The 57671-nt window shown below is 44.8% G+C and carries 50 protein-coding genes (1 of these 50 running past the window's edge); 26 read left to right on the forward strand and 24 right to left on the reverse strand.

The annotated features are described in order from the left end of the window. The coding region (locus tag AC5EF3_RS09220; RefSeq protein ID WP_493547833.1) for a DUF4197 domain-containing protein at positions 1 to 554 on the reverse strand (554 nt) is incomplete at its 3' end. Between the two features lie 237 nt (positions 555 to 791). Between AC5EF3_RS09220 and AC5EF3_RS09225 the strand changes: the two genes are divergently transcribed. After that, positions 792 to 1655, forward strand: coding sequence for a hypothetical protein (locus AC5EF3_RS09225; protein ID WP_493547834.1), 864 nt, complete (start codon positions 792 to 794; stop codon positions 1653 to 1655). Between the two features lie 349 nt (positions 1656 to 2004). Here AC5EF3_RS09225 and AC5EF3_RS09230 read toward each other — a convergent pair whose 3' ends face one another. The 3 genes from AC5EF3_RS09230 to AC5EF3_RS09240 form a co-directional block, all read right to left on the reverse strand. Beyond that, complete coding sequence (locus tag AC5EF3_RS09230) at positions 2005 to 2421, reverse strand: hypothetical protein (RefSeq protein ID WP_015826785.1); 417 nt, start codon at positions 2419 to 2421, stop codon at positions 2005 to 2007. 320 nt (positions 2422 to 2741) lie between these two features. Further along, positions 2742 to 3521 (reverse strand): M15 family metallopeptidase, encoded by a 780-nt coding sequence (locus AC5EF3_RS09235; RefSeq protein WP_493547835.1) that lies wholly within the window; start codon positions 3519 to 3521, stop codon positions 2742 to 2744. A gap of 43 nt (positions 3522 to 3564) precedes the next feature. Beyond that, positions 3565 to 4491, reverse strand: coding sequence for a glutathione S-transferase family protein (locus tag AC5EF3_RS09240; RefSeq protein ID WP_015826783.1), 927 nt, complete (start codon positions 4489 to 4491; stop codon positions 3565 to 3567). A gap of 243 nt (positions 4492 to 4734) precedes the next feature. On the opposite strand from AC5EF3_RS09240, the gene AC5EF3_RS09245 reads away from it, so the two are divergent. Both AC5EF3_RS09245 and AC5EF3_RS09250 read left to right on the forward strand, forming a co-directional pair. Next, positions 4735 to 5145, forward strand: a complete 411-nt coding sequence (locus AC5EF3_RS09245; protein ID WP_049763126.1) for a hypothetical protein — start codon at positions 4735 to 4737, stop codon at positions 5143 to 5145. Between the two features lie 46 nt (positions 5146 to 5191). Then, positions 5192 to 6388 carry a TlpA family protein disulfide reductase gene (locus AC5EF3_RS09250; RefSeq protein ID WP_493547836.1) on the forward strand — a complete coding sequence of 399 codons (1197 nt, stop codon included), beginning with the start codon at positions 5192 to 5194 and terminating at the stop codon, positions 6386 to 6388. Between the two features lie 5 nt (positions 6389 to 6393). Here AC5EF3_RS09250 and AC5EF3_RS09255 read toward each other — a convergent pair whose 3' ends face one another. After that, positions 6394 to 7179, reverse strand: a complete 786-nt coding sequence (locus AC5EF3_RS09255) for a sterol desaturase family protein (protein WP_493547837.1) — start codon at positions 7177 to 7179, stop codon at positions 6394 to 6396. A 76-nt stretch (positions 7180 to 7255) separates the two neighbouring features. Between AC5EF3_RS09255 and AC5EF3_RS09260 the strand changes: the two genes are divergently transcribed. Together AC5EF3_RS09260 and AC5EF3_RS09265 are read left to right on the forward strand one after the other, a co-directional pair. Next, on the forward strand, positions 7256 to 8407 hold the full coding sequence (locus tag AC5EF3_RS09260; protein WP_493547838.1) for a DNA cytosine methyltransferase: 1152 nt from the start codon (positions 7256 to 7258) through the stop codon (positions 8405 to 8407). Positions 8408 to 8596: 189 nt separating this feature from the next. Continuing rightward, positions 8597 to 10390, forward strand: a complete 1794-nt coding sequence (locus AC5EF3_RS09265; RefSeq protein WP_493547839.1) for a hypothetical protein — start codon at positions 8597 to 8599, stop codon at positions 10388 to 10390. Between the two features lie 74 nt (positions 10391 to 10464). On the opposite strand, the gene AC5EF3_RS09270 is transcribed toward AC5EF3_RS09265, so the two are convergent. The 6 genes from AC5EF3_RS09270 to AC5EF3_RS09295 form a co-directional block, all read right to left on the reverse strand. After that, complete coding sequence (locus AC5EF3_RS09270) at positions 10465 to 11382, reverse strand: COG3650 family protein (RefSeq protein ID WP_493547840.1); 918 nt, start codon at positions 11380 to 11382, stop codon at positions 10465 to 10467. 353 nt (positions 11383 to 11735) lie between these two features. After that, positions 11736 to 12581, reverse strand: coding sequence for a universal stress protein (locus tag AC5EF3_RS09275; RefSeq protein WP_015826776.1), 846 nt, complete (start codon positions 12579 to 12581; stop codon positions 11736 to 11738). Between the two features lie 198 nt (positions 12582 to 12779). After that, positions 12780 to 14987, reverse strand: coding sequence for a 3-hydroxyacyl-CoA dehydrogenase NAD-binding domain-containing protein (locus AC5EF3_RS09280; protein WP_493547841.1), 2208 nt, complete (start codon positions 14985 to 14987; stop codon positions 12780 to 12782). Positions 14988 to 15000: 13 nt separating this feature from the next. Further along, positions 15001 to 16203, reverse strand: a complete 1203-nt coding sequence (locus AC5EF3_RS09285) for an acetyl-CoA C-acetyltransferase (protein WP_493547842.1) — start codon at positions 16201 to 16203, stop codon at positions 15001 to 15003. 81 nt (positions 16204 to 16284) lie between these two features. Beyond that, positions 16285 to 18066, reverse strand: a complete 1782-nt coding sequence (locus AC5EF3_RS09290) for an acyl-CoA dehydrogenase C-terminal domain-containing protein (RefSeq protein ID WP_493547843.1) — start codon at positions 18064 to 18066, stop codon at positions 16285 to 16287. Positions 18067 to 18129: 63 nt separating this feature from the next. Beyond that, positions 18130 to 18558: a MerR family transcriptional regulator gene (locus tag AC5EF3_RS09295; protein WP_015826772.1), complete on the reverse strand. Its 429-nt coding sequence runs from the start codon at positions 18556 to 18558 to the stop codon at positions 18130 to 18132. Positions 18559 to 18821: 263 nt separating this feature from the next. On the opposite strand from AC5EF3_RS09295, the gene AC5EF3_RS09300 reads away from it, so the two are divergent. From AC5EF3_RS09300 to AC5EF3_RS09310, 3 genes are all read left to right on the forward strand, one after another. Continuing rightward, entirely contained in the window at positions 18822 to 22733 is a 3912-nt protein-coding gene (locus AC5EF3_RS09300; RefSeq protein ID WP_493547844.1) for a peptidoglycan-binding protein, read from the forward strand. Positions 22734 to 22884: 151 nt separating this feature from the next. Beyond that, entirely contained in the window at positions 22885 to 23805 is a 921-nt protein-coding gene (locus AC5EF3_RS09305; RefSeq protein ID WP_493547845.1) for a sulfite exporter TauE/SafE family protein, read from the forward strand. Further along, positions 23805 to 24575, forward strand: a complete 771-nt coding sequence (locus AC5EF3_RS09310; RefSeq protein WP_493547846.1) for a TIGR02186 family protein — start codon at positions 23805 to 23807, stop codon at positions 24573 to 24575. The genes AC5EF3_RS09305 and AC5EF3_RS09310 overlap by 1 nt, the downstream gene beginning before the upstream one ends. Before the next feature lie 7 nt (positions 24576 to 24582). On the opposite strand, the gene AC5EF3_RS09315 is transcribed toward AC5EF3_RS09310, so the two are convergent. Then, complete coding sequence (locus tag AC5EF3_RS09315) at positions 24583 to 25524, reverse strand: succinylglutamate desuccinylase/aspartoacylase family protein (protein ID WP_493547847.1); 942 nt, start codon at positions 25522 to 25524, stop codon at positions 24583 to 24585. An 87-nt stretch (positions 25525 to 25611) separates the two neighbouring features. After that, entirely contained in the window at positions 25612 to 26616 is a 1005-nt protein-coding gene (locus tag AC5EF3_RS09320; protein ID WP_493547848.1) for an alpha/beta fold hydrolase, read from the reverse strand. A gap of 265 nt (positions 26617 to 26881) precedes the next feature. Here AC5EF3_RS09320 and AC5EF3_RS09325 point away from each other — a divergent pair, with 265 nt between their 5' ends. From AC5EF3_RS09325 to AC5EF3_RS09355, 7 genes are all read left to right on the forward strand, one after another. Continuing rightward, complete coding sequence (locus AC5EF3_RS09325; protein WP_493547849.1) at positions 26882 to 27589, forward strand: hypothetical protein; 708 nt, start codon at positions 26882 to 26884, stop codon at positions 27587 to 27589. 133 nt (positions 27590 to 27722) lie between these two features. Then, positions 27723 to 28559, forward strand: a complete 837-nt coding sequence (locus AC5EF3_RS09330; protein ID WP_493547850.1) for a carbonic anhydrase — start codon at positions 27723 to 27725, stop codon at positions 28557 to 28559. A 302-nt stretch (positions 28560 to 28861) separates the two neighbouring features. Next, on the forward strand, positions 28862 to 29980 hold the full coding sequence (locus tag AC5EF3_RS09335; protein ID WP_493547851.1) for a S1 family peptidase: 1119 nt from the start codon (positions 28862 to 28864) through the stop codon (positions 29978 to 29980). 185 nt (positions 29981 to 30165) lie between these two features. After that, on the forward strand, positions 30166 to 30996 hold the full coding sequence (locus AC5EF3_RS09340; RefSeq protein WP_015826763.1) for a mechanosensitive ion channel family protein: 831 nt from the start codon (positions 30166 to 30168) through the stop codon (positions 30994 to 30996). 27 nt (positions 30997 to 31023) lie between these two features. Beyond that, positions 31024 to 31524 carry a hypothetical protein gene (locus tag AC5EF3_RS09345; RefSeq protein ID WP_493547852.1) on the forward strand — a complete coding sequence of 167 codons (501 nt, stop codon included), beginning with the start codon at positions 31024 to 31026 and terminating at the stop codon, positions 31522 to 31524. A gap of 112 nt (positions 31525 to 31636) precedes the next feature. After that, positions 31637 to 32563 (forward strand): response regulator, encoded by a 927-nt coding sequence (locus AC5EF3_RS09350; RefSeq protein WP_015826761.1) that lies wholly within the window; start codon positions 31637 to 31639, stop codon positions 32561 to 32563. Further along, complete coding sequence (locus AC5EF3_RS09355) at positions 32508 to 33500, forward strand: response regulator (RefSeq protein WP_233356742.1); 993 nt, start codon at positions 32508 to 32510, stop codon at positions 33498 to 33500. The genes AC5EF3_RS09350 and AC5EF3_RS09355 overlap by 56 nt, the downstream gene beginning before the upstream one ends. A 69-nt stretch (positions 33501 to 33569) precedes the next feature. Here the strand turns inward: AC5EF3_RS09355 and AC5EF3_RS09360 are convergent, their stop codons facing one another. Both AC5EF3_RS09360 and AC5EF3_RS09365 read right to left on the reverse strand, forming a co-directional pair. Further along, positions 33570 to 34226, reverse strand: coding sequence for a DUF6498-containing protein (locus AC5EF3_RS09360; protein WP_493547853.1), 657 nt, complete (start codon positions 34224 to 34226; stop codon positions 33570 to 33572). Positions 34227 to 34361: 135 nt separating this feature from the next. Then, entirely contained in the window at positions 34362 to 35939 is a 1578-nt protein-coding gene (locus AC5EF3_RS09365; RefSeq protein WP_493547854.1) for an alkaline phosphatase, read from the reverse strand. 487 nt (positions 35940 to 36426) lie between these two features. On the opposite strand from AC5EF3_RS09365, the gene AC5EF3_RS09370 reads away from it, so the two are divergent. Beyond that, complete coding sequence (locus tag AC5EF3_RS09370) at positions 36427 to 36552, forward strand: hypothetical protein (protein ID WP_493547855.1); 126 nt, start codon at positions 36427 to 36429, stop codon at positions 36550 to 36552. Between the two features lie 597 nt (positions 36553 to 37149). Continuing rightward, complete coding sequence (locus AC5EF3_RS09375) at positions 37150 to 39030, forward strand: pentapeptide repeat-containing protein (RefSeq protein WP_493547856.1); 1881 nt, start codon at positions 37150 to 37152, stop codon at positions 39028 to 39030. On the opposite strand, the gene recQ is transcribed toward AC5EF3_RS09375, so the two are convergent. Beyond that, positions 39027 to 40922 carry a DNA helicase RecQ gene (recQ, locus tag AC5EF3_RS09380; RefSeq protein WP_493547857.1) on the reverse strand — a complete coding sequence of 632 codons (1896 nt, stop codon included), beginning with the start codon at positions 40920 to 40922 and terminating at the stop codon, positions 39027 to 39029. The two genes, AC5EF3_RS09375 and recQ, sit on opposite strands and share 4 nt — an antisense overlap. 386 nt (positions 40923 to 41308) lie before the next feature. Here recQ and AC5EF3_RS09385 point away from each other — a divergent pair, with 386 nt between their 5' ends. Next, a complete protein-coding gene (locus AC5EF3_RS09385; protein ID WP_015826752.1) occupies positions 41309 to 41647 on the forward strand; it encodes a UrcA family protein in 339 nt (112 codons plus the stop codon). A gap of 117 nt (positions 41648 to 41764) precedes the next feature. On the opposite strand, the gene AC5EF3_RS09390 is transcribed toward AC5EF3_RS09385, so the two are convergent. Further along, a complete protein-coding gene (locus AC5EF3_RS09390; protein ID WP_493547858.1) occupies positions 41765 to 42667 on the reverse strand; it encodes a histone deacetylase family protein in 903 nt (300 codons plus the stop codon). Between the two features lie 108 nt (positions 42668 to 42775). After that, positions 42776 to 43399 carry an MlaC/ttg2D family ABC transporter substrate-binding protein gene (locus AC5EF3_RS09395; protein ID WP_493547859.1) on the reverse strand — a complete coding sequence of 208 codons (624 nt, stop codon included), beginning with the start codon at positions 43397 to 43399 and terminating at the stop codon, positions 42776 to 42778. Between the two features lie 268 nt (positions 43400 to 43667). Between AC5EF3_RS09395 and AC5EF3_RS09400 the strand changes: the two genes are divergently transcribed. Then, the gene (locus tag AC5EF3_RS09400) at positions 43668 to 45002 is read left to right on the forward strand and encodes an MATE family efflux transporter (RefSeq protein ID WP_493547860.1); all 1335 of its coding nucleotides are present in this window, start codon (positions 43668 to 43670) and stop codon (positions 45000 to 45002) included. 22 nt (positions 45003 to 45024) lie between these two features. Continuing rightward, on the forward strand, positions 45025 to 45459 hold the full coding sequence (locus AC5EF3_RS09405; protein WP_493547861.1) for a DUF4112 domain-containing protein: 435 nt from the start codon (positions 45025 to 45027) through the stop codon (positions 45457 to 45459). Between the two features lie 3 nt (positions 45460 to 45462). Here the strand turns inward: AC5EF3_RS09405 and AC5EF3_RS09410 are convergent, their stop codons facing one another. Next, the gene (locus AC5EF3_RS09410; RefSeq protein ID WP_493547862.1) at positions 45463 to 46551 is read right to left on the reverse strand and encodes a quinone-dependent dihydroorotate dehydrogenase; all 1089 of its coding nucleotides are present in this window, start codon (positions 46549 to 46551) and stop codon (positions 45463 to 45465) included. Next, a complete protein-coding gene (locus AC5EF3_RS09415) occupies positions 46548 to 46937 on the reverse strand; it encodes a DUF952 domain-containing protein (RefSeq protein WP_015826746.1) in 390 nt (129 codons plus the stop codon). The genes AC5EF3_RS09410 and AC5EF3_RS09415 overlap by 4 nt, the downstream gene beginning before the upstream one ends. 263 nt (positions 46938 to 47200) lie before the next feature. Here AC5EF3_RS09415 and AC5EF3_RS09420 point away from each other — a divergent pair, with 263 nt between their 5' ends. Beyond that, positions 47201 to 48667, forward strand: a complete 1467-nt coding sequence (locus AC5EF3_RS09420; protein ID WP_493547863.1) for a sulfotransferase family protein — start codon at positions 47201 to 47203, stop codon at positions 48665 to 48667. Positions 48668 to 48867: 200 nt separating this feature from the next. Next, a complete protein-coding gene (locus tag AC5EF3_RS09425; RefSeq protein ID WP_493547864.1) occupies positions 48868 to 50151 on the forward strand; it encodes a TCR/Tet family MFS transporter in 1284 nt (427 codons plus the stop codon). Positions 50152 to 50209: 58 nt separating this feature from the next. Here AC5EF3_RS09425 and AC5EF3_RS09430 read toward each other — a convergent pair whose 3' ends face one another. Beyond that, a complete protein-coding gene (locus AC5EF3_RS09430; RefSeq protein WP_015826742.1) occupies positions 50210 to 50491 on the reverse strand; it encodes a hypothetical protein in 282 nt (93 codons plus the stop codon). A 153-nt stretch (positions 50492 to 50644) separates the two neighbouring features. Further along, positions 50645 to 51514, reverse strand: a complete 870-nt coding sequence (gene purU / locus AC5EF3_RS09435; protein ID WP_015826741.1) for a formyltetrahydrofolate deformylase — start codon at positions 51512 to 51514, stop codon at positions 50645 to 50647. Positions 51515 to 51598: 84 nt separating this feature from the next. On the opposite strand from purU, the gene AC5EF3_RS09440 reads away from it, so the two are divergent. Together AC5EF3_RS09440 and AC5EF3_RS09445 are read left to right on the forward strand one after the other, a co-directional pair. Next, positions 51599 to 52156, forward strand: coding sequence for a D-glycero-alpha-D-manno-heptose-1,7-bisphosphate 7-phosphatase (locus tag AC5EF3_RS09440; protein ID WP_493547865.1), 558 nt, complete (start codon positions 51599 to 51601; stop codon positions 52154 to 52156). Between the two features lie 121 nt (positions 52157 to 52277). Beyond that, positions 52278 to 52667: a hypothetical protein gene (locus AC5EF3_RS09445; RefSeq protein WP_493547866.1), complete on the forward strand. Its 390-nt coding sequence runs from the start codon at positions 52278 to 52280 to the stop codon at positions 52665 to 52667. A 72-nt stretch (positions 52668 to 52739) separates the two neighbouring features. On the opposite strand, the gene leuC is transcribed toward AC5EF3_RS09445, so the two are convergent. After that, entirely contained in the window at positions 52740 to 54140 is a 1401-nt protein-coding gene (leuC, locus tag AC5EF3_RS09450) for a 3-isopropylmalate dehydratase large subunit (RefSeq protein WP_493547867.1), read from the reverse strand. A gap of 187 nt (positions 54141 to 54327) precedes the next feature. Here leuC and AC5EF3_RS09455 point away from each other — a divergent pair, with 187 nt between their 5' ends. Beyond that, entirely contained in the window at positions 54328 to 54717 is a 390-nt protein-coding gene (locus tag AC5EF3_RS09455; protein ID WP_015826738.1) for a YbaN family protein, read from the forward strand. An 80-nt stretch (positions 54718 to 54797) separates the two neighbouring features. On the opposite strand, the gene AC5EF3_RS09460 is transcribed toward AC5EF3_RS09455, so the two are convergent. Continuing rightward, positions 54798 to 55859: a sensor histidine kinase gene (locus AC5EF3_RS09460; protein ID WP_493547868.1), complete on the reverse strand. Its 1062-nt coding sequence runs from the start codon at positions 55857 to 55859 to the stop codon at positions 54798 to 54800. Between the two features lie 503 nt (positions 55860 to 56362). Here AC5EF3_RS09460 and AC5EF3_RS09465 point away from each other — a divergent pair. Next, positions 56363 to 57671, forward strand: partial view of a CHASE domain-containing protein gene (locus AC5EF3_RS09465; RefSeq protein WP_493547878.1) — the 5' portion only. The gene runs 206 nt beyond the window's last position; 1309 of the gene's 1515 nt are visible here — the first part of the coding sequence; the start codon lies at positions 56363 to 56365; its stop codon lies beyond the right edge, outside the window.

A 57671-nucleotide genomic window follows, 5' to 3' on the forward strand; every position in this document is an offset into this window, starting at 1 on the left:
TGACCGACAACTTTTTCAGCCAAATCTAAAGCGCCCACTTGCGCCATAGCCCCAACAACATAGGGTTTAAATTCTTGGCGTAGTTGTGTTTCAGTTTTGCTTCTTAAAAACTCTGTCGCAGCATTATCACCACCATTCAACAAAGCCATAGCATCATCAATCGTCATGGAAGAAACCGCAGATACAAATAATTTTTTGGCTTTAGGGGCAGCTTCTTCAGCGGCACGGTTCATTTTTAATTCAAGATCATTCAACGATCCATCCATACCAATGCGGCCCAAAGACTTTTGAACTTTTGCCAATTCGCCAGGAAGTTTTATTTTGATCGCGTCGTCTTCAAAATAGCCATTCGTAGCCGAGACGTGATCAACAACACGTTCCGTACCCACTTTTAAAGCTTCTTTCAAACCAAGGCCAACTTCTTCGGTCGTCACAGGCCCAGCGACCTCGGTGATACCTCCAAATATATTGGCTAAATCTTGATTCCCGTCCGTGACACAGCCTGTCGTCGCGCAGCTCATCAATAGTGCAAATGCAGCTATAATTTTACTCATATTACTTCCCCTTTTGCATTCGATAATGCCACCCCATTAACGTCATCATTTTTCGTCTACTCAAGCATTCTATGCTATCGGACAAAGCGCAAGCCATTTTGCATTGCTGAGGAAATTTACATTTCCCCTTTAAAATGTCTTTGCGCCTATTTAAAAACATCTTTGTTTACCAAACAAATGCCTACACAGCAAAGAATTATACTTCGCCTTAACGGTGTCCATGTATTTGGTGATGATATGAATAACCCGTATATCAACCCCTCGCGTATAGTCCCAACAGCATTCATTGCGCTTTGGACTATGCAGTGCCTAAGCTCTGCCATAGCTGAACCTCCCAGTTTGCATTCGCAACAGGCTGCACAAAATTCTGAAATCATTGATATTATTTCAAATGCGAGTGATCACGATCTTAATTTACTCGTCAAACTAAAGCATCAGCCTCATATTGCAGCGACCCAAATCACCGACAATGGATTTACGCTGTCAATTAGTGGGTTGCTATTGCATCAAGCCAGTATTGATCCACCTACTAACACCTACATTACCAGTGTCGAGGTCAGGTCTGAAACCAATTTACAGTCTAGCAAATTAGAATTTTCAACGCCTAGACTAACGCAAATACGGACTGAAATTTTCAAGAATGCGATTCTTGTATCTGCCAAATTAGCCAACCCCGCTCCTCTAAACTCACACACCGCCGCCCAAAGGCAGCAGCTTTCAATAACTGCGCCTCAGAACACAAGAATCACGCCTCCACAGTCTATCAATCAAGAAAAGCATTTTAGAGATGTTTTCCAATTATCTGCATCCTATTGCATGCAGGCTGAGAAATTATTGTCGGAAGATGCTTGGAATCTCGAAGCCGTAGCCGACCACGCCCTATGCATGACAGCAGATGGTAAACTAGACGAAGCGCAAATTTCAGTGGATCAAATACAGAGTTTTAGTCCCAATAATTGGAAAGCCGCACTCACCGCAGGAGAAATTTTAAGGCTTAAGGGGGATGTCAGCCAAAGTAAGATACAATTTTCTTACGCGATGCAATATGTCGAAAACCCTGAAATAAAAAAGACAATAGCAGACTGGGCTGCCCGCAATTAGCTTTGTTGAGAATTTTGCAGAATGGCGGATCAAAACCTCTAAAAAATCTCCGGCAAATGGGAAACCAAGTGGGGACAACATTGTCCCAAATGCCAGAGAAATTTATAAGATGAACGCAGTCTGTGACATGGGGGGATATCAACTTACAAGTTTGAGATGAGTAAACTCAAAGTTTTGACTGCGTTCACATCAACAATGTAGTCAATGCCAGTTCACACCACAATTAACGCATCATCACACTTACGAGAGCAGCTTACTTTTTTAATCCGTTTTTTTGACATTAAGCACAAAAAAAGCGGACCACATTCATCATGTGACCCACTTCTTCAGGGAGAAAATTGTTATACGCTTAAGCGACTTTGACTTTTTCTACCGCTTCTCCAGCACCCAAGAAGTCACCAATGTGACCCACGCCTTCATAGCCCAATTCCGCTCTTGCAAAATCTGCAATCGTCGGCATCAATTTTGAAATCTGTTCATTACCCAACCCGGCATTTTGTAGGTCGCGTACCATTTGAAAAGCAACAGCAGAGCGTCCACCCGGTGTCTGCTCGATCAAGCGAGCAATAATACCTGTTGCAGCGCCAACATCTACGCCTGATGTCGCTGACAGTGTGCGTGCGCCAGGAATATTTTCAAATACCAATGTCGCAAACTGCGATCCCTGACGGTCTGCAGCATTTAAAACAATCCCAAGAGCCGAACGCGCCATGTCTGAATTTAATTCTGTTTCACCGGCAATGTAATTTACGAATTTCTTCAACATGATCAGCTCTCCTGGCTTTTTCGTTTGTGTTGAAAGCCACCTCAATCCCCATAAGGATCACCCAGCGCCTTCTTTTCCATGAGAGTAATATTGCGTTGCGTATCTTAACAAAAAACGAATCACTTAGTTAAATTTGAAAATTAGCTTCAAATATTTTCTTGTTTAAATACAGTTCATTAATATAGGCAAAAACATCTCACCAAGGCGGAAAACTTTGCCTACCTACAGGACAAGATTGCCTATGTCGGTCAAATTCAATTAACAAAACCAAAACAAAATACACAAAATTAAATGAAGTGCCGCTATCGCCACCAGCAAGTTTAGATGTGCGGTGAAACACCACCATATATTGCAGCAGGAAATTGCTTTAATCTTGCCCACATCTGGTCGCCATAGGAAAAATGCCACCACTCAGTCGGGTTATTTGAAAAGCCAGCCGCATCCATCAACCAATATAGCAAGCGGCGATTTGCCTGCGCTTCCATATCAGACATTGAAGATGGTTCAGACCGTTCAAACCAATCTGTATGGGCATTTTCTGTCAGGTCGTCGAAAATACCGCCCATATAAAGCGGCTGTTTCGTATCAATATAGCGAAGCGTAAGGTCCGTTGCCCCTCCCGTTGCATGAGGCGAAGGCGAAGCCTCCCCTTCACTTGGCGGTGACCAGTATCGCTCAACTTCTTTCATCAAATTTTCTTCTGGAATTTCTGGTCGGTTTTGTCGTAGCCAATTGGGGAACCAGACACCATGAAAATGACGCTGAATAGCCTGCGGTCTCCATCCATCAAAAAGATATAGCTCTAAACCAGCCTCTTTAATTTGAGCATTAATATCCAGCAGCCGCATCGCCACACCTTCACGCAGATACAGCTCTTCAATCGCACCGGGTACTTTTTCAAAATAAGGTGGGTTATTGGGCGTGAAATAATGGTTGTCTCCCGCAATTCCCTTGCTGCGTACATCCACCATTCCTTCATTAAACGCAGGATTTTGCGTCTCGATAGCAACTTCTTGGCGAAAGCCCTGCTTTAATGCATTCACCGGCGCAAAAGCTGGAATGGCACGCCCTTTAAGGGCCAGAATATCTACATTAGGCATATCACAGCTCTCAACTTACTTTTCTACTGAAACCGGATCTTACTCAATGCTCTTCCAGTTTGCGCACTTCATATCCTGCAATCGGGAAATGGCAAATCACACCGCCCGTTTCATCAGTTTCACGCCCAATAATCACCTGTTCCGGTGACAGCGCCAACAATTCCCCAGACACAGCAACACACCCATAATCTACAGGTGTCACTTTTACATAATCTCCAATTTGTACGCCGGGTAAAAGTAAAGTCGTCACAAAGGGCAATTCTGGAAATGTATCAAAAGCATGATCCAACGCTTCCTGTTCATCGGAATCCTCGCTCAATCCATGCCCAAATGCATGTATCCGTTCCATCCATTCACAAACATTGCGATATGGGTACAGCAATGAGGAATTCAGCGGGCTTTGTGCCAATGACCACAAACAATGATAGACCGAAAAATCAGCTATCGACGGCTCATCCCCAAACATAAAGGCATTGTCGATCCAGTTGTTAAATTGGTTTAGATAGGAAGTCAGAAAACTCAACGCCGCTTCAGGCGTTAATTTTAATTTGGTCGACCCTTTAAAAAGAGCCGCCCTGTCTTTTTTAAAAGCCGCAGCTTTCCCGGGACTTATACGCTCAATTGTATCGGCAATCGCTTCAGGACGCATATTCAATGTCCGGCAAACATCCACAAGCTGAGTGTCCGCCCATTCTGCCACCCGCTCGGCCACAAAACCATGAGCGAACAAAGTCTCATCAAACGCATGATCTGCCAATGTTTTGGAGATAAGATGCGTATCGCAATAAATATTTGAATCAATCTGCAAAACAGGGGTGCGTCTATATCCGCCCGTTAAAAGATCCAATCTTGGGCGAGGCAAAATAGGCTCAATTTGAACGGATTGCCATTCCAGTTTCAAATATCCCATTAAAACCCGCACTTTTTCCGCAAAAGAAGAGGCAGGATAATGATGAAGAAATATAGCCATATCCGACCCTTCGCACTGATCGTCCCCACACAGCTTGTTCTAGTCAACAACAAATAATCGAGACGCGAATCTCTTCCCACGCATTGAATGTGACACACAAAATTAGAAAAGGTCTAGTTTTTCAATTGGCCTTGAAGGTATTTACCCACCGTAATTTGGCCTTTGTTTGAGTTTTTGCCACACAAAAGCAACAATAAATGATATTATGAAAGATGAAGCCACAAAATACCTAGGGGAAACACAATGAAATACCTGAACTTCTTCTTCCGCGAAGGATCTTCAATAATGTTTTCAATATATCTCGTCATTTTTGCTTTGACAGATATCACATTACTACCCTTAGGAACTGAAGCAGCAGGCATGTTCGCAGTCGCGATTGTTTGTCTTATATATCTTTCTCTTCAAAGCGGTATGGCAGCCTATTCTAGCGTTGGAAATGACAGGCCTATTTTTGATTTCTTCTTTTCTTTGGCCCCGCTTTTTACGCTTTTGATGATTGCTGTTCTATCGGTCGTCGGCGCAACAACACTCAGCACATTTGAATCCCTTTCAATGTGGCTCGCTTTTGCCATCACAATGATGGATGTCGTTTTTAACACACAGGTTATTTTTAAAATGAACAGACTAGCGACAGATATGGTGCAAATGAGGTAAGAGCTAGTTTGCTCTTCTCAATCATCAGGTGTCTGGGCATTTTGCCATGATCTTCAAATCCATATTCATTCCATTATGCGCAATGATGTTTGTCTTAAGCGCATGCTATGACGAAGACAGTGGAAATGAATCTTCTCCTGAGGTCGTGAATGAAAAGCCCAATCCAGTTCAAAACACGGCGTCTAAATCTATCGACCATGACAATCATGGACGCCCAAAAACCTATAAACTGATTGGGCAAAAAGCGCCTGTTTTTAGCACCACATCATCACAAGGTGAAACCATCAGTTCAGCCGATCTTGAAGGGCGCTGGACAGTCGTCAATTTCTGGGGGCTTTACTGTCACGACAGCCTCAATGACGCCAAATATGCAAACGCCTTAAAAACCGCGATAGATCAAGACCCTGACCTGAACTATCTTTCTATTCATACTGCACCAATGGAGAAACAACTCTCCACACCCTTTGGAAAATGGGGCGCGATAGAAACATTTTTCCAAGACAAAGGATATGATGAATACCCTGTCGCGCTGGATATAGATGCCGAGATCCGTGACATATTCAACATCGAATGGACACCAACCTATCTCTTGATCGGGCCAGACCTAACCATTGAAAGTTTTCGTACTGATTTTTCTGTAGACTCTAAAAATGGTATAAAAGACTTCATCAAAAAAATTCAAAATATCAAAAAGAAAAAAACCGACCAAAGCGCCCGCCCTTCCGTTGTTGAACAAGCATATAACGCCGCCCCAGCCGCCACCATTTCCAGCGCTGGCGTCGCGGGTTTATCAAGCCAGACTCCCTTTGATATGTGGGCGATACAACAAGCATTTGATGGATATGATGTGCGTGCAGTGCGCATTGAAACACCGCAAAAAGACTTAGAGACCTATGAAATCTACAATGAGCAAGAGCTTGTTATGCTGATCAGTCCGGATGAAACCGGAGATTGGGTTGGAGATGCAACAGCAGTCACACCCGAGTTTAAAGGTCCACTTGGAGAAACCATCGGCGTGTCCCGTCTTGGTGACATACCCAAAGATATTCTTGGAAAATGCGAGCACGAAATTGGTTTTTATAAAAATGCGCTAACCTGCCGCTCGGACAATATTTCACGATTTGCACGCATATTTGAAATTCCTGATAATTACGCCACTTCATCTGGCAATATCCCAAGCGAAGTGCGCCAAGCATCCAAACTTATCGGTCTCAGATTCATTCCTGATAATCGCGTTTTTTAAACCGATTATTTAAATGGTTGAACAATCAAGCGTCCCAGATACTGATCGTTTTTAGTCTGGAATTCCACTTGCCCTATTTGTGCATTATCGACGTTTGAAAATGACGCGCGATAAGTTCTGAACATCTTATCCCAGACGGAGAGAAAGAACCCGTAATTTGAATCGCTCTGAGATCTCTCAGTCGAATGATGCACACGATGCATTGCGGGCGTAACAATCAAGAGCCTAATAATGCGATCTAACCATTTAGGCAGTAAAATGTTAGCGTGGTTGAACAAAGCACTCACATTCAGCACAATTTGGAACCAGAAAATCGTCACTGGCGGCACACCAAGGACACACACAATCAACACTTTCCAGCCAAGTGAAATCAGTATTTCTAAAGGATGAAAGCGAAAAGCAGTCGACACATCCACATCTGGATCAGTGTGATGCACACGATGCAATCGCCATAAAAATGGAATTTTATGGGTCAAAAAATGCTGAAACCAGATAGCTAAATCCAGTGCTAGAAAACAGATAATGAACACGATCCAATATGGCCATTCTTGCACCATATTGAACAAGCCAACGCCCTGCTCACCCGCCCAAATGGCAATTGCCGCTAGCCCTAAAGGCAGTGCTAATTTCACCAAGACATTGCTTAAAACCACAAGGCCAAAACTGCCCGTCCAGCGCTGCAAACGGGTGAGCTTTCTTTTGCGATCTGGGAAGTACATCTCCAGCAGAGCAAAGATTGCAAATGCACCTAAAAAGCTAGCTAGGCGAAGTATGGTTTCAAAATTTTCCATGCTTTCAACGTATTCATTTTAACCGACCTCTACAATGAGGCTTTTACCTCGCTTTAGTTTACGACATGGTGTGTAGATGCCATTGTTTGATTCGCTCCGTAAATCTGAACTGCCTCGTGTCCTGGAATTTTTCGCAGGCGGTGGTTTTGCAATTAAGGGCTTAGAAGACAGTTTTCATTGTGTTTTTGCTAACGACAATGATCCACTCAAGTCCCGAACTTACACAGCGAATTTCGGCCCAACTCATTTTGACACCAGTGATGTGTGGACGTTGGATGCTAATCACATTCCCAATGCTGAATTAGCATGGGCATCATTTCCTTGTCAGGACATATCCATCGCTGGGTCACGCAAAGGCCTAAACGCGCCCCGCTCCAGCGCATTCTGGGGGTTTTGGCGCCTCATTGAAGCAATGGCAGATGATAAACGCGCGCCCCAAACACTCGCACTCGAGAATGTGGCCGGCCTCATCTCATCCCGTCGTGGACGCGATTTTACAACCGTCATCGAGACACTCGCTGATGCTGGATATCGTGTGGGTGCCATGGTTATAGACGCGGCTCTTTTTAGCCCGCAATCGCGCAAACGATTATTCATTATCGCTCATAAAGGCCGCATACCCGAAGGGTTGGAAGCAAATCATCCTGATCCAACCTACCACCCTCAAAATCTTCAGAAAATTGTCGCGCAGATGGACCCAACATGCCGTATGGCATGGACATGGTGGCAACTGCCTCACCCCCAAGAGAGATCCATTCAGCTTGAAGACATACTCGACCGTAAAGTGCCTGAAAACGCGTGGAGATCTCCAGAGGCCACGCAAAAATTAATCGAGCAAATGTCACCTGCGCACCGCGCTAAATTTGATGCCGCATTGAAACAGAAAAAATGGCGTGCCGGAGCAGTTTATCGCCGGATACGGGTCGAAGATGGAAACAAAATTCAACGTGCAGAAGTGCGATATGATGGCCTCGCAGGATGCCTTAGAACAGCTGCTGGAGGATCATCCAAACAATTGCTGATGATTACCCATAACGGAGAAGCGCGCCTAAGGGCATTGAATGCACGAGAAGCTGCCCGTTTGATGGGACTAGACGACACTTATATTCTGCCAGAAAAAGAAACACCCGCGCTTCAAGTCATTGGTGACGCGGTCAGCGTGCCCGTTGTCAATTGGTTATCGGAAAATCTGCTAAAAAAGCTTGTTCTACGCCCATCTCGATCATAAAATTCAAATCATTATGAAATGGTTTGAGATCCCCCACCCATCTGGCCCTGTTCATGCATAGATAAATTAGACAAATTCACTGAGATTATTTCGGCGAATGCGCAAAAACATTGTACAACGTCTTTCAGCATACGCCCAACAGGCTTATATCAGTCTAAAAGTACACTATTTTAAGAGATTCATCTGACCATGCTTCACATCTCGACACAAAAACTCATCGAGAAACTCCTCGAACGCACCCTATCTGGGACGATTGATTGGAAAGAACGTGTGCCCGATGGTGTGATTCTGGAAACAGAAGGTTATGTCGTTGAGCTAACCGCGTCTCCAGCCAATGTTAAACTTTCACAAGTCTCTGGTCGTCTACTCGAAGATGTCACGCATGAAGTTTTAGAAAGTACGCTCAATCAAGCTGGCCGCGATTATGCCAGCATCGTTGTCGAGCTTGCCGGAGAAGCTGACCGCTATGCCAAAGGCACTGAGCAAGCAATCGCTTCAATCCTTGACGCCGTTGAATCTAGCAATACGCCAGTCCTAAAATCAGGACCATCTTTCCTCGGTCAGCCCAAAACTGAAGTCCCAGCAACTGAGGCTGAAGAAGCAAACACTGAAGCAGAAACCGTTTCATCCGATTCTGATCCATCAACAGAAGCTGGAATGAACGCAGCTATTGTTAAAATGGTCGCCGAAATCAACGGCCCACCTGCAGGTGAAGAGTTGGATGAATTGGAAAATTCTCCAGAAACTGAAGCTGACGAGGAGCCAGCAGAAAGAGAGCAAGAAGAGCCAATTGCCGAAGTTGAAGCTGAGCCTGTTGTTGAAAGTGAAGAGGTCGAGCTTACACCTGAAAATGCGGAAGCTTTGCTTGCTGAAGGTCTACCTGAAGAACCTTCTATTGATGAAATAGAAAACATCGAAGAACAAATAGAAGAAGATATTCCAGAGTTCAAAACTCACATTGTTGAAACACCAGCTTCAGGCATTGCAGCTGGAAGCATGGCAGCGGCAGCGGCTGCAGCCGCGCTTGCTCAATCCACAGCAGATGAAACAAGCGAAACTGAAGATAATACAGACGAAATCACTTCAGATGAAACTCATGCATCTGAAAACGATGATGATTTATCAGCTGATACACCAGAAACGCTTCCAGAGCTTCCAGACATACGTGACATTGATGAGCTAGAAACAGCTGTAGAGGATGAAGCTGATACGGTTGAGGCTGAAGCAGAAATCGAAGAAACAGAAGCTTCAATAGAAGAAATTCTTCCTCCACCGCCGCTTGATCTGGAACCCACAGAAAAAACGCTAGACTCTGATACGTTGGAAATAGACCTTCCAGAATTGGAAGATGAAATTCAACTTGATGACATCGAAGAAACAGTGATTGCTGAACCGGAAGCCGATTTCAACAAACCTGCGACGAACGACCATTTCCAGCCATTTGCCAAGAGAAGTGCTGAAATAGCCGAAGACGCCGCAGAAGACGAAGTCGAACCGGCTACCGCATTCGAAGATGACATGCCACCTGCGCCCAAAGCACTGCCGCAAGTTGATGAAGAATTGGATGCTTTAGACATTGAACAACAAGCAATTGAACTTGAAGTCGCAACACACACTACGGCACCAGAAGCTCTTGAAGCCCCACCAACACCAGAGGCTCCAGAACAAGAACCGCAAATGATTGAGGAAGCAGCAGCATCTGCCAAAATCGAAGATGCGCCTGTTGAGCCCAAACCTGCGACGCCTGCTCCACTTGGATTTACATTTAAAAATAAAGTGACAGCCACAGGACTAACAATAGGCCGCAATATCGGGACTTTAATTTCAGGCGTCCCAGAGGATATTCGTCAACGCGCTGATGACCATGAACGTATGGTTCGGTTGCAAACTGAAAAAGCACAAGCTGAAGAGCGAGCAATCAAAGCAAGAAAAGCAGCGGAAGATGCACGTAAATCTTCAGTTGGCTTTAAATCCTGGTCTTAGAATAATCACGCAAATAAAAGCCTGCTATAATTAATAAATGTAGCAGGCTTAATTTATGTTTTTTAAGTTTGGTCCTATGGACGGCAATTACGAGGCAATAAATACCCTGTAAGCTGGTTATCGACCATAACAGCTTCAGCATCCAGACATGCACGCGGCGGCGGACCACTTTCAACCCGCATAAAACGACCAGATACATTCATCCAGTCTTCGCGCTTAACATCACTTAACGCATCCATAGATTCGACACCACCAGCTTCGCGCGCAATGCACAAATATTGATTATTCTTTGCTGTCTGCAAAACAAAAGCCGTCAAACCCTCATCACGAGATTGCATTGCAGTCACCATAGCTTTGCGTGATGCGCCGTCGCTTATCTCGTCCAATGCTCTGAAACAAGCATCAGATTCTATTGCATATATACCTATCTCTTTGGTCCAGTTTGAATTCGCTGCTTCATCAACAGATTCAGATGGTGCCTCTGCTTGAGTTTCACCTTTATAAACACACCCGTGATAACTCACATCATCGTGAAAGACGGTAATAGATCCACGAACAGGTTCATTGGCTTGTGCATTCACACACTCTCCCGCCCGAATAGAAATCGTCATTGCCTCCAACACAAATGAGTCAGCTCCATCACTTTTTTCAGGTGCGCTGATTTTGGCTTCTATCTCTGGCAATCCCAAACGTTGAAAAACAAACCATCCATTGTTTAGCTCTAATCTCCAGAAAGGCTCCTGACCTGCTGCATAGAATGGAGGATCAACAACCCAATTGGATGTATCCAGAACAACATCCTCCGCCTCTTCAGGCATCGCCAGCTCAAGCGTTTCGGGAATGACATATTGAGGAGAACCAACTTCAGATTCAGTTACATCGCTTTCATTCTCGTCTATTTTATCTGCTCCATTGTCACAAGCAGACATCATCAAGACAAAGGGCAAAACCGTCACTAGAACGATATTCCGTTTTTCACGCAGACACTTCATTGATTGGTCCTGAATCCCATTCTCAATTTTGGCCTCGAAAGACTTCAAGCCAATGTAATAACCACTCAACCAAGAAGGTAAATGATTAAATCCCTAAATGTCGGCAATGTCCGTGAAAGATCACATAATCTCATGCTTCAAACCGACTGATAAATCTGCCGCTCAGAATCAAGCAGCTTCCCTTAAATACATTCGACATAGAAAATGTAATTGTGAAGAGATTAAAATAAATAAATACTTACATTTCTCAGTTTAACTTCAGCAAAGCACGTTTCTCATTAAATCTGAGTCCGCCTGATACGATGAAACTAGTCTGAAAAAGTTGAAATACAATCCCTGACCAATGCTATCCTTTAATGCGCAATAGCAAGTGCTGGCCCATGGTCTGAGCGCAATAAAGTACGGCTAACACCCCCAAAGATCAGCTCTTCAACTCGGGAATGTCCAAAAGCACCAGCAACCAATATACCCGCCCCTTCGTCTTTGGTGAGTTTAAGTAGTCCATCCGCAACTTCACCAGAAAATTCACGAACTGTCATGGGTATATTCCGCACTTCAAGCCATTCGCGAACAATTGAGGTATTCTCTGGGCCATCCATATCTTGAGGATCAATACGATCAATATTTTGAGCAATTACGACGCGGTCTGCGCTACAAATAACACGTTCATGCAAAGCAACTGCCCGCGCGGCTTCAGGACTTCCATCCCATGCGATAACGATCGTTGAAATGTCAGGATCTTTATCTGTTCCAGCTATGATAACCGGTTGGCGACGTGACATTAATGTATATTCAAATGCAGAACCATACGGGCCACTGGCACGGCCACAATCATGGGGAAAAACCAATGCAGCCGACAATATAGCTGCCGCTCCAAATTCCTGCTCTGGTAAACCTTCAATATGACGTACAAATGCCATTTCAGGATCCATTTTCTCGGACGCGCAAATGGCTTTAAAATTCTTTTCTAATTTTTCGCGCGTATTTTGCTGTGCCTCTTTCACACCTTGAAGAACTTGCGCGCTGCTAGGCATATAAAGCCCCACTCCCGCACCAGTCATTAACAACGAACCTGCTGGGTCTGGCATTGCAGAAATACCTTGGACTTTGGTTTTAAGTCGCTTTGCCAATCGGCAAGCCAAAACACTTGCTTCAGTCATTGCTTCAGCACCCTCAGTCAGGGTCAGAAATACGCTCATAACATACCCTCCAGATCATAAATTGTTTACAGAAAGAAAAATCCTTTCTTTCTGTGTGGATTTAAACACAAATATTGATCTATGAACACAGTTCCTTTGTCGCAATCTCCCATTTAAGACAAAAAAACCGAGTGTCAAAAGTGACACTCGGTTTCTTCACGATACTCTGGGGGAGAGTATCAGGGGTGCTGGTATGTGTTACTTACCAGCGGGAGGAAAACGTTCGTAGAAGGTTTGTCCCTTTGTCGCCATTTCACGTAGCATGGCTCCAGGACGGAAACGCTCACCATATGCATCTGCTAAACGGTCTGCTTCAGCTACAAAAGCAGCTACGCCCCATTTAAGGTCAATGTATGAAACCGCTCCACCTGTGTAAGGCGCAAAGCCCCACGCAAGGATAGATCCGACATCACCATCACGCGCATCAGTGATAACACCCTCTTCAAAACAACGTGCAACTTCAACGCTTTGGCGAACCAGAAGACGATTAATAAGTTCTTGGCGCTCTTCAAGAGACACTTCTGTTGTTTTGACTTCGATTTTCTCAGACAAGCCTTTCCAAATTTGTGAAGGCTTACCTTTTTCATCATAGTCATAATAACCTTTACCGGCTTTGCGGCCGACACGGTCTTTTTCTTCAACAATCCAAGCTGTCAGAGCACCTAACGGATCGGCATTGTAATCAACACCCTCTGCAGCTGCCATCTGACGACCAATCTTAAGCCCTGTATCAAGTCCAACACTATCAGACACTTCAAGTGGGCCCATAGGCATACCAGATTGGCGTCCAACATTCTCAATGATAGCTGGCGCAATACCTTCACTCAGCATTGTGATGCCTTCATGCGTGTAAGTACTGAAACAACGCGATGTGTAGAAACCACGGAAGTCATTAACGGCAACAGGAGTCTTCTTGATCTTAAGCACATAGTCGATTGCTTTAGCCAAAGTCTCTTTAGACGTTTTCTCACCCATGATAATTTCAACAAGCCCCATTCTCTCAACAGGTGAGAAGAAGTGGATACCGATGAAATTGTCAGGACGCGATGACGCTTCAGCAAGGCCTGTAATCGGCAATGTTGATGTGTTTGATCCCATCACGGCTGTTTCAGCAATTTGTGCTTCACAATCAGCCGTAATCTTGGCTTTCAGCTCTGGGTTTTCATACACAGCTTCAATGATCAGTTCAGATCCTTTAAGCTGGTCATAGTCTGTTGTGGGAGTAATCAACGCAAGAAGAGCATCCGCTTTTTCTTGTGTCATCTTACCGCGACTAACGGCTTTATCGACGATACGTTTTGAATAATCCTTACCGCGATCAGCTGACTCTTGAGACACATCCACAAGAATAGTTGGAATACCAGCAGCTGCTTGAACATAAGCAATACCAGCTCCCATAAGCCCCGCACCCACGACACCAACTTTGTTGATTTCGTATTTTGGAACGCCTTCTGGACGTGATGCACCTTTGGATAGGTCTTGCAAGGATTGGAACAATGTCCGCACCATGCCTTGGGCTTCTGGTGTCGCAACTGTTTTCGCGAAGTAACGGCTCTCAACTTTGATCGCCAGGTCCATCGATAATTGTAGACCTTCATACACACATGAAAGAATGTTTTTCTGTGCTGGATAGTTACCGTGAGTCTCTTTAACGATCATGGCATTACCCATCATCAAGACTTGTGTCGCCATTGGGTGCTGGTTTGGAATTCCGCCCGGCACTTTAAACTTAGGCTGATCCCAAGGCGCAACAGCTTTGGGGTTTGCAAGAACCCACTCAGTCGCTTTTTCAACAAGCTCAGCAGTTGGCGCAGATGCGTGACACACGCCCATAGAAACAGCTTCAGCCGCTTTCATTGTCTTACCCTGAAGAAGATAAGGTGCAGCAGCTTGAATTCCCATCAAACGCGGAAGACGCTGTGTACCACCACCACCTGGTAGCAAACCGATTTTGCCTTCAGGAAGCGCAATGCGTAGCTTTGGTTGATCATCAGCAATAATACGGTAGTGACAAGCAAGAGCCAGTTCCAAACCGCCGCCCATCGCCAAACCATTAATCGCAATCGCAACTGGCTTGCCGCATGTTTCCATTTCACGGAAAAGCTTGTTAATGCCGAAAGCCATGTTGAAAACTTCGGCTTTTTCCTCTGGCGTCTCAGCTTTACTTGCTAATGCCAAAAGACCTGTCATCTCACCAAGGTCAGCACCCGCACAGAAGCCGGACTCTTTTCCTGATGTAAAAACAAGACCTTTAATCGCGTCGTTCTCTGTGACTTCTTTGACAATCGCAGCAATATCTTCATTTGCCGCTCGCGTCAGTGTGTTCATAGAACGCTCAGGTGCATCAAACTTTGCCAACGCAACGCCGTTATCACCTATCTCGAAGGAGAATTGTGTTAAATTCATAGCTGTGTCTCCTTTAAACGCGTTCAATAACAGTTGCAGTACCCATTCCGGCACCGATACATAGAGTTACAAGAGCTGTTTCTTTGTCAGAACGCTCAAGCTCATCAACCATAGTTCCAAGGATCATCGCACCTGTTGCACCCAGCGGGTGACCCATGGCGATTGCCCCTCCATTCACGTTCATTTTATCATGTGGAATGTTGAAATGTTGCATCATGCGCAGAACAACAGCAGCAAAGGCTTCGTTCAACTCGATCAAGTCGATGTCGTTAATGTCCATTTTCAGCTTGCCTAGAAGCTTCTCAGTCACATCTACAGGACCAGTCAACATGATTGTAGGCTCAGAACCGATAGAACAGAAACCTTTCATGCGTGCACGCGGCTTAAGGCCAAGGCGTTCACCCATTTCTTTTGTCCCAATCAAGACACCAGCCGCACCATCAACAATACCTGATGAGTTACCAGCGTGGTGAACATGGTTCATTTTTTCAATTTCAGGGTAACGCGAAAGCGCCACAGCATCAAAGCCCATTTCTCCCATCATCTGGAAGCTTGGGTTAAGGCCAGAAAGGCCTTCCATCGTCGCATCCGGACGCATGTGCTCATCATGGTCTAGCAAAATGCCGCCCATTTGGTCTTTCACTGGGATAATAGACTTCTTAAAGCGTCCCTCTTCCCATGAACGGGCCGCACGTTTCTGACTTTCTACCGCATAAGCATCACAGTCTTCACGCGAAAAACCGTATTTCGTGGCGATAATGTCGGCTGACACACCTTGGGGCACAAAACGAGTTCCGATCGCTGAAATCGGGTCTACAGGCCAAGCTCCGCCATTTGATCCCATCGGCACACGAGACATCGCTTCAACACCGCCTCCAATCGCCATATCCGCTTCACCGGACATAACTTTAGCAGCAGCCATATTACAGGCTTCCAGTGCTGATGCACAGAAACGATCAACCTGCACACCAGCAACTTTTTGATCATATCCAGCATTCATCACTGCGATACGCGCAATATCAGAACCTTGCTCACCAATGGGAGCAACACATCCGAATATGGCGTCATCAACTTTTGATGTATCCAAATTATTACGGTCGCGAATTGCTTCTAGAACTTGTGTCGCTAAAGAAAGCGACGTTGTTTCATGCAAGGAACCATTCTTGCCTTTTCCGCGCGGAGTTCTGACCGCGTCAAAAATATATGCATCTGGCATTCTTGTTTTCTCCCGTGTGTGGCGGCTTCCCGCCACGAATTAGAAGTCTAATATGAGTAGACGTAGTTATTATTTATCCGATTAGAATTGCGCTTCTTCTAGCAAGAAGAGAGGCTCAGCACCGGTTTTTACTTTTACCAGATGCGCCGCAACGTCAGGCAACATGCGTTCAACAAAATAACGCCCTGTCGCTAGCTTTTCTGCATAAAAACTATCGCCTGAATCTTTCTTAGCGAGTGCAGCTTTCGCCATGCGCGCCCACATATACGCAAATGCTGTATATCCAAAGATGTTCAGATAGTCATGAGATGCTGCCGCTGCATTATCTGGGTTTGTCATCCCGTTTTGCATCAACCACATTGTTGCTTCTTGAAGCTGACCTTTAGTCGTTTTCAAAGCATCAATATAAAGCTTCATGTCTTCGCTGTCGTTTTCTGCAATAAATGCATCCATCTCAGCATTGAAGGTCATGATGGCGCGACCACCTTTTGATGCAAGCTTACGACCAACTAGATCAAGCGCTTGAACACCATTGGTTCCTTCATAAATCAACGCAATACGGCAATCACGCACAAATTGCTCCATGCCCCACTCTCTAGTGAAACCAGAACCACCGTGGATTTGCATCGCGTCGATACAGCCTTTAAGGCCTTTATCTGTTAGGAATGCTTTGATAACAGGTGTCAGCAAGCCCATATAATCGCCGGCTTTTTCACGTGTTGCTTCATCTTCTGCGCGATGCTCAAGGTCATTTTGCAAAGACGTCCACAATGAGAATGCTCGCGCACCTTCATTGAATGCTTTTTGATCCATCAACATACGGCGCACATCAGGGTGGACAATCACTGGGTCAGCCGCTTTCTCTGGCGCTTTCACACCAGATACTGAACGTCCCTGAATACGATCTTTGGCAAAATCAACCGCATTTTGATAAGAGATCTCTGATTGTGCGAGACCTTGCATACCAACACCCAGACGCGCAGCATTCATCATCACAAACATTGTGCGCATGCCTTTATTTGGCTCACCCACGAGATAACCCGTCGCGCCATCATAATTCATCACGCATGTCGCGTTTCCGTGGATACCCATTTTCTCTTCTAGGCCACCACATCCACATGCATTGCGCTCACCTGGGTTTCCATTTTCATCCAGAATGAATTTCGGCACGATAAATAGAGACACACCTTTAATGCCTTCAGGCGCGCCTTCAATTTTAGCCAACACAAGATGGATAATATTGTCAGTGAAGTCGTTTTCACCACCAGAAATCCAGATCTTCTGACCCGTGATTTTATATGTACCATCAGCTTGGGGTGCAGCTTTGGTTTTCATCAAACCAAGGTCAGTCCCACAATGTGGCTCGGTTAGGTTCATCGTACCTGACCACTCACCCGACACCATTTTAGGAACATAAGTTTCTTTTTGCTCTTGTGAACCACCAGCGACAATCGCTGAATAAGCTCCATGAGTTAGGCCTGGATACATTGCAAATGCCATGTTTGCAGATGACATCATTTCGCTAATGGCACTATCTAGCACATAAGGTAGACCTTGGCCGCCAAATTCAGGGCTAGCTGAAAGTCCAGTCCATCCACCTTCAGCCATAGCTTTATAGGCCTCAGGAAAACCATCCGGTGTTTTCACGCTTCCATCAGCGTTACGGATAACACCTTGTTGATCTCCAACCATGTTCAACGGGTGCAGAACTTCTTTAGAAAATTTCGCACCTTCATTCAAAATAGCGTCAACAAGGTCTTCTGAAAGCTCAGAAAAACCTGACAGATTATTATAAGATTCAATGTTCAAAACATCATTTAAAATGAAGCGCATATCGCGCACGGGAGCATCATAACGAGGCATAATATCACCTGTATTGGGAATAGTGGTTTAGGTTTATTTGTATACGCAAAAAGACGATTTCAGCTATTCTGCGGCTTCGGCATTTTTGAAAATCCGGTCACGTTCTTGCAACAGCACTTCTTTGCTTGGTTTAGCTAAATGATCATTGATCGCTTTCATGTGCTCTTTGATTTGAACAAGCGCACCGTCAATATCACGCCGTTGTTTCTCTAGCTTTTTCACTTGATCTTGATAGCGCTCCAACATGCGTTCCATCTGAACACGTGGGCCTTCCAAGTTATACACGTCTAGCAATTCTCGAATTTCAGCGAGTGAAAAACCGATATTTTTACCTTGTAAAATCAATTGCAGACGACCACGATCTTTATAAGAATAGACGCGGTGCATACCATTACGTGTGGGGTGTAGAAGATCCTTGTCCTCGTAAAAACGAAGTGCTCGCGGCGTAACTTCAAACTCCTTGGCGAGCTCGCCAATGCTGTATGAACGCATAATTTTCTCCCGATTGCTGCCTATTTTAGAATGGCTTATATGCAATTAAATATACCTACCCCTTACGTGAACGTCAAGTATTTTCTGCTGCAGTGCGACATTTTTAGCAAAAATTTACTTATCGTGAAGAAAACACTGAAAATTCTGCCTAGTTAACCAATCCATTAACTCCCCTTTAAGCAAAAGCATCGCATCTAAGAGATTGGGTATAATTTGCCGGAGTTCATTAACTCTGCGTTAGTATAATAAGACTGGAGCCAAGGATGGGGCATGCACCTTGGAGCGTTAAAGGAATAGATCCTAAAGCTCGCGCGAAAGCTAGAGAACACGCTCAACGAGATGGCATAACTCTCGGAAGTTATTTGAACCGCCTTCTATTAGAAGACAGCGGATCCAATGATGGTGAAAAATCCCACTCCCCTTTAAACTCCATACTTCGCGGCGAAGCACCACCTGAGCGCGTTTCCGAAGTAGCCAGCACACTCGAAGAAATTTCCCGTCGCATGAATGCAGGTGAAAACCGCTCAACGCAGGCATTGGCCGGCGTTGATCAATCCATGCTTACGCTTTTGAATCGCCTTGAATCGACTGAACGGGCAACAGCTGGCATGGCAAGCCGGTTTGATGGTGCCCTTGATGATATGCGCGCAACGCATGCATCCTTAGAAGAGCGTCTAGATTCAGTGAGCCGCAAAGATAATTCGCGCCGCATGCTAGATGCCATGCGTGCTTTAGAGGGTGCACTCACAAAGCTTTCTAAACAGGTTCACGACACAAAAGATAAAGTCGCGACAGAACACGATAACCTTCGCGAAGAAGTCAATCGCGGCGTGTCACACCTTTCCAAAGAAGTCGATAACATCACGCGACGCGTGGATGAGAGCACACGCAGATTTGATGACACTTCCAGTCGTTTGGACCGTTTCGAGCGCACTGCTGATGATCGCCTACGCGATGCTTTAGGCCGCACAGAGACAGCGCTTGATGTCGCCCGTGCGCAATCTCGCAAAGCTGAAGAACGCTTCAATTCATTAGAAGACAAAGTCAGCGAAACACAGCGCAAAGCAGACTCAGCGCTAGCGACATCTCAAAATTCATTCAATGATCTGCGCGAAAGCCTCAAATCATTTGCATCTCACACAGATAGCAAACTTGATGAAGCGATATCGACTGCGGACACTGCGCTTTCTACCGCACAAAGAAACTCAAGCGAAATTTCAGCAGAAGTCACCAAACGCAATAATGAGCTCGCTGAAAAACTTTTTGGCAGCATTAATGACGTCGAGCAGCGTATAGCTGCGGCTCAGCAAAATGTGACTTCCATGTTTGCGAAGGTTTCAGACGTTGGCGCAAAAGCTGAAAAAGCTGAACGTTCAGGCAAGTCATCTGAAGAAGCCTTGGCAACACTTCAGGCAGCTATGGAGCGCATCAATGAACGCGTATCAGCTGCTGAAGAAAACAAAGCGAACGCAATCACTGATCTTGAAAAATCATACAGCACGCTGGATGAGCGACTTGACGAAGTGCAGCAAAAAATCGGCGATTCCACCAATATCCGCGAAGAATTTGAAGCAAAACTAGCCTCCATCGCTGATGATTTCTCCAAATCTTTGGAAGACACGCGCACAGAAATGGCCCAAATCAGTAGCCAAAGCGCTGCGGGGAATGAAGGCGGCAATGCGATTGAAGCTCTGCAACAACAGATGGATGCGGTTCACTCTGAAATAGCCGCAGCTGAAGAGCGTCAATTAAACGCTGTAGAGCTCATCACTGGTCAGTTTGAACGCCTTTCTGAAGCATTGGACCAGCGCTTACACGCAGTTGAAACGAACAAATCAACGAATGTTGGTGTTCTGGCCGAGCAAGTCGGCAAAATTGCTGGGCACATGGAAGAGCGTCTGGAAGCAACAAACAAAAAGATTGATGACACAGAGCGTCGCAGCGCTGAGGCAATCGAACAAGTCGGCGAACATGTTGCTCGTGCAACAGAGCGTCTCCAAGCTCGCAATGAAGAAACTTTCGACAATATCTATGAAAAAATAGACGAAGTTTCTAAATCCACGCGCCAGCACCTTTCATCAACAATGGAAGATATTGAAAAACGTTTGCGAGATGCAAGAGAAGAAGCCGAGCGCATCGTGTCCCCTGTTCAAAACACAGTATCCTCACTCGCTAAGCGCATCAACAACATGTCGTCTGGTGGTAATGATGACATTGACTTTGAAGATGACTTTTCTTCAGACATCGCGCCACCTCCGCTACCGTCTGCAGACTTAGAAGACGATCAAACAAATCACTTCAGTAATGATTCCGGTATACTTGATGACTTCATCGATGCTGTAGAAATGCCAGAAACTGATGCCTCATCAACAATAGACGATTTTGAAGAAAACACGACTTCACCACCCGTGTTTGAAGATGAATACACATCCTCAAGCGCCTCTGAAGGTGGCATTAAAGACGATGAAATCGCAGATATCGCTTATAATGCCCGTAAAGAATTTGCTGCAGAACTCGCTGAGCAGCGTGCTGAACTGGAAGCAGAAGAAGAATTATTCCGTCAAAATGATGATGCTGTCGAAGAATTTGCAATTAATTCACAGTCTGCATTTCCTATCTCTGAAGACGAAAACCTATTTTCCGGTGACGCTGAAACAGATGCTTTCACATCTTCACTAGAACTTGAATACGAAACAGAATTGCCAGTTGATAGCCCTGCCTATCACATGCGGTCTGATGAGGGGCTTAATGATGACCCTTATGCACGCGCCAGCAATAATAGCTCTGAATTTCTAAATAGCGCACGCCAAGCCGCCAAAGAACGTGGAACCACTAACCGTGCTATCGTGACGGGCAATGACGAACGCAAAAACAACAAACTTCCAATGGTTGCCGCTGGTGTTTTAGCGGCTGCTGTCGTTGGCGGCGCAGGCATGGTTGCAATGCGTGGAAAGCATGTGAATGCAGATGATGCTTTCACAACCACACCGCCTAAATTTAATCCAGATTCAATTCAATCCGGCTCAACACTGGAAGACGAAGACACACTATTTGATTCAAACGAAGAAGCAGCCGACACACAAGCGGCACTCGAACGAGAGCAAAATATGGAATTTGCAAACCTAAATGTGGATGAAGAATTGCTATTTCCGCAAGAGGCGCGAATTTTGACGTCTGACAATTTCAAAAAAGCTGAGGCAACATCTGGCGCACTCAACAGTGCATCTGTTGCGCCAGCAAAACGCGTATCTCCTTTAGATGCATTTGCCTCTTCGCGTACAAAAGACATTGCTGAAGCATCTGCCACATCCGCAACACCTGCCGCAGCCACAAGCAAAGCTTTACCAGAAACTCTCACCTCTAAGCCAAAGACTGTTACGCTTGAAACAGCAGCTGCAAGTGGTTCCCCTATCGCCTTGCACGAATTGGCAATAAAACAACTTGCTTCGGGTGAAAAACGCATCGCTGCTGAAACGATGCGCAAAGCTGCTGATCAAGGTCTTGCGGCAGCTCAATATCGTATGGGTAAACTTTATGAGCGCGGCGAAGGTGTACCGCGCTCCATTAAAGAAAGCCGCAAATGGACAAAACTGGCAGCGGAAAATGGCAATGTAAAAGCCATGCACGACTTAGCGGTTTTCTATGCTGAAGGCGAAGGCGGAGAACAATCCTTCCTCTCAGGTGTAGAATGGTTCTCACGCGCAGCTGAATACGGCTTGATTGATAGTCAATACAATCTAGGTGTGCTCTATGAGCAAGGTCTCGGCGTTTCTACGGATTTAGCTAAAGCAGCTTACTGGTTTGAAGTGGCCGGCCACAATGGAGATGCTGATGGAACGCGCCGCGCGCGTGAAATTTTGCGCAATCTTCCATCAACAGAAGCAAACAAAATTATCGCTGACGCTGACGCATTCATTCCGCGCCAAATGAGCGCTGCTGCAAACGGGAAATTTGGACCACAATCGTGGAATGCCCCCATGAAGGCTCAAATTGCCGAAGTTCAATCGCTACTTTCTAAAATAAACGGCATACAACTGACAAATGATGGTATTATGGGGCCAAACACACGTAATGCTATTCGATCTTGGGAAGAAAGAAATGGGCTCATACCCACAGGCGATGTTTCAGACGCATTATTGCGTCAATTGCGTGCGGCTACTCAAAAAGCAGCTTAACTCCTCCAATTGGCAGAGCTAAGGTGTTTTTAAATACCATATTACACCATTTGAGACTAAAAGCTTGCCGCTTAAGGGTTTTCTTTCCCGTCTGCTGGTTTTATCCATTATATAGGCGTGCTTGATTTAGGCGCACCTCATTGGAGGAAAAATGCAAATACACCTGCCTATCGCTGAAATGGCCGTTGATCCTCTCGTGATCATCGCAATTGGCGCAGGTGTTGGCTTTGTTTCTGGACTTTTCGGTGTCGGTGGCGGATTTCTCCTTACACCACTTTTAATGTTTGCTGGCGTACCCGCAGTTGTCGCCGTTTCCACTCAAGCTAATCAGGTTTTAGCAACCTCTATTGCAGGTGCCTCCTCTCATTGGAAAAACCGCGCCGTCGACATACGCATGGGCCTGTTCATGATGTCTGGGGGCTTGGCCGGTTCTGGCCTCGGTGTCTGGGTATTCAAGCTCCTAAAAGCATCAGGCAATATAGACGAAGTCATTGCGATATCTTACGTGCTTTTCCTCGGCACGATTGGTGGCTTGATGTTTTGGGAAAGTATCGGACCCGCCATAGGTAAAAATTCCGACGGCAACAAAGACCCCAAACGCCGCAGCGCAATGCGCGCTTGGACGCGCGCCTTGCCATTTAAACGACGTTTCCCACGATCCGGCCTTTATATAAGCATGATCCCTCCGGTTTTGATCGGCTTTTTTGTTGGTTTTCTTGCGGCTGTGCTTGGTGTCGGAGGTGGATTTATCCTAGCCCCTGCAATGGTGTATTTATTGGGTGTCCCAACACGCGTTATGGTGGGTACATCACTTTTTCAAATTATTTTCCTGACAGCTTTCGTGACTTTCCTGCAAGCGGCAGTCAACCAAACAGTCGACCTTGTTCTTGCTGCTGTTTTAATGTCCGGCGGCGTTGTGGGTGCCAAGCTTGGTGCGGCCACTGGTCAATATCTCAATGCGGCTCAGCTGCGTTTCCTGCTCGCGCTTGTTGTTCTCGCAATGGGCGGTAAATTAGCGTATGATCTTATCTTTGGAACATCCGTAGAATTTACGATGGAGGCGCTAAAATAATGCGCCGCTTTTTGCCAATTCTAGCGCTTATTTATTGGGCCTCCAGCTTCGCCTTAGTCAGCAATGCCGACACACCCGATCTTATTGCAAACAAACCTGAATTATCGGCCGCCCTATCTGAAAGCAAAATCAAGGTCGATGTTGATTTTTCTGGCACGCGCATCACTCTCTTTGCAGTCTCTGACCAATGGGATAATCCAAGCGTCACCTTCGCAGTTGCCCTTGTTGGTCCGCAACGCCCCTATACAATAACGCATCACACAAAAAACAATAAGGAACGATTTGTTTTTGTCTCAGCACCAGCGATTTTATCCGTTGCAACAGAGGCCGGCAAAGACGATATCGAGACAGCAAAAGAACTCAATCTTGCCAATATAAATCCGCGCTACAGCGCAATGCCCGAACCTGACAACATGAACGACCCCAAACTGGAATATTGGCGACAAGCATTTGCTGACCTTAAAACTCAAAAAGGTCTCTTCAACACAAATACACACGGTCTGCAGCGATTGGATGGCGGTCTGATACGCGCTGATATTGACCTACCCGCTGCTGCTCCACCGGGTATGTATGATGTCCGGATTTTACTTTTTCAGGACGACACATTGCTCGCCGAAACGCAAACACCTTTATTGCTCGAAAGAAAAGGTGTTGAAAATGCGCTTTTCACCCTCTCCCTCAAACATCCCATTATATACGGGTTTCTAGCTGTCTTGCTCGGATGCAGCGTTGGAATTGGTGCAGCATTTCTAGGTGGTGGTCGCCGCTAACAACACCCTAGACATTGGCAAGCCGCTGAGATGGGCGCGCAAGCGTGATAATAGACTCGCCAATTTTTGCCCCTACTTTGGGAAACATCGCAATCACCCCTGTTTGATCAAGGCTGAATAATTCTCCGCCAACTCTAAGTATTGGCTCCCCTTTGGGCAAAACGTCAAAATTACTGATTTCATCAACAAGCAATCCATCATCTTCATGAGATTTGATAATCACTTGATAGAGTTCATAGCATTCAAAGCCGCCTTCAATCGTCGGCAGCTCGCCATCCACCATACCAAGCCCAACGAGTGCTCCAGTTATGGCGGAAACACCATTTGATATGCAATCAGCAGCCTGATGTTGGCCGCATTCAACAGTGCACGCATAACCGCCTGCATTGCGCATATATTCAGTCATACCGACACTCTTCTCTAGCGCCGGATATGGATCACCTGTTTTGCCAATAGATTCGTTAAATTCTTCCAATGCGCGATTATATGATCCAAGCCAACCATGCAGCACCCGTTTAATACCAACAGATGCACCAAAAGCTGTTTCAGCAATTTCATGCTGAAATGGCTCTAAGCCATCAGTGTTATTTTTTGGTCCCAATAGCGCAAATGCACCATCCCCTTTTCGGAAGCTATGCAGGTCAAGTAACACATCATGAGAAGCCAAAATTTCGCGTATCTCAGGCACGATTTTATGTTCACTTAAATCTTGAAGATCTTTCGCGCCCATGCAGCGATTTAGATCAATATCCACAAAACGTGTGTTTTGTGCGCGCGCAGCCTCATTCACCACAGGCACAAAAGTCACGCGCCCTTTTTTGAGTTTTCGATCCCAGTTTTCCAAAAAAGACCCAATGGCATCTGGCCCCGCGCGTTCATCCCCATGAACTGCCCCTGTGATCACCACAGCAGGACCATCAATGCCAGAGTCAAACTCAAATTTTTCCACAATAAGTCCCGCCTAATAATACGATCAATCAATCGGCGGGACGTTATTTTCTTGAAAGCTAAAAAGCAATGCTGCTTTTAAACAAGATTACTCTGCGACAAAGCGGGAAACTTCAGCAGCAAACGCTTCTGGTTGATCCATCATGAGATAATGACGGGCATTTTCGATCATGCGCAAATCTACATTTTGAAGCGCAGCATAATTAATCTGATAGGCCCCCGCCACAGCATTCTTTGGAAAACCCGTCGCCTGATCAAAAGCATAAACGACAGTCGTCGGCACCGAAATTTTGGAAACGTCTTTGCGTAAGTCCGTCAACATCACATCATACATGATATTTGCAACAGCGGCGCGATCCGATGAAATAGACCATTGAGCAGCAATGGCTGCATCTTCATCAGACAAAGTCAGACGCTTCATCGCCGCTTTTTGACTGTCAGCAAATTCATCATCCGATTGCGCCAACATCTTATCGCGTGCTTCCACCGCCGCAGGCTTCATATTTTTCTCAGTCGCCATTGGGTTTATCAAGACTGAAAAGAAAGGCAGCACATCAACAGACATGACCTTAGAGACAGGTGCCTCTTCCTGACTAGCAACCATCAGCGCAACCAAACCACCCATTGAATGACCAATGATTGATGGCTTCTCCAACGCGCCGGCATAAGCTGAAACCTGTTTGGCAATTTCAAACAGACTGCCAGGCTCACTATTTTGACCAACTTCCGACCCAGCAAATCCATTCACGTGCAAAACATGAACTTCATGCGTAGCTTCAAGCTGTTCACGCGTTGCATCCCAAACATCTGGAGACGAAGCTAATCCCGGCAACAATATGATTTGAGGTTTGCCAGACGCAGATTGTTCGGCAATTTCTCCGTATATTTCGACTGTGAAACGCGTTGGTCTTAGTGGGTTTACATGATCCAAATTCAAAGTCTCGTCTGCTTTAGCCTGTGCGTCCGAGATAGTTTCGGTTGGCTCTTTGTCTGGCTCAATCGATTTTTCGGCCGGTGAACACGCCTGTAGCCCAAGACCGATGGTCAGAGCTATTGTCGACAAAAATATTTTGCCCCGCTTTAGGATCATCATCAATATCTCCTCCACTTTATTGTAAAGAGAGATTGAAGCAATATCTTCAAAAATTCAACAAGCGTTTGAATTTTCATTTCAGTATGCACTCGTATGAAAATTCTGTGTTTCATCTCAGACCAAAACTGCAAACATATGTGAATTACGCAATTTTTGCCTTATTATTGTCCGATTTTACAAGTTATTTATCGAATATCAACAAAACACCCCTGCAAGCCGCTTTCATTTCCCCATGAATGCAAACTGTCCATGAAGGTCCAATAAGATGCATAAGCGTATCAAACTCATCCCTTTACTCGCATTGTCATCTGCTTGTGTATTTGGCCAAATAGCCAACGCCGATGCTTCATGGCCAGAGCTATTTAAAGAAGCTGCCATTCCCAAAGCTGATGTTACGCCTCTTAGCGTCAGTTATGTCACCGAAATCACCCAAATCGGAGATGGAGACTGGGGTAAACTCACATATAAAACCAAAAGTCATCCGCAAACAGGCATCACCATTGATGTGGAAACTTATCCAAATAAGGGCGATAAGGAAGACATTATCTCTGAACTAAGCAGTGATGAAGATGCAGATATCTGGTGCGATGATTATCAAGATATTGTGGGCGGCCCCGTTGAGCTTGAATCAGAGACAGACGCCTATGCTATTTACAGCTTCGCAGCCAATGCTGAGACAGCAGAGGATAAACAAGAAAAGAAAATCCTTAGCAAAACAAAAGTCACAGTTATTGTTGATAAACAGCTTAAGGAAGTTACCAGCTTCAATTACGTGCTGACTGAGCCTGTTAAACCAATGATGATCGCGAAGATAAACACATTCGACCTAGAAGGTCGTTGCACCTCGCATGACAATGGTCGCCCGATTGTAACACAAATCTCCACAAAAGTTTCAGGTAAGGCAATGGGACAATCTTTTGACCAAGATTCACTTCAAATCTTCACGAACTTCTCAATTGAAGCACCACAATAGTCACACTACCAAACTGTTTTTTAAAGAAAAATTTAAACGTAAACGTTTCAGCAAACAAATGGATGGAAACTAAGCCTCAACGCGTCGAGAAAATTTGGTTTTTCTCGACTTAAATTTCTTGAGGATGACGTTCATGCACAAACGCCTATTCACGTTTGCATTGCTTGCTACCTCCATGTTTGGATTGGCTGCAAATGCATTCGCTCCGCCTAAAAACAATGGTGGTCATAACGAGCACTCTCAGGCTCAAACATTTCACCAAACCAATGGTCACACAAATACCAAATCCCATGAGAATATTCATTGGGCTTACTCTGGGCCACGCGGACCTGCGCATTGGGGAGAAAAAGACCCAGCCAATGCCGCTTGCAAAACCGGCACGCAGCAATCTCCTATTGATATGCAGCACACCATTTCAGCTTTCGCCAATGCACCTCAAATTGATTGGACCCCCATCAAGAATGGTGAAGTCATCAATAATGGCCACACACTTCAACTCAATGTGCATGATGCGGGTGGCCTTGTGCAAAATGGCAAAACCTACAAACTTATTCAATTTCATTTCCATACCCCATCAGAACACACAATCCACGGACGTCATTTTCCGATGGAAGCGCATTTTGTTCACAAGGCCGAAGATGGGTCGCTTGCTGTCGTAGGTGTGATGTTTGCCGAAGGTGCCAACAACACACAGCTTGATCCTTTGTGGTGGTCAGCCCCTTCAAGTCCCGGCAGTGCATCTGTTGCGTTCAATCTTGATATAGAAGATTTGCTTCCCACCAACCGTGCAGCATTTCGCTATCAAGGATCTTTGACCACTCCGCCTTGTTCTGAAATTGTAGATTGGACGGTATTGCAAACGCCTTTAAACGTTTCAAAAACTCAAATCGCAGCGTTTAGAGCATTATTTGGCGACAATGCTCGCCCAACACAACCACTTTACCGACGCTATGTCCTCGAGACACCTTAAAGTCAAAGCTTCGACTAAACGTCCTTTTAAACAGGGTGCAAGCTGAAACTTGCGCCCGTTTTCTTGCGCTTTACCTTATGCGTTATCTTGTATTTAAATGATAAAAACATGGTTTTAGTGTAGGCAAATCCGCCCCTTAACTGCACAAAATCCACATATCTATTCGCCTCGCAGCTGAATCTTGTTGGGTTTCAAACAAAAATTGCGTAGTAAAACTTCAACAGATTTTGTTAGCACCTGAATTTGGGGCAATCTGAACACCTATTGGCAAAATGCTAATGCGTTGGTTATGGGAGAGGCACATGAAAATCAGATCCATTTTACTTGCTGGTTTTGCAAGCTTATCTCTGGCGGCATGTGATTCTATCTTAATGCCAGAAGGCACACCACCACCTCCACCAGACCAACCACCACCTCCACCATTGGATGATGATTTTGGTGATGTTCAAGCAGAAAATTACTCTGCTATTCCAGATGCAGGCACATCCTTAGAAACATCCCAAGTTTATACTGATCTTGCCACCATAAACGCCGTCGCGTGCGCTTCTGTTGGAACAAGCCAGCCAACACAAACCATAGCACAAGTTGCCAATGCTCAAGAACCAGCGAGCCTAATAAATTCTTCTCTTTCAAGCAAAACCATTCAACCCTCTGTTGTTGGTTCACTAAGTGGTGCTGTAGCTCTAACTGCGTTACGTGGAGATTTTCCAGGTATCGTCAAACTTGAACCTAGAAAAATCTTATCCGAAAATTCCTATTCCAGCGGGCATTGCGGTGCGACACGTATTTCAAACAATTGGTTTGTAACTGCGGCCCATTGCCTTGATGAAAACTATGACACGACAATTTTAAAAGTCGGACATGAAAAACTTGATGGCCCTGTTGTCAGAGAGATAGAGGCTGATTGGTCTGCTTGCCATGCTGCCTATGCTGGAGAAGGTGATCTCGCAAATGACATCGCCTTACTTCATATCCCCGATGATACAGCTGCAAGTCTTGTTGACATCCCAATCGCTACGATTCTCTCTCACGATGATGCGATGAGCCCCGTGACAACACCAACGGCCAAAATGGCGGGATGGGGCATGACAACACCGGGCGGCAGCCTATCCACAACATTATTAGGCACACATGTTGAAATTAAATCTATCGGGCCAGCCCTGATAAAAGTGGGTTCAATCAATGGTTCTGGACCATGTGTCGGTGATTCTGGTGGCCCTCTATTTGTTGATGGTTCGCAAGGACAACCTGTTTTATGGGGTGTTTTATCAGGCGTTGAGAAAAACTCTGAAACAGCCTGTTCAGGCAATTATATTGCTCGCTACACAAACCTCCAAGGCTACACCAATTGGATCAATGACGTGATGTCTGCATGTGCGTCAAATGCAACTTTGTGCAGCAAGCCAATCGACGCTTCATAAAAAAAGCGCGAGCTGGTTCAATTTCTGGCTAGTCTATGTAATCTCATACTATTGGCTGTATCAAAAGCCGAACAATATCTCCCAGATGGTGATAACCAAAAAAGTGTCATGGCTTTTGGGTATTGCCGAATTATCAGTTCAATCTGGCAGAAACCGCTAAAATAGACGTTATGAAAGGCACCCTCATGGAAATTGATCTTATGGAAATCTGGAACCAGTATCAGGGTTCTATTCTCGCTTTTGGATTTAAGACCTTAGGTGCTTTAGTTGTTTTAATCGTCGGTTTAAAAGTCTCTGGCTGGCTGGCTGGCCTCGTGCGCGATTCAGCAATGAAAAGCGAAAAAATAGACGACACTCTAGGGAATTTCTTTTCATCTCTCGTTCGCTGGGGTATTTCAGCAGCTGTTTTCATTGCAGCGCTTCAAGTCTTTGGCGTACAGGCAACATCACTTGTCGCAATTTTAGGTGCCCTTACACTTGCCATTGGTTTATCCCTTCAGGGCGCATTGGGAAATATCGCATCTGGTGTGATGATCATGCTGTTTCGTCCCTACAAACTGGGTGACTACATCACAGCAGCAGGCGCATCAGGAACGGTGAAAGATATCAACCTCTTCCAAACAGTGCTTGCGACACCCGATAATGTGAAAATCATGGTCCCTAATGCACAGGCTATTGATGGAACAATCACAAATTTCTCGGGCTATTCTACCCGCCGCGTAGATGTTACTTTTGGTATTGATTATTCAGATGATATGGACAAAGCAATCGGTCTGATCCACGAAATTATTCAGGCTGATTCACGTATCCTGTCGGTTCCCGCAGAGCCATTTGTAAAGGTGGTAAACCTTGGTGATAGTTCCGTGGATATCGCTTCAAGATCATGGGTTCAAGCGTCAGATTATTGGGATGTCAAATTTGACATTACCAAGAAAGTCAAAGAATCATTTGATGCAAATGGCATTTCAATTCCATATCCACACACGACAATCGAGCAAAAAGCTGTAAAATCCTAGATCTGGATATTTATTTGGATTTCTCGGATGAAATTTTTTGCAATTCGTTTGCCTAAAATCAGTGTTGACTGGGAGGATGAAAAACATCCTCCCGTCACAAAAGACGATTTACAAAAAAATATACATAATGAAGAGTCACACCCAATTGAAACTCCTACTCTTCAACCTTCAGTCAACCAGCCTGCTGTAAAGAAAAAACGTCCTTTTTGGAAAATCCTGCTTGGGATTGATCGACCACCAAAACCACAACGCTCACTCGTCTCACGGCTTTTCGGTTTAAAAATAGGTCAATTTCTCAATCTATTCATATGGTCGACCCTGATTGGGGTGGTCATGAATCTCACTAATTTCAACCCTTTAAACCCACAATTTGATGCAACAACAACTGCCGGAAATGTGTGGCAACAAGGCTGGACTGCTCTTAGTTGGGCTATCAGCGCCAGTTGGAAACCCGCCCTTACAGGGGCAAGTATCATTCTTCCGATTTGGTTTTGCTGGCGTGTAATCACCCTACCATTTCGGCGCTAATTCTGAATCATTTCTTAACCATAACTTTTAGATTCATCCTGTGATACACAACTCCTTTAAACCTTAATCAAGTATGTTCAACTTTTACGAAAGTACGAATTTTGAGGTTGATATGTATAGTGACAGCATTCACATAGAAGATGTGCGTAAAAAAAGACGGTATGACCCTCGAAATATCCGTGCAGTCGTCGCTGGTTCCAACAGATTTAATCGAAACCTGATGCTAGAAATCATGCGCACACTTGGTGTGCTGCAAGTTGATGGCGCAAGATGTGAAAACTCCCTCTTCCGCATGATGGATGATCAACGCTCCACTATTGTTTTCATTGAATGGTCCGACATGAACGACATGGATGTCGTACATACTACTCAGCAAATTCGTAAACTCCATGACGACAATCTTCGTCGCGTACCAATCATCGCAATATCTTCTCAACTCACAAAAGAAATGATCCTAGAAGGCCGCAATGCCGGTATAGATGAATTCCTTCGACGCCCGTGCTCTCCTGCTGATGTGGAAAAGAGATTAAGGATGGTCATAGAGACACCACGTCCTTTTGTTGATTCTAAAGTTTATATCGGCCCATGCCGTCGTCGTAAAAACCCAGCCGATTATCATGGTCCACGCCGCAGAGATAGAGATTCATCTCGTATCAAAGATGTGAGTGATGCTGAGCGTCAACTCGTCAATAAAAAATCACCAATGGCTGTCGCTTTAACACGGTTAAAAATGACATGCGAACTTCTTTCAAGTGACCCTAAAGGCGCACCTGTTAGAATAAGAGCCGCATTGGAAAAAGCCATGCAAACCGCAAGACAAGAAAACGATCATGCGATTGTGAGAACGCTTCAATCTTTCGGCGCTTACATAGAGATCATTATTCACTCCAAGGGTAACGCCAAGGATGCAAGATTCATCATCAATACTGGGGTCACAACACTAGAACAATTGCTCGTTCTTCCTCGCGAATATGATAGCGCACGTGAGACAGTTTCCAACGCATTTGCTGACGCAATTCAACGTCGTATGGCGGCATAAATTGAACCAAACACCCCAAACACCTAAAAAACGCTCTCTATCCATCGCCGACACGAACAATCTTAAAGTTCTGGTCGTGGATCCAAACGCGTATATGCGTGGCATAGTCGCCGATGCATTGAGACGATTATCCATTGGAGAAATAAGCACCACGTCTTCAACAGATGAAGCGCAAGATATTTGTCTAAGCTTCCGCCCCAATATCGTCATTACAGATTGGGAAGCTGGACGCTTATCTGGCTTGGAGTTCACGCGCTCAATTCGCCGTAGTGAAAAAAACATTCCTCGCGATATACCCGTCATCCTCCTAGCTTCAACAGTTGCCCGCGACCAAATCATGGCTGCACGCCAAGCGGGTATTAATGAGTTCCTTCTCAAACCCGTATCAGTACGCGCCTTAAAATCACGTATCGAAGAAGTCGTTATCCGTCCGCGTAAATTCATTGATAGTAGACATTATATCGGACCATGCCGCCGCAGAAAAATGGACACTGAATTTAGTGGTCCATGGAGAAGACTAACCGATGAGCCGCCGCTTGAATCACTTGCAGATGATTCGCCCGCACATGTTGATAAACTCCGCGCCATAGTTGCGCAGCTCTCAGGCTTTGCGGTCCGTGATGCTTCAGACACGACAGGCATCGTGCGCGGATTATACAAACTTCTGTCAAAGCATTCTCAAGATATTGAACAAATTGGTGACAAAACTGTCACCGAGATTTGGGCATCAGCACAACGCTATCTAGAAGGCGTCGGCATGACACCTTATTATGATGCAAAAGTTATCCTTCGCCATTTTGAAGGTATAGCAGCCGTGATGGATGTACCGCGTTCAGACATATTGAGACGTCAAGCCTTGATCAGAGACCTAAGCCGCCTCGTCACTAAGAAAATTCACTCAATTGAGTCAGACGTACGCGGCGCTGTTGGCAAATAACAAAATCATTCAAGCTGATAGTGTTGGATAAAACCGACCAGTTCAGAAAATACCCTAGTCAGTTTCTGGTTAGACAATGGCTTTGCGTTTTTCACGCGTGAAGACATTCATGACGATTCCAAATGCCGCTCGAAATAAAATCAGTGCCAAGACACCTATCATCGGCTCACCATATTTTTCCATGGCAAAAACACCTGCAAATATCGCAATATGCAGCACAACAATCCTGCCATAGGGCGCAAAAAGCTCATTGCCCGGATCAGTTTTTAGATATTCGCTGCGACGAATAAATTCCACCACATGCATATAAAATTGCCATAAAATGATAGCCACAAGGATAAAGGCCAGGCCTAAAAAACTCTGCATACTCAAGGCAGAAGCTACCTCGCCTCCGTCGGCCACAAATAATTCTTGTCCACTCCCGATCAAAGATAAAAGCGCCATTGCATGCGCCAGACAGAAACCGCCATAATGGATTGTAAAAAACGCACCAAAGAAGATAGAATGAAATGATGTCGACACCTTGCCTTGACCAAAGCCGGATATAAAAATCCGAGACAGCGTCACAAATCCGATAACGACATTTTCCAGCCAATAAAGCAGTACAAGTTCCAGAGCGCCCCAGCCCATAAACAACACAGCAAATATCGGCAGAAAATCAACGCATAAGCCACTCAAAATAACTGGGTCGCGAATAGCTCTTTGCCAATAAGCCAGCTCGAACATGCACCATTACCCTTGATAAATTATCACTGGTAAAACTCTAAAAGACAAAAACAAATCTGCAAAGTGAAATGCTCATACAAAACAGGGGCTTTGATCCATCAAAGCCCCTGTTCTCACATTATAAAAATGTTGGTTTTATTTAATCAGACCAAGGCTTTGACCGATCACGTGAAAGATTTCATTTTCTTCCATCACACCAGACACCAAATTCGCACCCGGACCACTGGCCAAAAGCGCAACATCTTCACCCGCATGCGTTTCAGACGACATTGGAATGGCAGATTGCTGCAAGAAATCTTTATCCAGCGTGTCGCGGTTGGTTAGATCACCACGTTGACATAAACCATCAGCATCGCCTTCACCCTCACCACACATTGCACCTGGGCCATTTGCATAGCTCAGTGTTGTATATGGTTTTCCATCAGCCGCTTTATTGGGCGTAAAGCCATAGGATGACAAACCAAGGATTGGGTTATTGCGCTGTGAATAACCAGAAATCGTCAGCGTATGCGCGTGGTCGGCAGTGACAAGGATCAAAGTTTCTTCATCCGATGTCATTTCAAGCGCTTTTGCAATGGCTTCATCAAGTGCCACAGCTTCAGCAAGCGCACGCGCAGCATTTCCTGCATGATGCGCATGGTCAATTCGGCCACCTTCAACCATCAACACAAACCCATCTTCATTCTGACTTAAGCGCGTAATCGCAGCTTCCGTCATTTGAGCAAGATGCGGCTCACCTGCCCCACCTTCTGAACGATCTAGTTCAAACTGCATGTGAGAGGGCTCAAACAAACCAAGCACACGCTGGGATGAAGAAAAGTCCTGTGCGTCAAATCCAGCCTGATCATAGATAAAGACATGCTCATCTGATTTAGCTGTCCACTCATTGATCAGATTACGTCCATCGGTGCGACGCCCTTGCTGATCAGGATATTCTAGATCGGCTTCTGTAACAGGCGTCATACGGCGACGTCCGCCACCCATCACAACTTCGAAACCATCACCATGATCCCACTCGATGAATTGACGCGCGATATCAGCACACCCTTCATCGCCCTCTATTTCACTATCATCTTCCCAATTGCGGGATGCGGATTTAGCATAAGTAGATGCTGGCGTTGCGTGAGTTATGCTTGTTGTTGTCACAACACCTGTTGAAAGACCTTGCTCTTCGGCCAATTCCCAAATCGAGTCTGTGGTATTGCCGTCAACGGATGCACAATTGCCATATTTAGCGTCTTGAGTAATGCCCAGCGTACGTCCGGGCACCTTAATACCTGTCGTCATGGCTGTCGCTGTTGCAGCAGAATCAGCAATCTGCGAATCATGAGAATAAGTTTTAGACAGCGCAGACCAAGGCAGGCTATCCATCGCCAAATGATAGCTTTCGCCATCCAAACCTTTAAGTTGCCCCGCATGAATACGGGCAGCCGTAATTGTGGAAACACTCATCCCATCACCAACAAACAAAATGACGTTTTTAGCTGGCTTTGGGTCACGTTTTTCTATTTTTGTCGCAATCGCGTTGGCCGCATTCACATAATAGGAATCTTTTGCTTGGACAGGCTCAACAGCCTCGCGGGCTGCATATGTTGGAGGCGCAACAACTGACGCCACTTCAACATCTTGATCATTTACGATATGCGCACACCCGCTCGCACCCAATAATACAGCTGCACTCGCAAGAGCAGTCAAACGAAATGATTTAAACAAAATAAGTCTCCGTCCCGTCATAAAAAAAACCGATAACAATATCCCTAGCGGAGTTTTACGTCAGTTTCATAGCGAAACTAGCCCTATGTGACACTTAATACCAATTATCCATTCCCAACTGACCTTTATCGCCTAAAAATAGGACGGCTGCTGACCTTGTTTCTACCCCTTATATCTTGGCTAAAAATAGCCAAAATAATTTCACAAATTTGGCTTAGTCCATCTTACATTTGCTGCAATTGATACATACATTTCATCCACGCCCTGCAAACCGCGAAATGCAGACTGTCTGGCGGTGTCTCCATAACAAACAAACTTCATTTTTTTGTTCAAAGACAGGTAAACCACATCGCCATGTCGGGAGTTAAGACAGCCAGACAAGAGCGACACGAAAACACCGCAAACAATCCATCATTCAAAACGGTTTATGCGGCACGCATCTGAAATTGTTTAAGAACACTCTTTCAATCTGCAAGGATTTATCACCATGTCTAAAGGTCAAAAATCAAACAAAGAAATCCGCAAACCAAAAGCGGCAAAACCAAAAACAAATGCAGCCATCAGCTCTGCATCAAGCGGCAAAGCCTTAAATATCAATATCAAGAAAAAATAGGCTTTTAGGCAAAATCCCGCGCACGACCTGCCCCCCCAATTGCCTGCTCTGTGCGGCGTGCGCGGGACGCCAATCCGCTGATAAAAGCGGTATAATTATTTTCTTATCCCCACCCCTTAAAACCTCCCCCATATTATACGCCTTCAATCCTAGAGGGCGGCTCGCGACCGGACGTGTTGGGATTGGAATAGTGTCCTTTCACACTGGCTGGCATATCGGTATGCCTTTTAAGAGTTAGGCGCGGTTCTAGGCATAACCTGCGGGCAGAGGCGGTAGCTGCGCTTGGCAGGCTTGGGGTCATGATCCCCTTATAAGAAAGAGAGCCACCGCGATAAATTACTAGACGAGGCGCGCATATTTGCGGCCAAATTTACTGCTGGCAACCCGTGTTTTGATCGGGACCAGCTATTACTGCCAAGAATAAGCGTGCCTCGTGCCCTTACTCTCTCATACTCTCGCATCGGTCTCGATGGCGGAGATATTTGTGCATCCGGCAACGCGGCCGACGAACAAAGCTCAAGCTTGCATTTGTTCTATACTCACCACCGCAAATGCCTTTAAGCTGCATCAAATTATATTGCAGGGGACGCAAACAAAATGACTGAACAAAAAACGAGAGAAGAGCTTGAAAAAGAATGGTGGGATGCTTGGTGGATACAGGATTATTCTTGGGACGGTTTGGCGAAGAAAGAATGGGTCGGTTGGTATAAGGACTCTGATAATGGGACACCATATCCCGTTGCTTCCACTGAAAGTCCCAATTCCGGAGCCCAAAAGGCAACTCTTCAAGATTACTGGAGATCAGAAAAAATCTATCTCATAAAAGGAATAGATGGAAAATATTATACTCGTTTTCATATGCCTTTTTCAACGAGAACAGGAAGTTCCAACAATAATTACAAAAATTCCTGGGATAACAACACTTGGGAAACATTTTATTCTGATTTGGCAACTTTCCTTAACCAAGCAAAATTAACCCGTACGAAGATAAACGAAATCTCAGAAATTAGCGGGGCAGACTATCGCGCGCAAATGCAAGGCGTCGTTCTGCAAGATTTTCAATATTCAAAATTTGAGAAAATAATCAAAATTGATGAGCTTTCTGCAAACTTTCACAACTCTTATTGGAAGGGGCGAACAAATTTAGAAAATACCAAAGTTCTTGATGGTACGGATTTTTCAAATGCTTGTTTTGACGATGACCTCGCGTTCGAAAAATCTACGTTCGTACTACAAGCAATATTTCGAGACTCGCTTTGGTTAGAATCAGCTACGTTTAGTGATTGTACTTTTCTTTCTTCAGTAGATTTTTCTCGTTCCACATTTCTTAATGTAGTTTACTTTGAAGGTAGCCACTTTAACAATCAAACACTTTTTCAAAATGTTTATTTTGCGGGTGGCGCTTCATTTAATGAGGCTATTTTCAAAGGAGAAACCTATTTTTGTGATGCAAAAGTATGTGATGGAATTGACTTCAATCAGGTATTTTTTTTGAAAAATACAAGTTTCAGAAAATTGCAAGTTCAAAGCGAATTATTCATAACAAACTCAATAATTATGGGAAAATTCAATGCTGAGGGCAACAACCGATCTGCATTAATTGGAAAATTCGATGGAACACTGTTTGCAAATGACACAATTTTTCAAGACCGTCACTTTCTAGCAGGCTCTTCATTTCAAAATACTTATTTTGGTGGTCTAGCCGAATTTCATGGCACAATTTTTCATGAAGGAACAAATTGGCATAATACTAACTTCGATTTGGTCTTCAACAATAAAAATGGATATTCTTTTGCTACAAATATTGGCCTTGAGAAACAAACTGAACTTCTTGCAGAATTTGAAACCTTAGGAAGATCTCACCGGCTAAAATTTGGAAAAAAAATTTCAAAAAGAAAATATTCCTTAGACTCTAGTTCAAAAATTGATCCTAACATCTCATTTCAAAGCAATCGCTATGCAAGGGTTGAGCAATCATTTCGTAAGTTAAAACTTGCCATGGAAGAAGTTCGAAACAAATCACTCGAGCAAGAATTTTATAGTAAAGAAATTCGAGCTCGCAGAAATAGACGAGACTCTCAGGTAAAATACCCAGAAAGGTTTCTATCTAAATTATATGAGGTAACTTCAAACTATGGCAACGCAATTCTTCTACCTCTATTTTATACTCTAATATCTGTATTTGTATTCGCAGCCATATACTACGCTTTAATTGACAAAAACGCTTTGTTCTGGGGTGAGAAATGGGACCCCGATTTCATAAAATCGTTGGGCTTCAGCCTTACCAATTCTTTCCCTTTTGTCGGCATGAAAGAACTTCGAGACAGCTACTTTTTTGTCATTAATACCAAAGGAAATAATGAAATATATAGTTTACGTGGATGGATGATAGCACTAGCAATTATTCAATCCATTTTCTCTCTCTCAATGCTCTTCCTATCCGGCCTCGCCATTCGGCGGCGTTTCCAGATTAGCTAATTCAAACCCCGTATCGCCTCTTCGACGATGCGGGCTACGTCATCGACATAGCGTTCGGCTTTTTTCTCGCCGACGCCGGCAATGCGTAAAAGGTCATATTTGCTGAGGGGTTTTGCAATCGCGATTTCGCGCAGGGTTTTGTCGTTGAAAATAACATAAGGCGGCACGCCCGTATCGCTGGCTAATTCGCGTCGCCAATCGCGTAAATCCTCAAACAAATCAACTTGATCCGTGCTGAGGCCATCGCGGATATTGGTGCCGCTGGATTTGGTTTTCTCGCGCTTGCGGATTTTGGTCGGGTCTTCACGCATGGCAATCGTCACATCGCCGCCAAATAGCGCCAGCGTCATCTCTTTATCGGGCGCATACAGCGTGGGACGATTATCATTATCATCTTCGGCCAAATAGCCATCAAACAGCAATTGATCAATCACGGATCGCCACCCCACAGGGCCAAGCTCTGATCCAACGCCATACGTGGTGAGCTGCGACATGTCCTCGTCAATCTGATCTTTGGCTTCCCCGCGTAAATGCGTCACCACACGCCCGCGACCAAAGCGTTGCCCCGTGCGCAAAACCGCAGACACAACCATTTGCGCCCAGCGTGTCGCGTCATAGCCTTCATCGCGTGGGCTTTTGCAATTATCACAATCACCACATTCCTGCACATTTTGTTCAGCAAAATAGCGGCGCACCCCTGCCCGCCGACATGCCATCCCATCCAGAAACCCAAACAACTGCCGCGTCTTGCGGATTTGCACTTGGCGCACGTCTTCCACAGCATCCGATTGCTCTGCCCAGCGTACCAGCTTGCGCATGTCGGATGGCGAATACAGGCAATAACCTTCTGCTATCTCACCATCACGCCCACCGCGCCCCACTTCCTGCCAATAGGCTTCAATGGATTTGGGCGGGTCGGCATGCACCACAAAGCGCACATCGGGTTTGTCCACGCCCATGCCAAATGCCACAGTCGCACACATCACAAGATTATCTTCCAGCAGGAAACGGCGCTGACGCTTTTCGCGTATCTCTGCATCCAAACCCGCATGATAAGCCAAAGCAGGAATACCCGCCTTCTCTAAAGCTTGCGCAATACGCTCTGTGCCATCACGCGATCCGGTATAAACAATGCCAGACTTACCCGCCTGTGCCTTCACCAGCTGTATAACACGATCTGTGCCTTTGCCGTCTTTACGTTCAGCATGGAGGATTAAGTTAGGGCGATCAAAACTATCAACAAGTTCAGCAGCTGTTTCTAAATGAAGCTGTGTCTTTATATCTGTGCGCGTGCGTGGGTCTGCTGTCGCCGTAACAGCTATACGCGGTACATTGGGGAATAAATCTTTTAGCTCCCCCAGCGCGCGATAGTCAGGCCGGAAATCATGCCCCCATTGGCTCACACAGTGGGCTTCATCTACAGCTATCAATGAAAGATCCAATGTCTGCAACCGCGCCCGCAAACCATTACTCATCAAACCTTCGGGCGAAACATAAAGCAAATCCATCTGCCCGTTGGCTGCTTTATCCAACGCAATCATACGATCTTCAAAATCCATCGAAGAATCGAGCCGCTCAGCCCGCACACCAGCTTCACGCAACGCATCCACCTGATCCGCCATTAGCGCAATCAAAGGCGATACGACCAACCCAACACCCTCACGCACAAGTGCAGGAATTTGATAACAGAGTGACTTCCCACCACCCGTCGGCAGGATCGCCACCACATCTTCGCCAGCAAGCACATGCGAAATCACATCCGCCTGCAAACCGCGAAACTCGCCATAGCCGTAAACCTGACGCAGCACGCGCTGCGCAGCCTCCATATTGGACGCTAACGTATCTGTTTCAGCTTGATAGAAAGGTTTGGCCTGCGCCGACTCACTAGACATCGCGTGAACCTACATCGCTCTTTTATGCATGGCGACAACACTTTTATGGAAAGTTCAAATAAAAGCACTTTTACAATTAGTTTATACATGTTACACATGTAACGCATAAAGCACGATCAGAACATACATACTTCAACAACTGCCAGAAAAAGGAAAAACAAATTTATTTTTCGGTAAAAACTCCAAGTTTTCCAACCAATTAGATGAACTCAAGATGAATTGCCACAAAAATTCCTTATTGTTTTACTTGCAATGTTTATCGAAAAACAGTAAATATTAATCGTCTTTCGAGATGACCCCCACGAAAGACACCGTGTATATGCGGAGTAGCCTTGCCCGGCTACTCCGCGCCCCCCGAAGAAAACAAAAACCAAGGAACAGCCCAAATGAAAAACCTAGAAAGCAATTTATCAATCGCCGTTTTAGCTATCGCAGCTCTATCTATTGGCGGAATTGTCGCCCCCGCAGCTTCTGCCCAAGAACCTGTTCAATTTGAATTCAGCTATTCTGCTGAAGAACTGCAAACTGAAGCTGGAAAACACAATGTAATGGAACGTATTGAAGCTGGCGCCAAAAGAGCTTGCTCAATGTCATCACAACGCCTGACTTTGCTTAACCAACGTCTCCAAAACGAATGTGTGACAATCGCTATGGATGATGCCGTAAAATCCATTCAAGCATCGCAACAATTAGCACAACGCCAAGCGATTAAATCGTCAAGTTAAGTGTTGTCACAAAAAATTGCCTGGTCCCCCCGCTCACACCCACTTGCGGTCAGGCAATATAAAAGGTCGGAGTTCCCATATCTCCGACCTTTTTTCATGATGATTTAAAATCACTTCTTAGAGAATATCATTTAAAGCTTCAAACATAAAAACATGGCGGCGCGCCACATCTTCGGCGTTTTGACTATATCCACCACCCAGCACACCAACCACCGGCACGCCCAAGTCTCGGCAAGTGTTGGCAACCCATTTATCACGCGCCTGCAATCCTGCATCAGACAGGTTTAACAATCCAAGCCTATCTTCAATATGAGGATCCACACCCGCATTATAAAAGACAATCTGCGGTGATGATCGCTCCAGTGCTTCACAAAGAGACCATTTCAATGCTGCCAAATAAGCCTCGTCTTCTAGCCCTTTGGCCAATCCAACGTCCAAATCAGACGGTGGTTTTTCACGTGGCCAATTGTCTTCGCAATGCATGGAAAAAGTGAAAACGCGTTGATCATTGGCAAATATGCGCGCGCTTCCATCTCCATGGTGAACATCCAGATCAACAATTAAAACACGCTCTACCAATTTAGCATTGAGCATGTTTAAAACCGCAACGGCGACATCATTAAACACACAAAAACCTGCTCCATAATCATAGCCAGCATGATGCGATCCACCCGCAGTATTAGCCGCAGCACCGTGTTTCAATGCAAGTTTTCCAGCCAGCAAACTGCCCGCAGCAGATGCCCTTGCACGATTGGAAACATCAATTGACCACTCAAATCCGAGTTTCTTTTGAGCGGCTCTATCTAAATTCCCAGAAAGAACAGCATCCACATATTGAACGCTATGAGCAGCACTTAACTCCTCTGCCGAAGCCAATTCAGGTAGGTGAAAACTATTTGGATATGCAAGACCTGCTTCCATAAGCTTTAGCGGCAAAAGCGAGTATTTTCGCATAGGAAAACGATGCTTATCAGATACCGAAGATGCGTCATATAAAGGATGATGAACAATAGGAAGCATAATTATCGCTACTACAAAACCAGCCCTATTTGCAATCTATTCTCAAATTTGGCACAAAAAAGCGCCCTACATTCTCATGTCAGGCGCTTTTTAGGTATTTCGTCGTTTTTAATTTTTATTCTTGAGCGTTTCGATCAACACTTCAATGTCACCATTCGACTGATCTAGCGTCGAAGAAAACTGAGCACGCTGCTCAATGGCAAACCAAAAACCTAAAGCTTCAACATCGACAACATTCCATTGATCTTGACGTTTCAGAACGCGCCAATTCACCTTCTGAATGTCTCCATCCGCCGTTTTGACTTCTGTTTTCACAACAGCATCATTTGGCTTGCGCTTTACGGTTTCGATAATTTTTATATCGGCACCTTCAAACCCAGACAGATGCGACCTAAATTGCTGTGCAGCATATTTTTCAAACGCTACTTTAAAACGTCCAAATTCTTCATCAGTCAGACTGCGACCGTAACGCCCAAGTGTGAAGCGCGCCACACGATCAATATCAAGAAAGACTAAAAGCGCCTCAGCCTCTTGTTGGCTAATCGAACCATCATTTAAAAATTCAATCGCGGACTGTCCTGCTAGATCAACGAGACCTCTAGCATCCAATTTTGAAACATCTTCTTTAACAGAATTCGTCACACCTGTTTTGACAAGGTAGGGCGATGACACTTGCGCTGCAGCCACAGGGACTGACAACAAGATTGCTGTTGATAACAAAAGTTTCTTCATAACGTAGATCCCTTGCGATTGCTTAACAATACAACACGTCAGCATTAATATAGTTCCCTATCGAAACTTGAAAATTTCAAATAAGTTTTCAGCCATCATAAACAAGATGCCACCAATCACGCCTTATTCAGGTATCATTCAACTCATTGTGATCGACTTATTGCGAGCGCGCGCGATGCCCTCTAAAGATAGTTTCGCTCTTTGAGGGAGCGATGACTCAGGCACAAACCTTTGGCCATGAACCTTCCAACGGATTTAAAGCTCTCATATGCACAGCTTGCCAATTTTGACTCGCAAAGATGTCCTGTCCCAAGCTTGGCCTATTTTGCTTTCTCAAGCTTCCATACCTTTGGTTGGACTAGTTGATACGGCCATTATTGGGCGCACAGGAGACGCGACAGAGCTTGCTGGCGTGGCCTTGGGCGCTTCAGTGATCGGCTTCATATTTTGGAGTTTCGGTTTCCTTCGTATGGGCGTCACCGGCCTAACCGCGCAGGCTATAGGCGCAGATAACACAAACGAAGTTCAGTCAATTCTTGTGCGGTCGGTTTTAATTGGATGTATTATCGGTGCCGTCCTCACCATTTTGCAATTGCTATTTATTTCAACAGCATTCCAAATTCTGCAAGCCGGCCCAGATGTTGAAACCGCTGCCACAGGCTATGCCTCTGCTCGATTTTGGGGAGCCCCTGCTATCCTTGCAAGTTACGCAATCAATGGTTGGCTATTAGGACTTGGAAAAAGCAAATGGGCGTTAGTGCTTCAAATCATCACCAATTCCGCAAACATATTATTGGATCTTTATTTCGTCATTGAATTAGACATGGGAGCCGAAGGCGTTGGCTGGGGAACAGCTATAGCAGAATGGTGCGCCCTTATCTCTGGGTTAATCATTTGTGCAGTCCTCATCTCCAAAAATGGTGGGCTAAAACCACATATTCTCCAGCTCACTTCTCTTTTGAACAAAGACCGCCTCAAGCATATGTTTGCCGTGAATGGCAATATTATGATCCGAACAATGGCGCTTTTGGCGCTTATGACATGGTTTGCAAATTCAGGCGCACGCCAAGGTGAAATACAGCTTGCCGCCAATCACGTGCTCATGCAGATGCTGACGGTTTCCGCATTTGTCCTAGATGCTTTTGCGGTAACAGCTGAAGCGCGCGTCGGTGCAGCTTTTGGCGCAAAATCAAGAAAACACTTCTGGAATGCCGTCAAACTCACAACTGAATTTGCATTTAGCGGGGCATTGTTAGCAGCAATCGCCATCTATTTTGGCGGCAATACTTTTATTGATATCGTCGTTAAAAATCAGGAAATTGTACAAACTGCAAAATTGTTTTTGCCTATGGCGGCCGCTGCACCTGTGCTGGGTGTTGTTGCTTGGCAATTGGACGGGATTTTCATTGGAACAACCAACACTGCCGCAATGCGCTCAAGCACAGTGATGACGTTAATCATATATATTGCACTGGATTTGGCTCTACGCCCAATGGGCAATTGGGGTGTATGGATAGCCTTCAATGCCTCTTATGTTTTACGGGCAATAACACTTGGTGCCTTCCTACCTCAGTTAATTCATCGTATTGACGCAAATAAATAATCAAACCAAGTGGATGATCTCAATGTCGAGCAATACAGAAAATAATGCTGATTTGAACGAAACACTTCAAAAACCAGAATCATCCAATCAAGATAAAATAGACAAGGTTTCCGATGTCGAGGCACTCGCTAGACTATTGGATTCTCGTTTTACCATTCCCGGCTTCAATATGAAATTCGGGATAGACAGCTTAATCGGATTAATCCCCGGAATTGGCGATGTCCTAACTGCGATATTGGGACTTTATATCATTGTCAGGGCTATGCATCTTGGAGCCTCTTTCCTTCTCATTGTTCGCATGTTGATCAATTTGCTTGTCGACATGGTTTTGGGGGCTTTCCCATTCCTAGGTGATATATTCGACCTCGCCTTCAGGTCTAACTCCATGAACATCAATATGCTTGTTAGACATCTGGAGAAAAAGGGAGAAAAAACGGACGCAATACACAATACCTAGTGCTTACAGGTCTGCACCTACAGCTTCACTTAGCTGACTAAAGCCATCTGCTTCCAGCAATTGATCTAAACCATTTAGAATTTCGGGAATGAGCGCTGCGCCTTCATAAACAAGTGCCGAATACAATTGAAAACAATGGGCACCTGCGCGTATTTTGAGATATGCAGATTTAGCATCATGAATGCCTCCTGCTCCAATAATATCCAATCGCCCATCGGCTATCCGCGCCACTTGTTTTAAAACCTGTGTCGATTTCTCAAACAAAGGCTTTCCAGATAATCCGCCTGTTTGCTTTGCATTTTCACTTTGCAAAAAGCTTGGACGCTCAATGGTCGTATTGGATACGATCAGCCCTGTCATTCCCTTAGCGAGAAGAACAGTGTCAACAATATCCCTTATCGCTTCTTCATCAATATCAGGTGCTATTTTTAAGAATACGGGGCGTTTGATTTTATGCCGATCTTCCATTTCAAGAATGGTTTCAGATGCAGCCGTCAGTAACGCGCTCAGATCGGATTTATTTTGAAGCCCTCTCAGTCCTGGTGTGTTGGGGGATGAAATATTGAGGGTTATATAAGCACAATATTGCCAAACAGCCTTAATCCCATCGACATAATCACCAACCCGTTTTTCACCTTCAGACGTTTTATTGGCACCCACATTCGCACCGACAACACCCTGATTGGCCGCACCATTTTTCAAACGGTGAACAAAGCTATCCAATCCAGAATTATTAAACCCCATGCGATTGATAACACCGTCATCTTCTTTCAATCTGAAGAGACGCGGTTTTGGGTTTCCATCTTGTGGCTGCGGCGTCACCGTTCCACATTCAACAAAGCCACAGCCTAGCGCGAGGCTGGGTGCAAAAGCATCTGCGTTTTTATCAAACCCTGCGGCTATGCCCAACGGATTTGGCAAATCCAATCCTGAAATTGGCAAATGAGCTTTTAGGCGCTCAGATTGCTTTTTTGACAGCGGCTTTGCTTTGCCAGCCAATCCAAACTTCATCGCCGCTATCGTTGCTCGATGCGCTGTTTCTGGAGGCAATTGCTGAATAAGCGCGAGGCCCAACGCATCAATTATTGTCATTCAGGCAACTCAAATTTGAGAGCATCATCTGGGGCCTGCGGCGCACCAGATGGCCCAATGTCCATATACCAGACCTTTATCGCCTGATTTGCTCTCACTTCACCATAGACATGCGGGAATTTGTCATTTCCACGAGACACTTCCCATTTCAATTGATCACCAAAAGCATTGGCATCAAAGGCAATCAAAACGGCTTCTTCCTCGCCTTGAAACCACTTATCTAGCGTCTCTTGCACCTGAAAAGCTGTTGAAAAATGCACATAGCCATCAGCTATGTCCACGGGCGCTTGTACTAGCTCACCAGCAATAGCTGCTTGCCAAGCCGTCGCATCCAATATTTTAAAAAGTAATCGATTTTCCATAATGACGTTTTGACCAACAATCACGCTTTAATCCAGAGTAAATTCATTATTTACGTCGCCTTTGTCATTAAAAAATCACGATGCAGGACCTAGAACTACGGAAAACTGAAAAAATCTCCAATTAGGACGTTCAACAATCGCGTAGAAGTGATTAGAAGAGTCCTGAGAATGGTTAAAAGCCTTCATATTAAGTATGAAGGATAGATTTTTACGGCCATAGTATAGTTTAAGTTGAGTTTGTCCCGGCATAGGAAAACCTATGCGATACTAAAAAACGTAGAGAAGATATGGAAACCGAGACTTTATTGCCTGCCAAATTGAAAGAAATTCAAGAGGCGCTTGAGAACAATAATCGCAACAAAGCAGCCCGCCTTCTCACGGAGCAAGCCAAAGATCTACCAGAGGAAACTGTTCACCGCCTCGGCCTTGCACAATTAGCTGCAACCATAGGTGAAACAGCGACAACTCGCTTTTATGCAACCCATGCAGTTGCAGGTGATTCAAGCTCCAATACTGCGCTTAAAGCTGCGACACTTCTTGCTGATGTTGGAGACTATCCAAACGCAATAAAAATGGCGCACCGTGTCGTAAAAACAGCAAAGGACTTTGCACCCGGCTGGAATATTTTGGGCACATTGCAAGCTCAGCAGGGACAATTTGCTGAAGCGGAAGAAAGCCTTAAAAAAGCGATTTTCATTCAGCCTAAATCGGCCATTCACTGGCTAGAATTAGCGACAATACACAACTTCACGCCCGATGATCCTATCGTAAAAGATCTACTAAAACTTCAAAGCACGATAGGTTCAACCTCACAAACAAACCAAGGTATCTATCTTTACGCACTCTCCAAAATGATGCGTGATTTAGGCGAAACAGAACAAGCATGGCATGTATTAAATGTTGGTGCGAATTTGATGAACAAAGCAGCACCATATGACAAAGAGAATAACCGTAAAAATGTAGACGACATCCTCGCCTCCATTCGTCAAAACACCTTCGCGCAATTGAAACCAAGTCCCGACACATCCAATCGTGCAATTTTCGTATTTGGAAACCTACGTTCAGGCGGAACCCTTATCCAGCGTATGCTCGTGGGACATCCAGATGTCGCTGGCGGCGATTCCACCGGATTATTCTCATTGGCCGCCGCGACACTTAAAGGCGTATCATCCGAAGAATTGCTTCAACTTCAGTCAAAATACGAAAACCCGTGGCGCGATATGGCGGCAGCATATTACCACATGATCAAATCACGCTTTGGTGCTGAAGGCCGTATTGTCGACCGCACATTGGCGCAAGCACGTCTTGCCCCAATCATTCACCACGCAATGCCAAAAGCACCTCTCATCTGGATCCGCCGCAACATTGAAGACACTGCGTATTCACAATTCAAAACATGTTTTGCCAATGGTGGTAGATGGTCCTTTAATCAAGAAAACCTTGGTGAACACTTCGCACAAGAAGAAAAGCTCTTCGAAGCAATCGCACCTTCCCTTGGCGATGCACTCCTCATTGTAAATTATGAAGATTTGGTCGCAAATCCAGAAGCAGAACGTGCACGCATTTACGCACATTGCGGATTAGACGCTTCAGCTGAAATTCAACCCACACATGCTGTGCCAAACAATCCAATTGTCAGCTCCAGTATTGTTGGGATTAGCAAACCAATCTACACCGATGCCATTGGAAAAGGCGCTGCCAACGCGCAATACATGTCGGCATTTAAAACTGCATATGCAGCAGCCAAAGCCTAGTCCGTTTTATTATGCAAGACAGACAACACAATCAGCTTGAACTCAGATTAGAGCGATAGTGAACTTCTATTTAACCCGCCTATTTTATGAATATGGCGGGTTAAATTTTGAAAGACTCATGCCTATGGTTGTTTCACGATCAAGAACATCCATATCCATTAAGCTTCCATAGAAATTATTACAGAAAGTCGTCCGCGTAGATGTCTAAAAAACACGGTAAAAATGCGTTTTTCTTTGTCTTGATTGTCGTGTTAATGGACATGATCGGCTTTGGACTTGTGATGCCGGTTATGCCGCAACTTATTTCCGAACTCACTGGTTTAGAAAACGTAGAAGCTGTCGCTTGGGCCGGACCAATCATCGCTGTCTACGCACTTATGAATTTCATATTTGGACCATTGCTAGGCGGCATATCAGATCGCTTTGGTCGTCGGCCTGTCATCCTGATTTCTGTTGCTATGCTGGGCGTGAATTTTCTAATTAGCGGATTAGCTTCGTCCATCTGGATGCTATTTATCGGGCGCGTCTTATCTGGAATATCTGGAGCGACCTTTTCAACAGCCAATGCTTATATTGCCGACGTAACAGAGCCAGAAAATCGCGGCAAAGCATTTGGAATGATTGGGGCAATGTTTGGCCTTGGCTTCATCATCGGACCTGCATTGGGCGGTATTTTGGGGGACATACACATGCGTGCCCCTTTCTTTGCTGCAGCAGCGCTTTCTTTCATCTCATTTTTATATGGCTTGTTTGTGCTACCGGAATCTTTAGATCCCGAAAACAGACGCTCATTTGATCTAGCCCGGGCCAATCCTTTTGGTGCATTCAAACACTTTGTGAAACTCCCCCATATCGCGTGGCTATTGCTAGCTGTCGGCTTGTTTTCTTTGGCACATAATGTCTACCCAGCTATTTGGTCATTCCACGGCGAAATCCGATATAATTGGACAGCCAAAGAAATTGGGATTTCACTCAGTATAATGGGATTAACTGCCGCCATCGTACAAGGCGGTTTGATAGGCATAGTTATCAAACGCTTTGGCTCGGCAAACACAGTGTGGCTAGGCCTCAGCGTCTCAATCCTTTGTTATATTGGATTTGCTTTCGCCGGATTGCCTTGGATCGTCTATATGATCATCCCGTTTTCTGCGTTGGGTGGTTTAACCATGCCAGCCTTAAATGCAATCACTTCTTCACAAACAGCCAAAAATGCACAAGGCGAACTTCAAGGGGCACAAAGTAGTCTACAAGCCCTTGCTCAGATTATCGCCCCTATCATGATGACTCAGGTGTTATCTAGCTTTTCAGCAGAAGATGCGCCCATACAATTCATAGGTGCGCCTTTCATATTGGCAGCAGTACTCGCTTTATGTGCCGCACCCTTTATCTGGATCGGTTTAAAACATGCCGATGCCAAGAAAATAGATGATGCCAAAGCAGTTCTCGCCACGCCACTTGAACAAGAAACACAGCAAATTCCATAAAAAAACGCGCTGAACCAATGCTCAGCGCGTTGCTTTTTCTTTAAATTTTGTGTCGAGACTATTTGGCGATTTTACCAGCCAAAACGCCTAGAATGCCTCCACCTACGCCGCCTTCAATAAGGTTAGCAAGCATACGCATCATGTCTCCGCCGCCCATAATGGATGCAAGATCCAGATTGACCATCTCTGATAATTGCCCGGCTCCAACGCCGCCTGCAACACCGCCGATAAGCCCCATAATCGTGCCTAAATTCCCTTTGCCGCCGACAAGCTTCATAAGAATCGGGCCAAGCACAGCACCTCCGACTCCATTTAACAGCAGTGGAAATAAATCTTGCATAATCAAACCCCTATCACATGCATTTCTATATTTTTGACAAAGAACAAATCATCTTCAGAAGATATTCGCAAAGCAAATACTTCTTCAAGCCCAATTTATAACACTCAAACATAATCAAAGCATTTGCGCAAAAGCTTGATGCAGTTGAAACACCTAGCCGAAAACGACCGTCTTGTTTTGATTGCTAAAAATACGCCCCTCAGTGTGGAGTTTAACAGCACGCGCTAGCACGCGCGCTTCTGTATCACGGCCTAATGCAGCCATATCTTCAGCTGTTAATCGATGGTCAGCAGGTTCAACCGCCTGAGAGATAATCGGACCTTCATCCAAATCCGGCGTCACATAATGCGCTGTCGCTCCCACCAGCTTTACACCGCGATCAAAGGCCTGATGATAAGGTTTTGCTCCCTTAAACGATGGCAAGAAGGAGTGATGTATATTGATACATCTTCCCTCTAGTTTACGGCACATATCATCTGATAAGACCTGCATATACCTCGCCAATACAACAAGGTCTGCCTTCACATCCTCAATCACATCCAGCATACGCTCTTCAGCTTGCGGCTTGTTATCCTTGTTCACCGGCACATGGTAATAAGGCACATCATGCCTTTCCGCTAACCAACCACATGTCAGGTGATTGGATATAATTGCTGAAATATTGATATTGAGAGCACCGGTGCGGTGTCGATACAATAAGTCGTTTAAACAATGATCTCCCTTGGAGACCAATATCACCACATTGGGTTTAACTTTCGCATCTCTCAATTCCCAATCCATACCCCATTTTTTGGCAACAGGTTCGAATTCCGAACTGAAATTTGACCGCGAAAACGCGTTGCTTTCAGGAATGAATTTGACACGATAGAAAAACAGACCAGTCGCTGGATCTCCAAAGTTTGCACTTTCGGTGATAAACAACCGTCGATCTGATAAAAAACGCGCCACTTCAGACACAAGCCCGATTGAATCCTTACATGATAGGCGAAGAATGAAGCTGTCATTGTCAGGAATAGAATTCATGGCTTGTAAGTCGTCCTTATAAAATGCATCAGTGTGCAAATAGCCATCGCACCAGCATTGTGCAAGCAAGAGATTTTAATACACGTGAATAAACGAGAATATTCATCGCCTAAACGCCCTGCTCTCTTTCTTGATAGAGATGGTGTCATAAATGTCGACAAAGGCTATGTCGACACACCTGATGGCTTTGAGTTTATACCTGGCGCAATCGACACAATAGCCGCTTTTAACAAAGCAAACTGGCGTGTTTTCGTCGTCACCAATCAGACAGGTATCGCGCATGGACATTATACCGAAGAAGACATGTTCCGCGTCCATGCATATATGCAATCTCAATTATCCAAGCACAAAGCCTCAATAGACCGTATCTATTACTGCCCTTATGATATTCGCGGCAGCGTCACGCGCTATTGCATCGAGAGTGAAGATCGCAAACCAGCTTCCGGCATGTTGCTAAAAGCTATGGAAGACTTCCCAACAATTGAAGAAGCCTCATTCCTGATTGGTGATAAGCCTACAGACATAACCGCCGCCCAAGGTGCAGGCATCAAAAGCTATCTGTTTAAGGCAGATAACTTGCTCGAATTTGTTCAAACAATCAAAGACGAAAACATCCAGAAAGTTTTTGATGCCGCCAGCTGATAGGGTTCAGGGTTCACATCTTACACGTAATTTCTCACTGTGATGTGAAATCAAGTGTTTTGCCTAAAACGACCAATTTGCAGATAAAACTTCTCAATTGAAGTCAAACAAGGTCGCGCCAATGCCCGCTAAATATGCTCTTTTTATCACTAGAGTACTCATCACGCTTTTTCTTCTACCATGGGTGATGCTCCGTTTTACAAATGCCGAAGCAGCAAAAAATATAGCTTCGAAATACTACAAAGTCTCTTCACTTCCCGACATTGCAAACATGGGCGTTGGTGTGTTGTGGATCATTCTTCTTTTGGCATTCGTTACAGGCTTTAAGAAGCACATAAGCTATGCACTCGTTTTGGCATTACATACTTTTGGAACAATAATGACTTTGCCATTTCTCATTCCTGGCACTGAAAATTTCAACATTCTCTTCATGGCTGCACTTCCAACTATTGGTGCAATGTTACTTTTGTTTTCCTTGCGCTCTCAAGACACATTCCTAGCGTTCAAATAGACATTACCCATACAAAACGGGGAGCACTGAAATAGCGCTCCCCGTTTAAAACATACTTTAAAAGTTCAATTTCTAACCACCCAACACGCCTGCAATAGCTGCTTTCGCGGCAAGTATTGGGCTAACAAGATGCGTACGTCCGCCACGCCCCTGACGGCCTTCAAAATTACGGTTGGATGTCGAAGCACACCGCTCCTGTGGAGCGAGTGTATCTGGGTTCATCCCCAAACACATGGAACACCCCGGTTCACGCCATTCAAATCCGGCTTCAAGAAAAATTTCATGCAAACCTTCTTCTTCAGCTTGTGCGCGGACAAGCCCTGATCCCGGCACCGCCATTGCGCGTACACCTGTCGCAACTTTTTTGCCCTTAACAACTTCCGCAGCTGCACGAAAATCTTCTATCCGCGAGTTAGTACAAGACCCGATAAAGACGCGATCAATTTTCAGGTCTTTAAGTGGTTCGCCAGCTTTTATGCCCATATATTCCAACGCGCGTTCAGCAGCGGAACGTTTGATCGGATCAGCAATCTCAGACGGAATTGGCGCATTTGCGCTTAGTGGCAAAGCCTGCTCGGGTGATGTTCCCCAAGTAGCAGTCGGGCCCACATCTTCAGCGCGAATTTCAACAATCTCATCCCAATTGGCATCTTTATCTGAAAACAATGTTTTCCAATAAGAAAGCGCCGCTTCCCATTGTCCGGCTTTGGGCGCAGATGGACGTCCTTGAATATAATCAAATGTCGTTTGGTCAGGCGCAACCAAACCCGCACGCGCACCACCCTCAATCGACAGATTGCACAAAGTCATACGAGACTCCATCGACATATTCTCGATAGTTTCTCCCATAAATTCCATCACACATCCCGTACCACCAGCTGTTCCAATGATCGAAATTAAGTGCAAAGCAAGGTCTTTGGCACCCACACCTTCTTGAAATTTACCACTGACTTTAACAGCCATATTTTTCATTTTGCGGGCACGCAAAGTCTGCGTTGCTAGCACATGCTCGACTTCAGACGTCCCAATACCATGCGCAAGCGCTCCAAAAGCACCATGCGTCGACGTGTGGCTGTCTCCACATACAATCGTCATTCCCGGCTGCGTACGCCCTTGTTCAGGACCAACCACGTGCACAATGCCGTTATTGATGTGTCCCATCGGGTAAAATTCAATGCCGTGTTCTTTGACATTAGCAGATAGCATTTCAAGCTGAGTCTTGGCTTGAATATCCTTCACACCATCCAGACCAGCTGCCTGATTTTCAGTGGGTGTATTATGATCTGCCGTTGCCAGCGTAAGATCTGGACGTCGTACTTTGCGTCCAGCAGCTTTCAGGCCAGCAAAAGCCTGCGGCGTTGTCACTTCATGTATCAAGTGCAAATCAATGAATAAAAGCGCTTCACCTGTCTGTGCATTTTCATGCGTTAGGTGAGCATCCCAAATTTTGTCATAAAGAGTTTTGTGTGTCATGGCGCTTATATGCCGCTTCAAATCACGTGATGCAAGCAGCACATGAGCTGAATTTCAAAAATCAAATGCGATTGCAAATCTTTTGCATTGATGCATTCTCACAATAGGCGCACTATATGCCTATAAGAGCCATTTCTGATTCAATGCGTATTTTAAAAACGACCATAATGGAAGCCAACTTCTTGATATGACACAGAGCGCAAAACGCTTCTTATGGATGATTTGCGGCTTCGTTGCTTTAGCGCTTGGCGTCGCAGGAATTATTCTACCTCTATTGCCACATACAGTGTTTCTTTTGATTGCAGCTTTTTGTTTCTCACGCGGCTCTGAACGATTGCATTCTTGGCTCATCAATCACAAGCATTTAGGCCCCCCCATTCGTGACTGGAATGAACATGGTGCCATCCCACTAAAAGCAAAAATAATTGCAAGCATTATGATGGCTGCGACCCTTGGAACCGCCTATTTATTTCACGCTCCAAACCCAGTCATCATCGCGCAAATAATTATACTTCCTCTTGTTGGATTATTCATATGGAGCCGCCCCAGCGGCCCCAAATCGTCAGCAGAAACCTAAACAAAATAAGCCAGCCCTCACCTGAAAATCATGCAAATAGTCTGACATGAGCAATAAGAACGATAATTTTGGGTTTGCTTCTAAACCGCAGGGCCAGCCGGAAGCTGCAATGTGATTTTCACGCCAGGTTCGCCTGAATCATCAATGACAAACGTCCCCTTTAATCCATGCATAATTTTACGGCATAAACTCAATCCAATACCAGCCCCTCGAAAACCTTCCTTGGAATGTAGTTTTTGAAATACGCTTGAATAAGCATCAGAGGGTAAATACGAAAATCCAGCGCTATTATCTTGATACTCAATCACCAAATTATCGCCCTCCTTTTTTCCAAAAATCTTCACTTCCAATAAAGCTTTATCTTTGCTGAATTTTATGGAGTTATCTATGAGCTGGTAGAGGACTTCACTTAGCAATTCAGGATCGCTCCATACCTGTTCAGCGCAATGCAGTTGTATATTTAAATCGTCTGCCGATATTGTATTTTTAAGGCGCGATTTCACCTTTTCTAAACATAGCGACAAGTCAATTGCCTTCAATTCTGATGCTTGCAAATTTAACCGAATATACTTCACCAATGCCTCAAGCTGCTCATTCATATTCCGGCCACTTGAACTGATAATATTTAGATATTCCAAAACCTCTTCAGGTATCTCGTCTACTTCTGTCGCTAATTTTGCAAATTGGGTGATATGGCGAACAGGTGCCCGAACATCATGCGACAATGCACATGCAATCTTGGACATCTCATCAGAACTAAATAAAGATGCCTCTTGTTCAGTTACCAAGTCTTTATTCATCCCCAAACGAACCTGATTATCGTCAACAACGATATGTGGCGATTGATCTGGCAACACCATTGTCGATATCATTATCATCTTGTCAGAAGAAAAATCGAATTCTTCCTCTAGCTGAAACACCCCTTTTGAGCAGACTGGATCGCCATTTTTGATACTTTTGACAGGCCAATCGAATTTAGTTGCGAGTAACCTAGACACATCACTCAAACAACCAGCCGATTTTGGTTCACAAATAACAATAGCATCTTTTAAGGGATCAAAGCTCGATGCTGAGAGCTGTTCTACTACCTCAACATTTTTTTGAGGAAGCATAATGAGCCATAAATTATAGATTTGTTTCAACTCATACCCCGACATTGTATACGATCAATAAGTGATCACTATATCCATTTCAAAACGCTGTGTTTTATAAGATTTCTCTACATACCCATTGCGCCAGCAACAAAAAAAGCACTCTATTCTGAGTCTCGACTTCGTCCAAATACAATTAACAGATGCATTTTAATTTTGCTTTTCTGTTTCTTGCTTATAGGTATAGTTAATTTTGATTCTTAAATTCACGATTTAGCTTGAATTATAGGTGACTGGAGCACTTGATGGGAAAGAATGACCAGTCGTCTGTGGTTAGGTTTTTCAATAAAAGCCTCCGTTTACACGGAGCGCTAACCTTCCCTTTGATGATTGCTGCCATCGGCATCTTGGCTGCTTCATGGACTGGGTTACACTTTCGAAAGCAGAACCTCTTAAAAGCAAGTGACTTTTCTCAGAAACGATTTGAACTCACCGTTCATGAGATTAATGATAACATACACATTAGTGTTGATATGCTTACGGCGTTAAACAGTATGTTCTTATCATCTCAACAGGTCGACAGAGCTGAGTTTGATACGTTTGCGAAAAAGCTAATTGAACGTCATTCCTTCATTGAAGCGCTTATATGGGCACCCAAAATTTCCGAGGATGAGCGACAAAATTTTGAACAATTTGTTCGAGATGAAGGCTATGATGACTATGTCATCAGAGAAACTCTATATGGGGTTCCGACCGACATCTCTCCTGAAAAACCATTTTATTTTCCAATCCTTTATCTAGAGCCATTGGCACCGCACAATAAAAATATGTTGGGTGTGGATTTTTTAAGTAGAAACCATCTCGCCCTTGCCGTGCAGGCGGCCACCGAACAAGGGATCCCGACGGTATCAGAACAAATTAAAATGCCCACGCGAGAAAAAATAAGCTCAGGCGTTTTGATTTTTTATGCAGTTGCCGAAAACATTGTTGATGAATCTTCTCCAATTGCGGGTGTAACAACACTTGCGGTCAATATTGAAAATTTATTTGAAGAAGTGTTTGCAGACTTGCACGCAGATACAGCTATTTCAATTCGCGACATCACCGAAAGTGGAAAAGCTTCCCCTATTTATACCGCCATAAATCAAGATGAAGAAACTTATGACGCGTTCAAATCAACTTATGTCGTAGATTTCCTAAATCGTTCTTGGGAAATTTCCCTCACACCAACAAAACACTCCATTGATGAAATCAAAAGTGTAGAGCCTTGGCTGATCTTCTTCTTGGGGTCAGGCTTTGCAATTTTTAGCGCAATTTCGATTGCTCGACATTCTAAACAGCGCGAAATTGTTGAAAAATTGGTGCAGTCACGGACAACAGAATTAAAAACTGCAAATTTAGAACTGGAAGAATTTGCTTATAGATCCTCCCATGATTTGCGCTCACCTTTAATTTCGTCCATTCGACTAATTGAAATCGCAAAAAGCTCAATGCACAGCGGAGATTTAGATACCGCCGATGTAAGCCTTTCTCATGTGGAACAATCTCTTACGAAGCTCGAAAATCTGGTACGAGATATTTTATCACTCACCAAAACAAAACATCAGGCCGAAGAAAATCGCCTTATAGACGTTGAAAAATTAATAAAGCGATCTATCGAGCAAGTTGCGCATTTGGAAAATTTCGAACGGGTCGATTTTCAAATTGAATTAACGCACACTGCAGAACTTCGAACAAAAGAATCTCGATTTAATCTTATTGCAGAAAATCTAATTTCAAATGCAATCAAATACCAAGATACAAATAATAAATCTTCATTCATCAAAATTTTAACATCGAATAATGACGCCATGTTCAAACTTG

The organism is Hirschia sp., assembly GCF_058892565.1.

What these genes read in the sequence shown, in the direction of transcription:
- AC5EF3_RS09225 (WP_493547834.1), top strand. Translation starts at nt 792, where the DNA reads ATGAATAACCCGTATATCAACCCCTCGCGTATAGTCCCAACAGCATTC.
- AC5EF3_RS09230 (WP_015826785.1), bottom strand. Translation starts at nt 2,421, where the DNA reads ATGTTGAAGAAATTCGTAAATTACATTGCCGGTGAAACAGAATTAAAT.
- AC5EF3_RS09235 (WP_493547835.1), bottom strand. Translation starts at nt 3,521, where the DNA reads ATGCCTAATGTAGATATTCTGGCCCTTAAAGGGCGTGCCATTCCAGCT.
- AC5EF3_RS09240 (WP_015826783.1), bottom strand. Translation starts at nt 4,491, where the DNA reads ATGGCTATATTTCTTCATCATTATCCTGCCTCTTCTTTTGCGGAAAAA.
- AC5EF3_RS09245 (WP_049763126.1), top strand. Translation starts at nt 4,735, where the DNA reads ATGAAATACCTGAACTTCTTCTTCCGCGAAGGATCTTCAATAATGTTT.
- AC5EF3_RS09250 (WP_493547836.1), top strand. Translation starts at nt 5,192, where the DNA reads ATGATCTTCAAATCCATATTCATTCCATTATGCGCAATGATGTTTGTC.
- AC5EF3_RS09255 (WP_493547837.1), bottom strand. Translation starts at nt 7,179, where the DNA reads ATGGAAAATTTTGAAACCATACTTCGCCTAGCTAGCTTTTTAGGTGCA.
- AC5EF3_RS09260 (WP_493547838.1), top strand. Translation starts at nt 7,256, where the DNA reads ATGCCATTGTTTGATTCGCTCCGTAAATCTGAACTGCCTCGTGTCCTG.
- AC5EF3_RS09265 (WP_493547839.1), top strand. Translation starts at nt 8,597, where the DNA reads ATGCTTCACATCTCGACACAAAAACTCATCGAGAAACTCCTCGAACGC.
- AC5EF3_RS09270 (WP_493547840.1), bottom strand. Translation starts at nt 11,382, where the DNA reads ATGAAGTGTCTGCGTGAAAAACGGAATATCGTTCTAGTGACGGTTTTG.
- AC5EF3_RS09275 (WP_015826776.1), bottom strand. Translation starts at nt 12,581, where the DNA reads ATGAGCGTATTTCTGACCCTGACTGAGGGTGCTGAAGCAATGACTGAA.
- AC5EF3_RS09280 (WP_493547841.1), bottom strand. Translation starts at nt 14,987, where the DNA reads ATGAATTTAACACAATTCTCCTTCGAGATAGGTGATAACGGCGTTGCG.
- AC5EF3_RS09285 (WP_493547842.1), bottom strand. Translation starts at nt 16,203, where the DNA reads ATGCCAGATGCATATATTTTTGACGCGGTCAGAACTCCGCGCGGAAAA.
- AC5EF3_RS09290 (WP_493547843.1), bottom strand. Translation starts at nt 18,066, where the DNA reads ATGCCTCGTTATGATGCTCCCGTGCGCGATATGCGCTTCATTTTAAAT.
- AC5EF3_RS09295 (WP_015826772.1), bottom strand. Translation starts at nt 18,558, where the DNA reads ATGCGTTCATACAGCATTGGCGAGCTCGCCAAGGAGTTTGAAGTTACG.
- AC5EF3_RS09300 (WP_493547844.1), top strand. Translation starts at nt 18,822, where the DNA reads ATGGGGCATGCACCTTGGAGCGTTAAAGGAATAGATCCTAAAGCTCGC.
- AC5EF3_RS09305 (WP_493547845.1), top strand. Translation starts at nt 22,885, where the DNA reads ATGCAAATACACCTGCCTATCGCTGAAATGGCCGTTGATCCTCTCGTG.
- AC5EF3_RS09310 (WP_493547846.1), top strand. Translation starts at nt 23,805, where the DNA reads ATGCGCCGCTTTTTGCCAATTCTAGCGCTTATTTATTGGGCCTCCAGC.
- AC5EF3_RS09320 (WP_493547848.1), bottom strand. Translation starts at nt 26,616, where the DNA reads ATGATGATCCTAAAGCGGGGCAAAATATTTTTGTCGACAATAGCTCTG.
- AC5EF3_RS09325 (WP_493547849.1), top strand. Translation starts at nt 26,882, where the DNA reads ATGCATAAGCGTATCAAACTCATCCCTTTACTCGCATTGTCATCTGCT.
- AC5EF3_RS09330 (WP_493547850.1), top strand. Translation starts at nt 27,723, where the DNA reads ATGCACAAACGCCTATTCACGTTTGCATTGCTTGCTACCTCCATGTTT.
- AC5EF3_RS09335 (WP_493547851.1), top strand. Translation starts at nt 28,862, where the DNA reads ATGAAAATCAGATCCATTTTACTTGCTGGTTTTGCAAGCTTATCTCTG.
- AC5EF3_RS09340 (WP_015826763.1), top strand. Translation starts at nt 30,166, where the DNA reads ATGGAAATTGATCTTATGGAAATCTGGAACCAGTATCAGGGTTCTATT.
- AC5EF3_RS09345 (WP_493547852.1), top strand. Translation starts at nt 31,024, where the DNA reads ATGAAATTTTTTGCAATTCGTTTGCCTAAAATCAGTGTTGACTGGGAG.
- AC5EF3_RS09350 (WP_015826761.1), top strand. Translation starts at nt 31,637, where the DNA reads ATGTATAGTGACAGCATTCACATAGAAGATGTGCGTAAAAAAAGACGG.
- AC5EF3_RS09360 (WP_493547853.1), bottom strand. Translation starts at nt 34,226, where the DNA reads ATGTTCGAGCTGGCTTATTGGCAAAGAGCTATTCGCGACCCAGTTATT.
- AC5EF3_RS09370 (WP_493547855.1), top strand. Translation starts at nt 36,427, where the DNA reads ATGTCTAAAGGTCAAAAATCAAACAAAGAAATCCGCAAACCAAAAGCG.
- AC5EF3_RS09375 (WP_493547856.1), top strand. Translation starts at nt 37,150, where the DNA reads ATGACTGAACAAAAAACGAGAGAAGAGCTTGAAAAAGAATGGTGGGAT.
- recQ (WP_493547857.1), bottom strand. Translation starts at nt 40,922, where the DNA reads ATGTCTAGTGAGTCGGCGCAGGCCAAACCTTTCTATCAAGCTGAAACA.
- AC5EF3_RS09385 (WP_015826752.1), top strand. Translation starts at nt 41,309, where the DNA reads ATGAAAAACCTAGAAAGCAATTTATCAATCGCCGTTTTAGCTATCGCA.
- AC5EF3_RS09390 (WP_493547858.1), bottom strand. Translation starts at nt 42,667, where the DNA reads ATGCTTCCTATTGTTCATCATCCTTTATATGACGCATCTTCGGTATCT.
- AC5EF3_RS09395 (WP_493547859.1), bottom strand. Translation starts at nt 43,399, where the DNA reads ATGAAGAAACTTTTGTTATCAACAGCAATCTTGTTGTCAGTCCCTGTG.
- AC5EF3_RS09400 (WP_493547860.1), top strand. Translation starts at nt 43,668, where the DNA reads ATGCACAGCTTGCCAATTTTGACTCGCAAAGATGTCCTGTCCCAAGCT.
- AC5EF3_RS09405 (WP_493547861.1), top strand. Translation starts at nt 45,025, where the DNA reads ATGTCGAGCAATACAGAAAATAATGCTGATTTGAACGAAACACTTCAA.
- AC5EF3_RS09410 (WP_493547862.1), bottom strand. Translation starts at nt 46,551, where the DNA reads ATGACAATAATTGATGCGTTGGGCCTCGCGCTTATTCAGCAATTGCCT.
- AC5EF3_RS09420 (WP_493547863.1), top strand. Translation starts at nt 47,201, where the DNA reads ATGGAAACCGAGACTTTATTGCCTGCCAAATTGAAAGAAATTCAAGAG.
- AC5EF3_RS09425 (WP_493547864.1), top strand. Translation starts at nt 48,868, where the DNA reads ATGTCTAAAAAACACGGTAAAAATGCGTTTTTCTTTGTCTTGATTGTC.
- AC5EF3_RS09430 (WP_015826742.1), bottom strand. Translation starts at nt 50,491, where the DNA reads ATGCAAGATTTATTTCCACTGCTGTTAAATGGAGTCGGAGGTGCTGTG.
- purU (WP_015826741.1), bottom strand. Translation starts at nt 51,514, where the DNA reads ATGAATTCTATTCCTGACAATGACAGCTTCATTCTTCGCCTATCATGT.
- AC5EF3_RS09445 (WP_493547866.1), top strand. Translation starts at nt 52,278, where the DNA reads ATGCCCGCTAAATATGCTCTTTTTATCACTAGAGTACTCATCACGCTT.
- leuC (WP_493547867.1), bottom strand. Translation starts at nt 54,140, where the DNA reads ATGACACACAAAACTCTTTATGACAAAATTTGGGATGCTCACCTAACG.
- AC5EF3_RS09455 (WP_015826738.1), top strand. Translation starts at nt 54,328, where the DNA reads ATGACACAGAGCGCAAAACGCTTCTTATGGATGATTTGCGGCTTCGTT.